The organism is Ectothiorhodospira haloalkaliphila ATCC 51935 (assembly GCF_000633935.1).
GTDB classification, from domain to species: Bacteria; Pseudomonadota; Gammaproteobacteria; order Ectothiorhodospirales; family Ectothiorhodospiraceae; genus Ectothiorhodospira; species Ectothiorhodospira haloalkaliphila.
Genome location: NZ_KK214995.1, coordinates 294,974 through 352,644 on the forward strand (window position 1 = coordinate 294,974; position 57,671 = coordinate 352,644).

Consider the following 57,671-nt stretch of genomic DNA (forward strand, 5'->3'; position numbering starts at 1 on the left):
CACCCCCATTCAGGTGGCAGCCATTGCAGCGCTCGAAGGGCCGCAGGACTGCGTGGAAGAGATCCGCCAACTCTATCTCAACCGCCGCGACGTGCTCTGCGACGGGCTCAATGCGCTGGGCTGGGAAGTGGAAAAACCCAAGGCCACCATGTTCGTCTGGGCACCCATCCCCGAGCCTTATCGGGAAATGGGTTCACTGGAGTTCTGCAAGAAACTGCTGCGTGATGCCAAGGTGGCGGTATCGCCGGGCATCGGCTTCGGTAATCACGGTGATACCCATGTGCGCTTCGGTCTGATCGAAAATGAGCATCGCACCCGCCAGGCCCTGCGTGGCATCAAGGCCATGTTCCGCGAGGATCAACGCAAGGCTGAGACCGCCTGATTGCGGTAGGCCCGGCGCATGAGTCGCCGGGCCCGCTTCCCCTGCAGCTTCTGTCGGCGCCCTGGCGCGGGCCGCTCGCCGACGTTCCCCCAACGGGTCCGTTCACCTCCCTTCATTTTTTTCTCGCCTGGCCGCTAAAGGAAGGGGAGGGCAGCGTGGGCGTGGCCGTATGGTCATCTTTGCGGTGATGCAGGGCGCACCAAGAGAGAGAACCCCGTCACAAAAGCGGTTCCAGAGGTTCGACGGCTGGGTTAGCATGAACAGTCGGTGAACGGGTGCCGTGAACAAATGATTTTCCTCAATTTTCGAGGGGTGGGGCCAGCTGCACTGTAACCCGCCCACTCAAGGTCAAGTCTTAAGGGAAGGGGAGTACTTACCACATGGCCAAATCAATCCTTACGGTGGACGATTCCGCGTCGATTCGTCAGATGGTCTCCTTCACGCTCAAGGGGGCTGGTTATACCGTCACCGAGGCGGTGGATGGGCAGGACGGACTGGACAAGGCCCGGTCCGGCAATTTCAACCTGATCTTCACCGATCAGAACATGCCCCGCCTCGACGGCCTTGGCCTGATCAAGCAACTGCGCGCCATGCCGCAGTACAAGAGTGTGCCCATCCTGATGCTCACCACAGAGTCCGGTGAAGCCATGAAGACACAGGGGCGCGCCGCCGGGGCCACGGGTTGGCTGGTGAAACCGTTCGACCCCCAGAAGCTTCTTGAGGTGGTCCGTAAGGTGATCGGCTGACCATTGCCGACCTGACATCCGTAGGAGGGCAGGAATGACCATCGACATGACGCAGTTCTACCAGGTGTTCTTCGACGAAGCCGATGAACATCTGGCAGATATGGAGAGCCTGCTGCTGGAACTGGATGTCGATCAGCCGGACCTGGAGATGCTCAATGCCATCTTCCGCGCTGCCCATTCCATCAAGGGGGGCGCCGGCACCTTTGGCTTCACGGACATGGCCCGGGTCACCCATGTACTGGAGACCCTGCTCGACCGCCTTCGCAAACAGGAGCTTCAGCCCGTCACCGAGATGGTGGATGCCTTTTTGGAGGCTGGCGATGTGCTCAAGGCACAGCTGCAGGCTCATCGGGAGGGTGAGGAATACCAGGATGAGCGCATTGACCGGGTGTGTACCTGGCTGGAGCGACTCACCCACGGCGAGCAACCTGCCGGCACCGCTCCATCTGCCAGCCCAACCGCCGCCCCGGCACACTCCGACCAAACGCAAACGGCTGAGCCCACCTGGAAGATCAGCTTCGACCCCCTGGCGTCCGAATTCAAGCCGGATGTCCATCTGGATGCCCTGGCCGAAAGCCTTGGGGAACTGGGCACCCTGCAACGATATTCGGAGGCCACCGGGCGCCCGGTCGTCTGGTACCTTTCCGGCCCCGGGGTCTGCCTGAACAATATTCAGGAGATCTTTGACTTCATCTGCGATCTGGACGGCGTGCAGATCGCGCCCATGGACGATGCGGAAAAGAGCGCCTCGCCCGCCGCTGACCATGAAGATGAGGCCTTTGGATTTTTCGATGAGGCCCCCGGCACGCCCCAGGACGCGGAGGATCCGGGATACGGTTTCTTCGCGGATTCTCCTGCCGCACCGGTTTCGATCCCGCCGGAAAACAATGGCCAGCCCTCTGACAGCGGCTATGGGTTCTTCGAGAACGCCCCAGGCGCCGAGGCCTCCCAGGATACCGAGTCAGACGGCTATGGCCTCTTTGGCAATAGCCCGGGCATGGAGCAGGTGGCCTCTCAGGCCGCCCACGACCGGGAGGAGAACGCCCAGGGGTACGGCCTGTTCGATCCCTCGCCCGGCTATCCCTCATCGACCAAGTCTGGCGATGACAGCCCTTCGGGTTCGACGGAGGCCCCAACAAAGGGCGGTGACTCGGGTGGCGCACCGCCGAACAAGGAAAACGCGGCCAAATCCCAGACTCCCAAGCGGGGTCCTGGCGGCGATTCCTCCATCCGCGTCAGTGTCGAGAAGGTGGATCAGCTCATCAATCTGGTGGGCGAACTGGTGATCACCCACGCCATGCTCGCGGAATCCGCCACCCATCTGGACCCGGTCGCTCACGAGAAGATCTTCAGCGGCCTGTCCAACCTGGAACGCAACTCCCGGGACCTGCAGCAATCCGTCATGTCCATCCGCATGATGCCCATCAGCTTCGTGTTCAACCGATTCCCCCGGGTGGTGCGCGATACCGCCGCAAACCTGCAGAAAAAGGTGACCCTGCGCCTGGTGGGTGAGGACACGGAACTGGACAAGGGGCTCATCGAGCGACTGGCGGACCCACTGAACCATCTGGTGCGCAACAGCATTGACCACGGTATTGAATCCCCGGAAAAACGTCGGGCGGCGGGTAAGTCCGAAACGGGTGAGATCGTCCTGCGAGCCAGTCATCAGGGGGGCAATATCGTCATCGAGGTGAATGATGATGGCGCCGGGCTGAATCGGGAAAAACTCCTGGCCAAGGCCACCGAGCGGGGCGTTCCCATGTCGGACAACCCATCTGACAAGGAGGTGTTCCAGTTGATCTTTGCGGCTGGCTTCTCCACCGCAGACAAGGTGACCGACATCTCCGGTCGTGGCGTGGGCATGGATGTGGTTCGCCGCAATATCGAACAGATGAATGGTCGTATCGAGATCGACTCCGCGCCCGGGCAGGGCACACGCATCACCATCCGGCTCCCCCTGACCCTGGCCATACTGGACGGGATGGCCGTGCGCCTTGGGGACGAGACCTTCATCCTGCCCCTGACCGCCATTCGCGAGTCCATCCAGCCCAAACGGGAGCAGTTCAAGACGGTTTCCGGCAAGGGGCGCGTGCTCAACACCAGTGGGGAGTACCTGCCTCTGGTGGTGTTACAGGACATCTTCGAGTTAGGACAGGTCGGCCAGAGCCTGGAGGACTCCATCGTGGTGATCGTCGATACCAATGAGGGTCGCATGGCCCTGGTGGTGGACGAACTGATGGCTCAGCAGCAGGTGGTGATCAAGAGTCTGGAAACCAATTATCGCAAGGTACGTGGCGTTTCCGGGGCCACCATCCTGGGCGACGGGCGCGTGGCCCTGATCCTGGATGTGGATGAACTGGTGCAACTGAACCAGGAAATGCAGCCCAAACGTACAGGCACTTCGGAACAGGGGAATCTGGCATGAGTGAAGATTTGAAGGAGCGGGCCGTCATCACCAGCGATGATAGCCGGGAATACCTCACATTCACGCTGGGGGATGAGGAATATGGCATCGATATCCTCAATGTCCAGGAGATCCGTGGCTACGACGCGGTGACCAAGATCGCCAACTCGCCGGATTACATCAAGGGTGTGATCAATATGCGCGGGGTCATCGTGCCCATCATCGACATGCGCCTGAAGTTCCATCTGGGGCAGGTGGAATACAACCAGTTCACGGTGGTGATCATCCTCAACATCTCCGGGCGGGTCATCGGCATGGTGGTGGATGGTGTCTCGGACGTGGTCGCCCTCAAGGGAGAGCAGATCCGACCCGCGCCGGAGTTTGGTGCGGTGCTGGACACCGCCTACATCGACGGACTGGCCACGCTCGATGAACGCATGGTGATCGTCGTCGATATCGAAAAACTCATGACCAGCGGCGATATGGGGCTGGTTGACCGGATTCAGAACGAATCCTCCTGAGTCTCGGGCTAATTCAATAAGCTTCAAGGAGTCAAGGCCATGCGTTGGTTCAATAATCTATCGGCAGGCATCAAGATTGCGCTGCTTGGCGGCGTGTTACTGCTCTCCCTGGCCTATGCGGCCTTCGAGGCCTATCAGGGGTTCAACGGCTGGGCGAACTATTCCGAGCAGGTCCGTGATAACCGATTGCCGTCCATGGAAGCCCTCGGGCAGATGAACACCGAGCGCATGGCCATCCGAGCTCAGACTGTGGAGGTCATGCTGCAGGATGAAGCCTATACAGATAAATCTGCGCTTCGAGACATTGCCCGGGAACGGGCACGATCCTGGGAAACCGTTGATCGCTACTGGGAGCAGTTTGCCGGCATCCCTCGCCTCACCGAGGCAGGTCAACAGTTGTACAATCGCTTGCGCGGTGAATACCAGGCCTGGCGGGCCATCTATGTGGAACTGGACGCCCTGATCGATAACATGGTTCGTACCCAGGATCCTGCTCAGTTCGACGCCTACATGCAGCAGTACCAGGCAACGGTTGAACGCATGATCCCCATCTCCAACACCATGGGTGCCACCTTCGTGGAACTGGTGGAAGGCAACGTGGCCCGTGCCACGGCCGATGCCAACGCCAATGTGGAGACCGCGGCCAGCGAGATTCGTGAACTCATCTGGCTTGCCTCCATTGCCATTCTCCTCTCCCTCGCCATCGCGGTGCTGACCTTCATCAGCATGGTGCCACCGCTGCGGTCCCTGGTGTCGAAGTTCGATGCCATTGGTGCCGGCGACTACGATCAGGAAATCGAGCAGACCCGCAAGGACGAGGTGGGCAAGGCCCTGAAGGGGCTGGCGGACATGCAGGCCAAGCTCAAGGCGGATATCACCGAGACCAAGCGTGTGGCGGCCGAGAATCTGCGCATCCGGTATGCCCTGGATACCGTGTCCTCCAATGTCATGGTCTCCGACACGGATGCCCAGATCGTTTACGCCAATGACGCGGTGATCGGCATGTTCCGCAAGGGCGCCAACGACATCCGCAAGGATCTGCCCAACTTCGATCCTGACCGGGTGCGCGGCTCCAGTATGGATATGTTCCACAAGCGTGCAGCCCATCAGCGTCAGATGACGGATTCCATGCAGTCCACCCATGAGACGGAAATTGTCGTCGGCGGGCGCACCTACAAGCTGATTGCCAGTCCCATCTTCGATGAGGACGGTCAGCGTCTGGGTGCTGTTATTGAATGGGCCGACCGTACCGAAGAACTCAAGGTGGAACGGGAAGTGACGCACCTGGTGGAAGGCGCCGTGAAGGGCGATTTCAACCAGCGTATCGCCACCGAGGACCTGAGTGGCTTCTTCAAGCGTCTGGGGGATGCCATGAACCAGCTGGTGGAGCGCACCTCCACGGGTCTGGGCGAGGTCGCCCGTGTGCTAAACGCCGTCGCCGACGGGGATTTGACTCAACGCGTGACGGGTGAATACGAAGGCACCTTCGGGCAACTGAAGGAAGACACCAACGCCACCGCCATGCGTCTGCAGGAGCTGATCGGTCAGATCAAGGAGTCCGTGGATGCCATCAACACCGCGTCCCGCGAGATTGCCGTGGGCAACACGGATCTGTCCCAGCGCACCGAGGAGCAGGCCTCCAGCCTGGAGGAAACCGCTTCGAGTATGGAAGAGTTGACCTCCACGGTGAAGCAGACGGCCGACAACGCCCGCCAGGCCAACCAGCTCTCGATCAACGCCCGCGATGTGGCCAGTCGGGGTGGAGATAAGGCCAGGGAGGCCATGGACTCCATGAAGGCCATCACTGAAAGTGCCGACAAGATCGGTGAAATCATCACCGTGATTGACGGCATTGCCTTCCAGACCAACATCCTGGCCCTGAACGCGGCCGTGGAAGCTGCCCGGGCCGGGGAGCAGGGGCGTGGGTTTGCCGTGGTGGCTGGCGAGGTGCGCAACCTGGCACAGCGCTCGGCCGCGGCCGCCAAGGAAATCAAGGCCTTGATCGCCGAGGATTCGGAGACCATCGAGAAAGGCAGCAAGCAGGTCCTGGATGCAGGCCAGACCATGGAAGAGATCGTCAACGAAGTGAAGCGGGTCTCGGATCTCATTGCCGAAATCACCGCCGCTGCCGACGAGCAGAGCACGGGCATCGAGCAGGTCAACAGTGCTGTCACCCAGATGGACGAGGTCACGCAGCAGAATGCCTCGCTGGTGGAGGAGGCCGCCGCAGCCGCCGAGTCCCTGGAGGAACAGGCTCAGGGTCTGGCCCGCGCCGTCAGTGTGTTCCGGGTGGAGGAAAGCACCATGGCCACCGCCGGTCATCAGCTGCCTGCAGCCAAGGCCCCCAGCCGGGCTCTGCCGGCTGCGAAAAAGGCCCCATCCGGGCGCCCGGCGACCGCTGGCAAAGCGGCCGCCGGTGGCAGCAGCAAGCCCCAGCAGGGCAAGGCAGCGGGCGGTGGCGCCAAGCCGGGCAACCGGCCTGCCTCCCGTTCCAACCCGGACGATGAGTGGGAAGAGTTCTGAGCGCCATCGGAGCCAGTCATCCATGACACGACCCTTCAGGCCCGGTGCCTTGCACCGGGCTCACATCGCCTGCGGTCACGCCCATGCGTGACCGAGAATTCGATTTCAGGGATGCCGACTTCGAGCGAATCCGGCGAATGATTTATGAATATGCGGGCATCTCGCTCAACCCGGGCAAACGGGACATGGTCTACAGCCGTGTGGCGCGGCGCCTGCGTCAGGCGGGCCTGAACTCCTTTGAGGCCTATCTGGATCGCCTGGAGGTGGATGCCGAGGAATGGCAGCACTTTGTGAATTCGCTGACCACCAACCTCACATCCTTCTTCCGGGAGGCCCACCATTTTCCCGTGCTCTCTGAACATGCCACCCGCATGCAGGGCCGTCTTCGGCGCACGCTGAGGATCTGGTCGGCCGGATGCTCCACGGGGGAGGAGCCGTTTTCCATCGCCATGACCCTGATCGACGCGTTCGGTAGCTGGACGCCGCCCGTGAAGATCCTGGCCACGGATCTGGATACACAAGTGGTGCGCCACGCTGCTGAAGGCATCTATCCCATGGAGCGCATCGACAAGATGCCGCAGAGTGATGTGAAACGCTTTTTCCTGCGGGGCAAGGGCAGCCGTGAGGGCATGGTTCGGGTCAGGCCTCAGGTACGGGAACTCATCACCTTTGAGTCGCTCAATCTGCTGGGGCCAAGCTGGCCGCTCAAGGAGCCTTTTGATGCCATCTTTTGTCGCAATGTGTTGATCTATTTTGACAAGCCAACCCAGTACCGGCTGCTGTCCAGGTTTCATCCCCTGCTGCATCCTGAGGGTTTGCTGTTTGTGGGGCATTCGGAGAGCCTGGCCCATGCCTCCGACCTGTTCCGCTTGCAGGGCAAGACGGTCTGTGTGCCGGTGGCGAGGGGGCGCCCATGAGCGAAGGTTTCGAGGAGGTCCTGGCACCCAACCTGTATTACGACCGGCACTTCGACATGGATGCCGTCAAGATCCTGCCGGGAGAGTATTACGTCTCCAATCGGGAATTGCTGATGGTGACCGTGCTGGGCTCCTGTGTGGGGGCCTGCGTCAGGGATCGTCTGCGAGGCATTGGGGGCATCAATCACTTCATGCTGCCCGACGACAAGCGTAACGAGGACAGCCGTGTGGGCAGTTCCATGCGCTATGGGGACTACGCCATGGAGATCCTGATCAACCAGCTGATCAAGTTGGGGGCGCGCCGGGAAAACCTGGAGGCCAAGGTATTCGGTGCCGGCAATGTGCTGCCCGGGTTCAAGAGCAATATCGTCGGAGAGCGCAACGCCCAGTTCGTCACCGATTACCTGGCGACGGAGGGCATTCCCATCGCGGCACAGGATTTGCTCGGCAATCACCCGCGCAAGGTGTACTTCTTTCCCACCACCGGGCGGGTACTCGTGAAGAAACTGCGCAGTCTGCACAACGAGACCATCATCGAACGGGAACTGAGCTACAGCCAGAAACTGCGTCAGGCCAAGGTGTCCGGCGAAGTGGAACTGTTCGACTGACGTATGCGAGGAGACCGACTCATGCAGGGCTTAGGAATGGAGGCAATCATGCGGGCGCTCACACCCCACTGGCCGGCCGCCGTGGTCAGCGGGGTCGCTATCGTCGTCTGGGTGCTGCTGTCCCTGCCTGCCTGGCCAGGCATGCTGTTGATAGCACTTGCCTGGGTCGGCTCCTTGCTGTGGCAGACCCAAGCTGGCGCCCATGCCGGGCAATCCGCCCAGGCCCTGGCGGATGAGCGGCAGGGCACCCTGGACAGCGACCGCGAGTTGTGGGACCTGGTCGTTGAAATTGATGCCCTCATGGCGCCTGAGACAAGCGAGTTACGCACGCTGGTGGGGCAGGCACGTGAATTGATCGGGGATGCCGTGCGTGATCTGCAGGAGAGCTTTCACAATCTCAACCAGACCTCCCGAGAGCAACAGGAACTCGCCCTGAGACTGATCAGGGGGATGTCCAACGACCCCCAGGCGGCCACCTCCGGCGTTGAGGCCATCGACATGGACCAATTCATGGAGGAAAACGGCAAGGTGCTGGCCCAGAACGTGCGGATGCTCATCGACATGGGCAAGCACAGCGTGGAAGTGGCTCACCAGGTGGACGATCTCTCCAGCCTGATGAGTGAGATCTTCGGGCTGCTCGACAGTGCCAAGCACATCGCCGGACAAACCAACCTGCTGGCCCTGAACGCCGCCATTGAGGCGGCCCGTGCCGGGGAGGCGGGCCGGGGATTCGCTGTGGTGGCCCAGGAGGTGCGTAAGCTCTCCCAGGACTCGGACCAGTTCAACGAGCAGATCCGCGCCCAGGTGGAACAGGCCAACCGGCTCTTCGGTCATGCCCGGGAGGTGGTCGGTCGCATGGCCTCACAGGACTTGAACACATCCATCACCGCCAAGGGCAGCATGGACGAGATGATGGAACAGTTGCAGAAGCTGAATCAGAGCCTGGCCGAGGGGCTGGATCATATGTCCGGCGTTGCCGAGCGCGTGCAGCAGAATGTGGACGCGGCGGTCAGGCTGTTGCAGTTCGAGGACATTGCGGGTCAAGTGCTGGATCGGGCGCATACACGCATCGATTTCATGGAACGCTTTGTCTCCGAGCTGCGCCAACTGCCCATGGTGGAGCCGGAAAGATCCCAGCAACAGCTGGAACAGGCCCGTGGTCGGCTCAAGGCGCTGCGTGAGGAGTTACGGGATGCCGCTCACCGTCCCGTGAATCAGAAATCCATGGACGAAGGTGATATTGAACTCTTCTGATGCGATCCCAGTGGCCAATACAAGAATTTCAAAGCTGAGGGAGGGCGCTGTGGGTAAGCCGATACGGGTACTGGTGGTCGACGATTCCGCGTTGGTGCGCAAGCTTCTGACCGAGGTGCTGAACTCGATTGAGGGCATTGAGGTCGTGGGCACGGCCCAGGACCCGTATGTGGCGCGAGAACGCATCAAGAGTCTTGATCCGGACGTGCTGACCCTGGATGTGGAAATGCCGCGCATGGATGGCCTGACCTTCCTGCGCAACCTGATGCGTCTGCGCCCCATGCCCGTGGTGATGGTGTCCTCGCTCACCGAGCGCGGGGCCGAGGTCACCATGCAGGCCCTGGAGCTGGGCGCCGTGGATTTTGTCACCAAGCCCGCTCTGGATCTTGCCAATACCCTCAATGCCTACCGCGATGAGTTGGCCGCCAAGGTCAGGGTTGCGGCCGGGGCCAGAGTGCGCACCCTGGCAGCAGTGAAACCCAAGCATTCCGTCGACGAAATCCTGCCCGCCAAGGCAGTGGGGCACTGGCGTACCACGGACCGGCTGCTGGCTATCGGCGCCTCCACCGGGGGAACCGAAGCGGTGAAGGATGTTCTCATTGACCTGCCACCGGACAGCCCTGCCGTGGTCATTGCCCAGCACATCCCCGCAGGTTTCAGTGGCGCGTGGGCGCAACGCATGAACCGCCAGAGCCGGCTGGTGGTCAAGGAGGCCGAGGAGGGCGAACGCCTGATGGCTGGCCACGCGTACGTGGCACCCGGAGATCAGCATCTGATGGTGGCCCGGGATGGGGCCCGCTACGTCTGCCGCCTGAACATGGCCGAACCAGTCAATCGCCACCGGCCCAGCGTGGACGTGCTGTTTCGTTCCGTGGCCCAGGCTGCGGGCAAGAATGCCTGTGCTGCCCTGCTCACCGGCATGGGGGCCGACGGTGTACAGGGCCTCAAGGAGCTGCACGACATGGGCGTGGAGACCATTGCCCAGGACGAAGCCACCAGCGTGGTCTGGGGGATGCCCGGAGAGGCCGTGAAGCGGGGTGCAGCCTCTCAGGTGCTGCCACTGGAGCGTATCGCCGAGGCCATGCTGAAGGCCTCCCGTGTGCGCTGATGCCCTTAAATATTTGGGCATGCGGCCAAAAATCTGAGATCATCCTCACAATTCTCGCCGCCATTTTCTATTTTCGCCCTCGCTGGAGTCTCGTATGAGCATCAAACGTCACGTCGATGAAAAGACCAACCTGGTGACGATATCCGTGGGTGGTCGGTTTGATTTCGCCCAACACAAGGCCTTCCGCGACGCCTATCGGGATCTGCCCGCCCAGGGCACCCGCTATCGGGTGGACCTGAGCGAGGCCACGTACCTGGATAGTTCGGCCCTGGGCATGCTGCTGCTGCTCAGGGAACACGCCGGCGGCGATACTGCACGGGTGAGCTTGCGGGGCTGCAGCGACGATGTACGCCGCGTGCTCAAGATCGCCAATTTCGATCGCCTTTTCACCCTGGAGTAAACCCCCACCCCATGTCATTCGACGCGCATCCAAGCCCCATTCGAGGGTCCGGGATCACGGAGGCCGCTGCCCCCCGGGGGCTGGCGCTGGTGGTGGACGACGAACCCACCAACCGCCGGTTGCTCGCGCGCATGCTCAAGAAGGAGGGTTTCGACACTCTGGAGGCAGAGAGCGGCGCCCGGGCCATTGAGCTGTTCGAGGAGTCGCCCCCGGATATCGTCTTCATGGATGTGATGATGCCGGGGATGGATGGATTCGAAGCGACCCGGCGCATCAAGGCCATGGCTGGCTTTGATTTCGTGCCCGTCATCTTTCTTACCGCGTTGCATGATGAAAAGTCCCTGGTGCAGTGCACGGAGTCCGGCGGGGATGATTTTCTCACCAAACCCTTCAACTTCAGCATCCTCAAGGCACGCATCACGGCCATGGAACGGGTGCGTGACCTGCAGCGCATCATCGCCGGAAAAAACCGGGAACTGGAGCAACTGCTGGAGCAGGATCGCCAGGAGCAGAAGCTGGCCGAACGGGTATTCAGACGGGCAGTGAACGACCGCAATGTGCATACGGAACAGTTCGGGCTGGTACAGCGGCCCGCCACCACGTTCAACGGCGATCTGGTGCTCACCCAGGACCTTCCCGATGGGGGCGTGCGCATCCTCCTGGGAGATTTCACCGGCCATGGTCTCGCGGCTGCCATCGGCGCGCTGCCCGTGGCCGAGACCTTTCGTACCATGACCCGCAAGGGCGTGGATGACGAGCAGGTGCTGGACGAGATCAATCGCAAGCTGTATCGCGTGCTGCCGCCGGAACGCTTCATGGCAGCCTGCCTGGTTTCCATCCCCGGCTCCGGTCGAGAGATCCGCTGGTGGAACGGCGGCATGCCCAGTGCCTGGTTACGCACCCAGGAGGGCTTGCAGGAGCTGGCCTCACATGCCTTGCCATTGGGCATCCTGCCGGAGCTGTCGGATCGGGAAACGCCCCGGCGCGTGGCCGTACGTCGTCATGACCGACTGCTGATGATGAGTGATGGTCTGCTGGAGGCCCGTGATCCGGATGGGTGCATGTTCATGGATCATGGTTTTGCCGGGGTGCTGCAGGCATGGACCCACGGCGGGGCGGTACTGCCCGACCTGCTGCAGGCCCTCGAGGAGCACTGCGCCGACCAGCGGCCGGAGGATGATGTTGCCATTCTGGAAACCCCCCTGGACCCGGAACTGTTCAGCCGTCCGCCCGTGAGCCGTGAAAGTCACCCGCAAGGGGGATGGAACTGGTCGCTGACATTGGAGGACGAGCGTCTTGGGGACTTGCCCTCGCTGGAGTCTGCCCTGCGCCCGCTGGGATTGCTGGATGGCCTGGAGGAGGATGCCGGCCCCCTGGAAACCATTGTCAACGAACTCTACAGCAATGCCCTGGAACATGGGGTGCTGCGACTGGACTCTCCCATGAAGGCCGACCCGGACGGATTTTGCAACTATTATCAGGAACGGGGCCGGCGCCTGGCCGAGGGTTGCCGAGGGCGTGTGGATGTGAGCGTGGCCTACGAGCCCAGTGAGACGCACGGCGTGTTCCGCGTCAGGATCAGTGATTCCGGCCCGGGGTTTGACACCCACCAGTGGGACGATGTGTCGCTGGACACCACCCGCCCCTGGGGCCGTGGCATCGCCCTGGTGCGGGATCTGTGCGATACGGTGGCTTTTGAAGATTCTGGCTCCCGGGTGGAGGCTGTGTATCGGTGTCGCTGAAGGACGGGAACAGTGTGTTCTATCAATCCCTGGAGGAACGCCTCCGGTGGCAGACCCGCGCCATGGAGGCCATGGTCAACGGGATTGCCATCGCCGATGCGACTCAGCCGGATAGCCCGCTGGTGTACGTGAACCCGGCCTTTGAACGCATGACCGGTTACCGGGCAGACGAGGTGCTGGGCACCAACTGCCGTTTCCTTCAGGGGGATGATCGGGATCAACCCGGCGTGCAGGAATTGCGTGATGCCGTGGTCGAAGGGCGGGCCACGAAAGTGCTGATCCGCAATTACCGGAAGAACGGGGAATTGTTCTGGAACGAGTTCAGCATCTCGCCGGTGCGCAACGACGCAGGAGTGGTCACCCACTACGTGGGGATTCAGCAGGATGTCACCGAACTCATGCAGGCCATGGAGGCTCTGCGCCAGGCCAAGGCGGAGGCGGACCGGGCCAATCAGGCCAAATCCAACTTCCTTTCCCGCATGAGCCACGAACTGCGCACCCCCATGAATGCCGTCCTGGGTTTCGCCCAGTTGCTGGAGCTGGACCCGGACCTGAACGGCGAACAGCAGGAAAATGTCGAGGAGATCATCCGGGGCGGCAGACACCTTCTGGACCTGATCAACGAGGTGCTGGACCTGGCCCGGGTGGAATCGGGTCGAGTGGAACTGACTCCCGAGCCCCTGGAAATCCAGGGCCTGATGGACGAATGCCTGGCCCTGGTTGAACCGCTGGCGGGTGAACGCCACCTGGAGATTCGCAGCGACCAGGATCTGTCGGGGCATTTCGTGCTGGCCGACCGGGTCAGACTGAAGCAAGTCTTCATCAATCTGCTCTCCAACGCCATCAAGTACAACCGACACCAGGGTCAGGTCACCATCGGCCTGGAGCCCGCCCGGCAGCTTCAGCAGGGGCTTCGCATCATGGTGTCCGATACCGGGTCCGGCATCCCGAGCGAGCGCATCACCGATTTGTTTCAACCCTTTACCAGACTGGTGGAGGACCAGCACAAGGAGGAGGGCAGTGGCATCGGCCTGGCCATCACCCAGCGCCTGGTACACCTCATGGATGGGCGTATCGGCGTCTCAAGTCGGGTTGGGGAGGGCAGCACCTTCTGGGTGGAACTGCCCGAGGGTATCCCAGCGGTCGAAACCCCGGATCGGCAGCCCTCGACCTGCTCGCCCAGGACCACCACAGAACGATCGAAATCAGGGTGCAAGATACTGCAGATCGAGGACAACGCTGCCAACCTGCGCCTGCTTGAGAGGCTGCTCAAGCGCCACGATGCCTTCAGCGTACTCAGCACGGAAGACCCCTACATCGGCCTGGAGTTGGCGCAGGAGCACCGTCCTGATGTGATCATTCTGGATATCCAGATTGCCCGTCTGGATGGTTTCGAAGTGCTGGAACGATTGAGGAGTCATGCCAGCACCCGTGACATTCCCGTGCTGGCCCTCACCGCCAATGCCACGGAATCGAACCGTCAGCGCGGCCTGGAGGCCGGCTTCGATGCCTATCTGACCAAGCCCCTGAATTTTGGGGAGTTGCTTGATACAATTCGCACACTCCTCTCACGGGATAAAGCCAATCGCCCCGGCAACAAGGTGCGCCAGTGAACAGCCATGACCTCTCCCACAACACCCATCAAGAGCCGGAGCGCAAGGCGGCCCGGATCATGGTGGTGGACGATGAACGGGCCAACCTGATCCTGATGGACCGCCTGCTACGGACTGAGGGCTATTCCAACCTGGCCCTGGTTCAGGACCCCCGGGAGGTGATCGCCACTTATCACCAGGCACCCACCGACCTGATTCTGCTGGACATCAAGATGCCGCACATGAACGGCTTCGAGGTGATGGAGCAGTTCGCCGCGCTGAATGATCCCCTGGTCCCGCCCATTCTCGTGCTCACGGCTCAGCACAGCCGTGACTACATGCTCCGGGCCCTGAGTAACGGTGCACGGGATTTCATCGGCAAACCGTTTGACCGGGCTGAGGTGCTGGCACGGGTGCGCAACATGCTGGATGTGCAACTGGCGCACCGCATGACCCACGATCAGAAGGACATGCTGGCGCAACTGGTGCACGAGCGCACCGATGAGATCCGGCGCACCCGCCTGCAGGTGGTGCAGCGTCTGGGGCGCGCCTCGGAATACCGGGACAACGAGACCGGGTGCCATATCCTGCGCATGAGTCACATTTCGGCCCTGCTGGCCCAGCATGTGGGCTGGGATCGTGATCAATGCGAACGCATGCTCCATGCCAGCCCGATGCACGATGTGGGCAAGATCGGTATTCCCGACCAGATCCTGCTCAAACCCGGCAAGCTCACACCCGACGAATGGGAGATCATGAAGACCCATGCCACCATCGGTGCCGACATCCTCAGTGGCGATGATTCCGACCTGCTGCTCATGGCCCGGGAAATCGCTCTCACGCATCACGAAAAATGGGACGGCAGCGGTTATCCCAATGGTCTGGCCGGTCATGATATTCCCATGACCGGCCGCATCTGCGCCCTGGCAGATGTCTTTGACGCCCTGACCTCCTGGCGGCCCTACAAGAAGGCCTGGGCCGTGGACGATGCCCTGGACTTCATCCGCAACGGGGCAGGGCAACATTTCGACCCGGATCTCACCGAGCTCTTCTTCAGTCTGGTGCCCGATATTCTGGCCATCCGCGAGCGTTTTCCGGAACCCATTCCCGAGGCCGACTGATCCTCCTGGGCCCCTCCCCGGGTCGGCCCGATCTCCGCTATAATGCGGGGCTTTCCCCGCCATAGGAGCCAGATCATTGGAACCCGTCAAAGTCGGCCTGTTGGGCCTTGGGACCGTGGGCAGCGGCACGGTCAGAGTGCTCAAGCGCAATAGCGACGAGATCACCCGCCGCGCCGGTCGTGGTATCGAACTCGTGGCGGCTGCGGCCCGCAATCTGGACTCCCTGGGCGATCTGGACGTGAGTGGCATGCGCCTCACCGAGGAAGCCCTGGAGGTGGTGGACGACCCCGAGGTTCAGGTGATCGTCGAACTGATCGGGGGCACGACACTGGCCCGGGAACTGGTGCTGCGGGCCATTGACCAGGGCAAGCACGTGGTGACGGCCAACAAGGCCCTGATCGCCCTGCACGGCAACGAGATCTTCAGCCGCGCTCAGGAACGCGGCGTGATGGTGGCCTTCGAGGCCGCCGTGGCCGGCGGCATCCCCATCATCAAGGCCATCCGCGAAGGCCTGACCGGCAACCGCATTGAATGGCTGGCAGGCATCATCAATGGCACCGGGAACTTCATCCTCACCGAAATGCGCGACAAGGGGCGGGAGTTCGCCGATGTGCTGGCGGAGGCCCAGCGTCTGGGTTACGCCGAGGCCGATCCCACCTTTGATGTGGAAGGCGTGGACGCGGCCCACAAGCTGACCATCCTGGCCTCCATTGCCTTTGGTATCCCACTGCAGTTCGACCGGGTTTATACCGAGGGCATCTCCGGCATCTCCCGGGATGACGTGGTCTACGCCAACGAACTGGGCTACCGCATCAAGCATCTGGGCATTGCCCGCCGGGCCAATGGGGGCATCGAGTTGCGGGTGCATCCCACCCTGATTCCCGAGCGGCGCCTGATCGCCAACGTGGACGGCGTACTCAATGCCGTGCTGGTGTGGGGCGATGCCGTGGGCCCAACCCTCTATTACGGCCCCGGGGCCGGTTCCGAGCCCACCGCCTCGGCGGTGGTCGCCGACCTGGTGGACGTGGTCCGCGCCCTGACCACCGACCCGGAGAACCGCGTGCCGCATCTGGCCTTCCAGGCCGATGCCCTGTCGGATGTTTCCATCCTCTCCATGGACGACGTGCAAACTGCCTTCTATCTGCGCCTGCGGGTGCTGGATCGTCCGGGTGTGATGGCCGATATCACCCGGATCCTGGCGGACCTGGACATCAGCATCGAGGCCATCATGCAGAAGGAGCCGGATGAAGATACCCAGGAAGCCGATGTGATCATGCTGACCCACCAGGTGCGCGAGGGTAATCTCAACCAGGCCATCGGCCGTATCGAGTCCCTGGACAGCGTGATCACCCCGGTGACCCGCATCCGCCTGGAAAACCTCAAGTAACATCGCGTCAATACGCCCCGACCCCGAGACCCGACCATGCCTTTCCGACCCCGTTACACCGGCATCATCGAACGCTATCGTGACCGCCTGCCGGTGCATGACGATGCCCGCATCATCTCCCTGGGCGAGGGCAACACGCCCCTCATCCGGCTGAACAACGTCCCCCGGGTGCTGGGCAAGGAAGTGGACATCTACGTGAAGTTCGAGGGGCTCAACCCCACAGGCTCCTTCAAGGACCGGGGCATGACCATGGCCGTCACCCGCGCCGTGGAGGAGGGCTCCCGAGCCATCATCTGTGCCTCCACCGGCAACACCTCTGCCTCGGCAGCCGCTTACGCGGCCCGGGCCGGGATCACTGCCTTCGTGCTCATTCCCGATGGCAAGATTGCCCAGGGCAAACTGGCCCAGGCCATGATGCATGGCTCCACGGTCATCCAGATCAAGGGGAATTTTGACGCCGGCATGCGCTTGGTGAAGCAGGTGGCCGAAACCTCACCAGTGACGGTGGTGAACTCGGTCAACCCTTACCGTCTGCAGGGCCAGAAGACGGCGGCCTTCGAGATCGTCGAGGAACTGGGGCGTGCCCCGGATTACCACTGCCTGCCGGTGGGCAATGCCGGCAACATCACTGCCCACTGGATTGGCTATTGCGAGTATTCCTCGGCCTCTGGGGATCACGTGACCGAGTCGTGCGGGTTCTGCAAGGGCCGCTGCATGTACGCCGGTGGCGCCATCGTGGGCAATCGCCCGCGCATGGTGGGCTACCAGGCCAGTGGCAGCGCACCCTTCATGCGCGGCGCCATGGTGGACGACCCGGATACGGTAGCCACGGCCATCCGGATCGGGCATCCCCAGTCCTGGGAGTACGCCTGGAAGGTGAAGGAAGAGTCCGGCGGCTGGTTCGATGAGTGCTCCGACGAGGAGATCCTGGCCGCGCAGAAACTGTTGGCTGAACGGGAGGGCGTGTTCTGTGAGCCCGCCTCTGCCACCTCGCTGGCCGGCGCCCTGCGTGACGTGAAGGCGGGCAAGATTCCCGAGGGCTCCAGCATCGTGTGCACCCTGACGGGGCATGGCCTGAAGGACCCGGACATCGCCATCCAGCAGAGCTTGCGGGCGCCGCTGACGGTGGAAGCAGATCTGGATTCGGTGAAGCGGGCCATCCTGGATAACATGGCCTGAGGTGGAGCGCCTTCTCACTCCCCCTTACCCCAACCCCTCTCCCGCTAGCGGGAGAGGGGCTCCCTTGGTCCCTGTTTCACCAATGGCAGGGATCAAGCCTCCCCCTGTCGCCCGGTCCAGTCCCGCGCAAACTGCCAGGCCACCCGGCCGCTGCGGGAACCCCTCAGCAGGGCATACTGCAGGGCCTCGCGCCGTGCCGCCTCGGTCATCGGGCCGCCGCCCAGGTGCGCCAGCCAATGCCTGACCACCTCCAGGTACTGAGCCTGGGAAAAGGGATGAAAGGCTACCCAGAGGCCGAATCGCTCCGATAGCGACACCTTTTCCTCCACCGCCTCGCCAGGATGGATTTCGTCATCCACCCGCTTCGCTTCCAGGTTGTCCGCACTGCGCTCGGGCATCAGATGACGACGATTGGAGGTGGCATAGATGATCACGTTCTCCGGCGTGGCCTCCAGGTCACCGTCCAGGGCGGCCTTCAGTGCCTTGTAGGCCGGTTCGTTGGCCTCGAAAGACAGGTCATCGGCGAACAGCACGAACCGCTCCGAACGATCACGCAGCGGCGCCACGATGCGCGGCAGGTCCACCAGTTCGTGGGCATCCACTTGCACCAGACGCAGCCCCTCACTGGCATAGCGGGTCAGCAGGGCGCGCATCAACGAGGACTTCCCCGTACCCCGGGCACCCCAGAGCAGGGCATTATTGGCCGGCCGCCCGGCGAGGAACTGCCGGGTATTGCGCTCCAGCAATTCTCGCGGTCGCCCGATGTGCAATAGATCGTCGAGCGACAGCGGGCTGACTTCAGGGATGGATTGCAACTGCCCCTGACGCCAGCGAAATGCCGGTGCGTCCCACTGGATCGGCGGGGCAGGGGGTGGCAGCATCCCCTCCAGTCGCTCCATGAGTGAGTGGGCCCGCTGCAGCACCGCCTCCAGATCAACACGATCAGACATTCAGGGCTCCTAGCCTTCGCGGTTGCTCAGGGTGAGGCTCTCCACCGCCAGGAAGACCTCTCTCAGGAACAGGCCCAGGGCCGTGATCAGGCTGGCCATGGCCAGCACGAACATGGCACCCACCATCCGGGGATGTTCCATATCGAAGAGAAAGTCCAGAAATACGGTCACGATGGTCAGGCACACCAGCATGGCCGTGGTAATGCACAAGGTCATCCCCCAATGGACCAGGCGCGCACGGTCATCCAGGATCTTCAGTTCCCGTTCGCTCCATTCACGGCGTTTGGCATCCGGTGCGTGCATCATCTGGGCGAGATGCCGGCGGCGGTCCACCACCCGGCCGAGACGGGCGACAAAGGCATTCACGAATCCGGCGATGGCCACCAACAGGAAGACAGGCGCCACGGACAACTGGATGACTTGCGAGATTTCAATGGGCGAGGTGGAGTCGATCATGCGATCACCGCTGCAGAATGTTGTGATAGTCGATTTCAACTATATCCATAAATCCTCCGGTCATGCATCCTGTGCTATGTTAGGGATATATGCCCCTTCGCGAGGTAATGCATCATGAGCGAACATGCCAGAATCGAGGAACTGCCTCAGGTGGGCATGGCATTCATGGATGATGATCACGAGGAGGCCATGGGCCTGCTCGCCCGCGTGGTCGAAACCCTGGAAGCATCCCGTGACGGCCATGCGGAGCCGGAGGGGCTTCGCCGAGACCTGCGCAATTTCATAGAGCACAGCCGGGCCCATTTTCGGCGTGAGGAAGTGATCATGAAGGCCGTCCATTTCCCACCCTTCCACATTCACAAGAACGAACACGATCAGCGTCTGGAAGAACTGGTCACCTACGTGGATGATCTGGATGCCGGTGTGATCGGGCTGGAAGACTTGAAGGACCAGTTCCTCAATGAATTCCTGCCCTGGTACCAACGCCACTGCGACACCATGGATCAGGCCACCGCGCGTTACGTGGAGAAGCAAGCCGCCGCAGGACCGACCAAGGCCTGAATCCTTCGCACCAGACTCCGCAGGCAACTGACCAGATCCCTCCCCCCATGGGGAGAGGGGTTGGGTGAGGGGGAAAAGGGGCGGCCCTGGGAAGAAGGCGACTCAGGTCTCCAGGCGACGGTATTTCACCCGATGGGGCTGGTCCGCGTCGCTGCCCAGGCGCTTGCGGCGGTCCTCCTCGTAATCCTGGTAATTCCCCTCGAAGAAGACCACATTGCCGTCCTCCTCGAAAGCCAGGATATGGGTGGCGATACGGTCCAGGAACCAGCGATCGTGCGAGATCACCACGGCGCTGCCGGGGAAGTCCAGGATCGCCTCTTCCAGCGCTCTCAGGGTTTCCACGTCCAGATCGTTGGTGGGTTCGTCCAGCAGCAGCAGGTTGCCACCGCTGCGCAGCAACTTGGCCAGGTGGGCGCGATTACGCTCACCGCCGGAAAGCTCCTTCATGAGCTTTTGCTGATCACTGCCCTTGAAGTTGAAGCGACCCACATAGGCCCGGGAGGGCATCTGGAAGTTGCCCACATGGATGATGTCCTGCCCATCCGAGACCTCTTCCCACACCGTGCGCTGATCCTGCAGGGCATCACGGGTCTGATCCACATAGGCCACCTGCACGGTCTCACCGACGCGGATCTCGCCTGAATCCGGCTTCTCCTGGCCAACGATCATGCGAAACAGTGTGGACTTGCCTACCCCGTTGGGGCCGATGACACCGACAATGCCACCGCGAGGCAGGGAGAAGGAAAGGTTTTCATACAGCACCCGGTCCCCGTAGGACTTGCTCACCCCATCCAGATCCACCACCACGTCGCCCAGGCGTGGGCCCGGTGGGATATAGATCTCCTTGGTCTCGCTGCGTTTCTGGTAGTCCTGTGAGGAGAGCTCCTCAAAGCGCTTGAGACGGGCCTTGCTCTTGGCGGAACGGCCCTTGGGGTTGCTGCGCACCCATTCCAGCTCCGATTCCATGTTCTTGCGGCGGGCGCTTTCCTGTTTCTCCTCGATTTCCAGGCGTTTCTCCTTCTGTTCCAGCCAGGACGAGTAGTTGCCCTGCCAGGGAATGCCTTGCCCCCGGTCCAGTTCAAGGATCCAGCCGGCCACATTATCCAGGAAGTAACGATCGTGGGTGACCGCCACCACGGTGCCGGTGAATTCCGACAGAAAGCGCTCCAGCCAGGCCACCGATTCAGCGTCCAGGTGGTTGGTGGGTTCGTCCAGGATCAGCATGTCCGGAGCCGAGAGCAGCAGGCGGCACAGGGCCACGCGGCGGCGCTCACCACCGGAGAGCTTGGTGACATCGGCATCCCAGGGGGGCAGACGCAGGGCATCGGCAGCCACTTCCAGCTTGCGCTCCAGATCCCAGGCGCCAGCGGAGTCGATGCGATCCTGAAGTTCGGCCTGCTCGGCCAGCAGGCTATCGAAATCCGCGTCGGGGTTGGCGAATTCCTCGGCGATGGCATTGAAGCGGTCCACCAGGGCCTTCACCTCGCCGACGCCGTCCTCCACGTTGCCGCGCACGTCCTTCTCCGGATCAAGATGAGGCTCCTGGGAAAGAAAGCCGATCTTGATGCCCGGTTGCGGGCGTGCCTCGCCGATGTATTCCTTGTCCAGGCCCGCCATGATGCGCAACAGGGTGGATTTACCCGCACCGTTATAACCCAGCACGCCGATCTTGGCGCCCGGGAAGAAGTTCAGCGAGATGTCCTTGAGGATTTCCTTCTTTGGCGGGACGACCTTGCCCACACCATTCATGGTGTAGATGTATTGGGCCATATGGAACCTGTATGGGGAATGAGTTGTGCGATGAAAGCGGGCGACTGGCCCGGTGCGTTGCCCGCATTATCCTGAAGTTGACCGGCAGTTTCCAGCGGCCGCCTCGGCAAGTGCCCATATATGCGGGTTTTTTTACCTTGAAAGGGCCACCGCCTTTTGGCAAGCTGGACCCATTCCAATCGCGAAACCCGGATGCCCACTCCTCCCTCCATATCCCTCGCGCAACGCAAGTCCCCGGGACGTGGTCGGTGGCGTTATCGGCCCCTGGCGACGGGCGCGCTGACCATGGCCCTGGCGGTGGCGGGCTTCACCGGCGTGGACATGCTGGTGGAGCAGCGCCTGGAGGACCGCGCCCGGACCCAGGTCCTTGGTGAACTCTCCACCGTCCGGGCCCGTCTGGAGGGCGAACTCAACGCCACCATCCATTTCACCATGGTGCTGGCCACCTACACAGGGATCCATCCCGACATCAGCGAGAGCGAATTCCGCCGGGTGGCAGCAGAGCTGTTTCGTCAGCGCAGCGACATGATACGCAACATCACTCTGGCCCCGGACAATGTCATCCGGTTCGTTTACCCGCAGGCGGGCAATGAGGCCGCCCTGGGGCTGGATCTGGAAAACCACCCGGAGCAGAGCGAGTCGGTTTATCGCATGATGCAGGCTGCGGATACGGTACTTGCCGGGCCGTGGGAGCTGGTTCAAGGCGGTACGGGGCTGATCATTCGCACCCCCGTGTACCTGAACTCGGATCGTGGCCGGCATGATCCCGAGGCCTACTGGGGTCTGACCAGCATTCCCATCGACATGGAGGCCATCTATGAGATCACGGGGCTCATCAATCTGCAGGATCGACTGGATATGGCCATTCGGGGGCGCGATGGTCTTGGCCCGGCGGGGGCCGTGTTCTTTGGCGACCCGGAACTCTTCAGCCGGGACAGTGTGCGCCAGGAGGTGATCATCAAGGGGGGGCGTTGGGAACTGGCCGCACTGCCCAGGGGGGGCTGGTCCGCCGCCACGGCCCGCCCCATGGCCTGGCATTTCACGGGCCTCACACTGGTGCTGATGGCCGGCGCCCTGGCCTGGCGCATGACCCAGCAATCCGATCGGGTGCGCGTTTCACAGGCACTGCATCAAAGCCTCAGCGAGCGCCTCAGGGCCACCATTGCGGCCATGCCTGACATCTGCTTCATTCTGGACTCCGAGGGCCGTTATCTGGAGGTCTTCGGTGGCCATGACCCCCAGATTTATCACACCAGCCACCAGGCCCTGCTGGGCCGGACACTGCATGAGGTCATGCCCCGGGACAAGGCGGATCTCTTCCTGGCGCGGATTCATGAGACCCTGCGCACCGGGCAGTTGCAATCCATCGAGTACGCCCTGTCGGTGGACGATGTGGAAGGCGTTGAACCGGAAAGTGGACCTACGGGACCCCAGTGGTTCGAGGGCCGTATCACGCCCTTGGGAAAAGACGTCATGGGGCGTCCGGCGGTGATCTGGTTGTCGGTGAACATCACGCAGCGCAAGAAGGCCCAGGACAGCATGCGCTTCATGGCTCTCCATGATGCATTGACCGGCCTGGCCAACCGTACTCTGCTCAGGGACCGCATCATCCATGCCATTGCTCAGGCCCGGCGGGAGCATAGTCGCATTGCCGTCATGTACATCGACCTGGACGACTTCAAACCCATCAATGACAGCCTGGGGCACGACGCCGGCGATACGGTGCTGTGCGAAGTGGCACAACGACTCAACGAATCCGTGAGGGATTCGGACACCGTGGCCCGGGTAGGCGGCGACGAATTCGTGATCCTGCTGGAAAAACTACCGGACCCGGAACTGGCGGCGCGCATCGCCGAAAAGATACTGGAGGTGCTTGGCAGGCCCATCCACGCCAAGGGTCGCGCCTGCCAGGTGACCACCAGCATCGGAATCAGCCTGTATCCGGATGACGGCGAGACCTACGAATCCCTGTTGGGGGCGGCGGATCGGGCCCTTTACGAGGCCAAGTCTCAGGGCAAGGGCCGCTACTGGCAGACCGATTCCCGTCTCACAGACATCAGTTCCTGATGCCCACACCCTTGTTCAGCAGGAACAGGGCCACGCCGTACAGGAGCACCACAAAGCCGATGATGATGCCGTAGGAGGTCGCAAGGCCGATATCGGCCACCCCCAGAAAGCCGTAACGGAAGGCGTTCACCATGTACAGGATCGGATTGAGCATGGAGGCCCCCTGCCAGAACTCCGGCAGCAGGGTGATGGAGTAGAACACGCCCCCCAGATAGGTCAAGGGTGTGAGAATGAAGGTGGGGACGATGGAGATGTCATCGAAGCTGCGGGCAAACACCCCGTTGATCAGCCCGGCCAGGGCGAACAGGGTGGCTGTGAGCAATACCACCGAGAGGGTGATGGCCAGATTGTGGATGGAAAGCGGGCTGAAGATCATGGAGATCAGGGTCACCGCCACTCCCACCGCCAGGCCGCGGCATATGCCACCTGCAACGAAACCGAGGATGATCAGGTAATTGGGCACGGGTGAAACCAGCATCTCTTCCAGGTGACGCTGAAACTTTGCGCTGTAAAAAGAGGACACCACGTTCGAGTAGGAATTGGTGATCACCGCCATCATGATCAACCCAGGGACAATGAAGTCCATATAACGGATGCCCTCCATCTCCCCGATGCGCGAACCGATCAAGCCTCCGAAGATGATGAAGTACAGCCCCATGGTGATCACCGGGGGCAGGATGGTCTGAATCCAGATGCGGGAAAAACGCAGGACTTCCTTGGTCACGATGGTGCGCAGGGCCACCCAATTGGCATAGCCTGACATTATGCGGTCACTCCCGTATTGCGGCTCTCGTCCACCATGTTCATGAAGAGTTGCTCCAGGCGATTGGTCTTGTTGCGCATGCTACGCACCTGAATGCCTTCCCGGTTCAGATCCACGAAGAGTTGGTTCAGGCTGACATCACGATCCACATCTGCCTCCAGGGTGAGTTCGTCCACCCAGCGCAGTCGATGCTGGGGCAGGGTGGGCAACTGCATCAGCGGCTGGCTCAGATCCAGGATGAAGGTTTCCGTGTTGAGTTGATTGAGCAGGCCCTTCATGGTCGTGTTCTCGATGATGCGCCCGTGATCAATGATGCCGATGTTGCGGCACAGGCTCTCGGCCTCCTCCAGGTAGTGGGTGGTGAGGATGATGGTGCAGCCCTGCCGGTTGATCTCCCGCAAAAACGTCCACATGGAGCGGCGAATCTCGATATCCACCCCAGCGGTGGGTTCGTCCAGGATCAGCAACCTGGGTTCGTGCACCAGGGCACGGGCGATCATCAGTCGGCGTTTCATGCCTCCCGACAAAAGCCGCGCCATGCCCTTGCGCTTGTCCCACAGGCCCAGCTCCACCAGATATTTCTCGGCCCGCTTCCAGGCCTCCTTGCGGGGGATGCCGTAATATCCGGCCTGGTTGACGACAATCTCCTCCACCGGCTCGAACACGTTGAAATTGAACTCCTGGGGCACCAGCCCCAGGCAACGCTTGGCGGCGTAGAGGTCCTTGTCCAGGTCGTGACCGAAGATGGAAACACTGCCCCCGGACTTGTTCACCAGGGAGGCCACGATACTGATGGTGGTGGATTTCCCGGCTCCATTGGGGCCAAGCAGGGCGTAGAAGTCGCCGGGCTCCACCTGCAGGTCAATGCCCTTGAGGGCCTCGAATCCGTTCTTGTAGGTCTTGGTCAGGTTCTGGATGGACAGGGCGTGGGGCATGGGCGATCCGTGATCCGCTCCGGAGATGGGCAAACCCGGAATTCTAACAGATCCGTGCAGCCGGTTCGGGATGATAGATTACGGGGGTACACCCATCGAATCCGGATACCCATGACCGACTGTTTCGAACGCGCCCCTGCCACGCAGATGATCACCCTGATCCCCCTGGATGCCGCTCTTTTTGATCCATGGCTGGAACGACAGCCAGAACGAATGCGCAACTGGGTGAAGGCTGCCCGTTTCCAGCCCAAGGCCGGCCACCACCTGGCCTTACCGGAAACCGATGGTTGCGTTCGCAAGATGCTGGTGGGCGTCGATCCGGATGCCGCCAGCTGGGCCTTGGCGGATCTGCCCGGCAGGCTGGGGGAGGGGGTCTACACCCTGGAGTGTGACTGGTCGCCACAGCGCCTGGCCCAGGCAGCGGTGGGTTGGGGGCTGGGCAGCTACCGATTCGAGCGCTACCGCCCCAGCGACAAGCCCCATCCTCGGCTGAGCCTTACCCGGCTCACCGATGATCAGGCGCAGCGAGTCGAGCAAACCGTTGACGCCATCAGCCTGGTGCGGGACCTCATCAACACGCCGGCGGAGGACATGATGCCTGAGCACCTGGCCGAATCCGCCCAGCAACTGGGCGAGACCTTCGGTGCCACGGTACGGCAGGTGGTAGGGGATGCCCTGCTGGAGGAAAACTATCCCAGTATCCACCGAGTGGGACGGGCCAGTCACCACGCCCCCCGTGTGATCGATTTGCAGTGGGGGGACGATGCCCACCCCCGGATCACCCTGGTGGGCAAGGGGGTGTGTTTCGATACCGGTGGGCTCGATATCAAGCCGAGCAATGGCATGCGTCTCATGAAAAAGGATATGGGCGGTGCTGCTCACGTGCTGGGCCTGGCGCATTTGATCATGGCGGCAGGCCTGCCGGTGCGCCTGCGGGTACTGATTGGTGCCGTGGATAACGCCATCGATGGCAACGCCTTTCGCCCGGGGGACGTGATCACCACCCGCAAGGGCCTGACCGTGGAAGTGGACAACACCGATGCCGAGGGTCGTCTGGTGTTGTGTGATCTGCTCACCCGGGCCTGCGAGGAGAGCCCTTCACTGATCATTGATTTTGCCACCCTCACCGGGGCGGCGAGGGTGGCGGTCGGCACGGAGATCGCGGCTTTCTTCACGGATGCCCGTGAACTGGTCCACGGCCTGCATCGTCATGCAGAGATCCAGGAGGACCCTTGCTGGCGGCTCCCCCTGCATGAGCCCTACAGGGAGCTGCTGGAGAGTTCCGTGGCCGATCTGGCCAACAGCGGCAGTACCCCTTACGCGGGAGCCATTACCGCCGGGCTGTTCCTCAAGGCCTTCGTGCCCCGGACCCAGCCCTGGATCCATTTTGATGTGATGGCCTGGAACACACGTGCCCGTCCGGGGCGTCCCAAGGGGGGCGAGGCCCTGGGCGTGCGTGCGGTATTCGCCTGGCTGGAGGAGCGTTTCAGTACGCCCCAAGGTCCAGACTGCCAAGATTGATCCGGGTCACCGCCAGGGCGTAGGCGGCGGTGCGGTAATCCAGGTGCCGCCCGCCCTCGCGCCGGAACCGGGCGATCTCCTGGAACGCCACGCGCATGGCATCGTCCAGGCCGGATCGCACCAGGTCCACTTCTTCGGCGCCACGGATGAGGTTCTCGCGCATCCATGCCGGGGTCTTTTCACCACTCATCATTTCCAGGGCAGAAACGATGTGCTCGCCCCGGGTCTCATCCAGGCGTCGCTGCAAACGCCCGAAGCGGATATGGGAGAGGTTACGGATCCACTCGAAGTATGAGACCACCACACCGCCGGCGTTGGCATAGATGTCCGGCAGGATGACCGTGCCCTTGCCGCGCAGGATCTCGTCTGCCTCGTAGGTGATGGGCCCATTGGCGGCTTCGATGATCAAGGGAGCGCGGATGCTCTCGGCATTGTCCTTGTGAATCACGCCCTCCAGGGCCGCCGGGATGAGCACGTCACAGTCTTCGGCCAGCACGCTTGCCCCTTTGTCCACGAACCGGGCATCGGGGTAGCCCAGCACCGTGCCGTGCTCATTCATGTAGCAACGCACTGCCTCCACCGACAGGCCCCGCTCGTCAATCAGGGCGCCCTCACGCTCGATGATCCCGACGATGCGGGCGCCATCCTCCTCCTGCAGGAACTTGGCCGCGTGATAGCCCACATTGCCCAGGCCCTGCACGATGATGCGCTTGCCCTCCAGGGACCCCTGCAGGCCCGCCGCCTGCACCTCGGCGGGATGGCGGAAGAACTCCCTGAGGGCATACTGGATGCCACGCCCCGTGGCCTCCAGCCTTCCCGGCATTCCGCCCAGGTCCACCGGCTTACCGGTCACGCAGCCCACGTAGTTGATGTCTTCCGGGTAGAGGTTCTTGTAAGTATCCAGAATCCATGCCATTTCCCGTTGCCCTGTACCCACATCGGGAGCCGGCACGTTGGTGGCCGGGCTGAGGAATCCGCGGCGGGCCAGTTCCCGGGCAAACCGCCGCGTGATGAGTTCCATTTCATCCCGGTCGTACTGGGTGGGATCAATGCACAGCCCCCCCTTGGAGCCGCCAAAGGGCACATCCACGATGGCACATTTATAGGTCATCAGCGCCGCCAGGGCCTCGGTATCGTCCTGATCCACGGTGGGGGAAAAGCGCAGCCCCCCCTTGGCGGGAAGACGATGGGTGCTGTGCACGGCCCGCCAGCCGGTGAAGGTGCGAACCTCCCCGCGCAGCTTGATGGGAAAAGAGACCTGCAGGGTGGCGTTACAGGACTTGAGGGCACGATCAGCCCCGGGCTCCAGTTTCACTTCCTTGAGGGCCCGATCCAGCATGAGGGCCACGTTCTGCTGAAAACTCCCGGAGCGGGTGGCGGTCGGTTGATCGCTCATGACACCTCCTGGTTGACGGTTGCGGCGCTTTGGCCCGACGGTATCTCTGCGGGCACGCAAACCATCGTGAAAGGACATTCACGACGGCAGAGTGTTCAGGGGCGTGAAAGCTTCCGGCGCCGATCCTCGTCTGCCTTCTCCCTCAGGGCCCGGGCAGTGTTCTTCTCCGGATCGCTGAAGACAAAGCGTCCGGCGAGCACGCAGCCCTTCATGCCTGGCTCACAGGGGCGATCGTCCAGATGGCCGCACAGGCCCTTGCTTTCATGCGGGCAACCCCATCCACCCATGATCAACTCCTCGGTTGCTGCGCCTGAAGCTGTCCCCGTTCCAGCCGGTAATGGCGATCCGCCATGGGGGCAGTGGCTTCCTCGTGGGCGATCACCAGTGCGGCCCGCTGGGCCAGCCAGGGGGCCATGCGTTCCCGAAGGCGGATAATGGTGGCCGGGTCCAGACCCCGAAAGGGCTCATCCAGGATCACCAGCGGCGGATCCCTCAGGATCAGCCGGGCCAGCGCCAGACGACGGGCCTGCCCTCCGGACAGCAGTGCCCCACCTTCACCCACCTGGGTGTCCAGACCCTGGCCCAGAGTCTGGACAAAGTCGTCCAGGCCGGCAATGAACAGCGCCTGATGCAATTGCTCTTCAGTGGCCTCGGGGCGGGCCAGGCGCAGATTATTGGCCATGGTGTCCGCAAACAGCACGGTCTCCTGGGTGAGGGCTCCCAGTTGGCTGTAGAGGTCCTGATAGCTCATGTCCTGCACCGGCACGCCGGCCACGCGGGCCTCACCCTCCTGAGGCGCCACCAGGCGCAGGGCCACACTGAGGATGCTGGTCTTGCCGGCGCCGGAGGCCCCGGTGATCAGGACCGTCTCACCCGTGTTCACGTCCAGATCGATTCCCTGCAGCACCGGTGGCCCCTGTTCACCGTAGCGCAGCACCACCTGACGAAGTTGCAACCCTTCGCAAGAAGCTGGAGCAACCGGTGTTTTGGGTTCCTCCAGGGCAGGGCGAGTATTGGCCACATCCAGCAGGCGGCGGGCTGCGCTGCGGATCTGGCCCACGCGTTGATAGGCCCCGGGTAGCATGCCCAGGGCTTCGGAAAGCCCCAGTGTGGCGAGAATGACCAGCACCACGATGGGTGCGCCGGCCTGTCCTGTGGCCAACCAGCCGATCCCCAGCCATAGGGCCAGCCACACGGCCGCCAGACCCGCCAGCATCGCCAGGGCATCCCCCAGGGCACCCCAGCGCGCCAGCCCACCCTCGGCATGGGCACGGTCAGATTCGGCCGATTCCAGTGCGCGCCGATGACGACCCAGGGCGCCGAACACCCGCAGCTCCGCCAGGCCCTGAACGCCCTCCACCGCCAGCTCACGCACGCGGGCGGCGGCCCGGGTGCGGCGCTCCCCGGCAGCCCGCCCCAGGGCCAGGGCCAGGGCCGGCAACACCAGGCCTGCAAAGGCCAGCAGGGCAATCACCCAGAGGGCGCTGAACGGGGCCAGCAGGCCGAACAATACTGCGCCCCCCAGCAGGGCCAGCACGGCTGTGAGAGTGGGTGTGATCACCCGCAGGAAGAGGCCGTCCAGGGTGTCGATGTCACCCACCAGTCGCTGCAGCAGATCAGCCGAGCGAAAACGGGCCAGGGTGCCCGGATCCAGAGGCGCCAGGCGACGGAAGATCCAGCTGCGCAGGTCGGCCAGATGGCGCAACACCGCCTCGTGGTTCACCAGACGCTCGGCATAGCGCCCCAGGGTGCGGGTAATGGCCAGGGCACGAATGCCGCCGGCGGGCCTGTAGACATCCAGCCCCAGAATGAGCCCGGCACCGGCCAGGGCCGATGCGGTGATGAACCAGCCGGAAAGGGCCAGCAGGCCCGTGGAGGCTGCCACCGTCAGTACAGCCAGCAGACCGCCAGCGGCAAACCAGGGCAGACGGGGCAGGGAGAGCTTGAGGAATGGCCAGAGGTCCTTCATGCGTGATGCCCCGTATCCTGTACCACCTGACCGTCCTGAATGGTGATGACCCGGTTGGCCCACTCCAGCACCCGGGGATGATGACTGGCAATGAGCAGGGTGGCGCCGGTGGTGGCCGAGCGCTCCAGGGCCTTGAGGATCTGCTCCTCGGTGTCGGGATCCAGGCCCGCCGTGGGTTCGTCCAGCAGCCACAGCGGGGCCTGCTTGAGGGCCGCGCGAGCCAGTGCCACCCGCTGGGCCTGGCCGCCTGACAGACCATATCCCCGTTCACCCAAGGGGGTATCCAGCCCCTGGGGGAGCTGGCTGGCAAACGACAGCACACCGGCATCCCGGGCAGCCGATCTGACGGCCTCATCCGAGGCCTGGGGTTCGCCCATGCGGATATTATCGGCCAGGCTGCCTGCGAAGACATGGGGACGCTGTCCCATCCAGGCTGCCTGGCGCACCGGATCCGGCTCAGCCCCATCCACCGCCACCTTCCCCCGATCCGGGCGAATGAATCCCGCCAGCAGATGCAGTACGGTAGATTTTCCGGCACCGCTGGGGCCGCACAGGGCCACGCGCTCGCCGGGCTCGATGGTCAGACTCACACCCTGCAGCGCCTGGCGTTGCCCATCCTCGAAACTCACGTGCACGTTATCCAGGCGAACACGCACGCCGCTCCCGCTGGAGGGGTGAGGCACGGGAGGCGGGGAGGGCAGCTGCGGCGCCTCGCGGCGCAGCAGCGGCATCAACACCTGGGCGGCTCCCAGCGCCGCAGCACGATCATGATAGTGCTGCGCCAGTTGCCGCAGGGGCTGGAAGAAGTCCGGGGCCATGAGCAGGATGAACAGGCCCGAGAAGAGGGTGAGTTCCGGAGCCGGGCCCCAGGTGAGATACCCGATCAGGCCAAAACCCACGTACATGGCCACCAGGGCAATGGCGACGGCGCTGAAGAACTCCAGCACCGCAGAGGACAGAAAGGCCACGCGCAGCACCTTCATGGTGCTGGCTCGATAGCCTTCGGCGGCCTCGGCCACGTCCGCCGCGGCGCGCTCCTGGGCATTGAGCAGGCGCAGGGTGGTCAGGCCCTGCAGGCGATCCAGGAAATGCCCGCCCAGTCGGGCGACGGTTTCCTGTTGGCTGCGACTGACCTGCGCTGCCCCCATGCCCAGCAAGGCCATGAAGAAGGGAATCAGCGGGGCCGCAAACAGAAGAATCAGAGCGGCCAGCCAGTCCTGGGTGAGCGCGGCGATGGAGATGCCGATGGGCACGAGGGCCGCCACCATCATTTGCGGCAGATAACGCCCGTAATAGCCGGACAACCCCTCCACCTGTTCCACGATGGCTGAGGAGAGGGTGCCACTGTGGCGATCGGCGAGCCGCACCGGCCCCAGGGTGGCCAGATGCTGGAATATGCGATCCCTGAGGCGCCCCTGGATGCGCAGCGCCGCCTCCTGACCCGTGGCCTCCCGCACCCACCCCAGCACCACGCGCAGCAACATCACGCCGGCCAGCCAGGCGAACGGCACGGCCAGTTCCGACGGGCCCTGACCATGGCTGATGGCGCGATCCAGCAGCCATGCGATCAGCCCCGCCTGCGGAATGATGAGCAGGCCGGAGAGCACGCCGGCACCGGTGGCCAGCCCCAGAAGGGGCCGGACCGGAGCGATGTGCTCATTGAGCCACTGGCGTGCTTCCCGGTTGGGGATTTCCGGGGTCGTATTGTCGGCGGGAGAGGTCAGTGGTAACCCTCACCGACACGCACCTTGCCCCTGAACACCCAGTAGGTCCAGGCGGTGTAGGCGAGGATGATGGGGACCACGAACAGGATACCAACCAAGGTGAACAACTGGGCATCCGGCGAAGAAGAGGCATCCCAGAAGGTATGCTCCGGCGGCACGGCGTAAGGCCACATGCTGATCAGCAGACCCGCATAGGCCAGCACGAACAGCACCAGGGTGGCCACAAACGGCGTCCCCTCGTTGCGCTGGGTCAGGCCGCGCCACAACCACAGGCCGGCCAGTACGGAGAGGGTGGGGAAGACCCAAAGCACCGTGGCGTTTTCCAGCCAGCGCTCCAGGATGTGGGGGTGGGCCACCGCCGTCCACAGGCTGACGATGACATAGACCGCCAGCACCGCTCCCAGCATCCAGCGGGCCATCCTGTAGGCCCAGTCCTGCAGATCGCCTTCGGTCTTCATGATCAGCCAAGTGGCGCCCAGCAGGGTGTAACCCGCCACCAGGCCCAGACCGGTCATCACGGTGAAGGGGGTCAACCAGTCCAGTGGCCCGCCCACGTAGGAGAAGCCTTCCACCTCAAAGCCCTGGATATACGCCCCTACCACGGCCCCTTGAGCGAAGGAGGCCACCAAAGAGCCCAGGAAGAACGACCAGTTCCAGGGGCCCCGCTTGCCGGGAGCCGACTTGAAGCGGAACTCAAAGGCGACACCGCGGAAGATCAACCCTGCCAGGAGCAGAAACACGCCGATGTAGAGTGCCGGCAGGAACACCGCATAAATCAGGGGGAAGGCGGCCAGCAGGCCGGCGCCCCCGAGGATCAGCCAGGTTTCATTGCCATCCCAGACCGGCGCGACGGAATTCATCATCACATCGCGATGATCCTCGTTGCGAGCGAAGGGGTAGAGGATGCCCACCCCCAGGTCGAATCCGTCCATAAGCACGTACATGAACACCCCGAAGCCGATGATGGCCACCCAGATCAGTGTGAGATCGATCAGTTCCATGACGGCTTACCTCGCGGGCTGGGTAATGGATTCATCGGCCGCGGAGAAAGGCCGTTTGGGATGGGCGCCGGGCACGGGATGATCACCCTGGGCCTCGTCGGGACCCTTGCGGATGATGCGCACCAGAAAGGTGACGCCGGCGATGAACACCACGGCGTAGACGGCGATGAAGCCGATCAGGCTGAACAGGGCCATGCCTCCGGTCAGGGAGGGGGTGAGACCCTCTTCGACCCGCATCAGGCCATAGGACAGCCAGGGCTGACGGCCCACCTCGGTGACGAACCAACCCGCCAGCACCGCGACGAACGGCAATGGGATCATGAAGCTGAGCAGGCGCAGGAAGCGAGGCGAGTGCTCCAGACGGCCCCGCCAGGTCAGCCAGGCGCCCCAAAGGGCCATCACGATCATGAGCAGACCGATACCGACCATGATCCTGAAACTCCAGAACACGATGGGGACGTTGGGGCGATCCTCGGGCGCCCATTCCTTGAGCCCTTCGACGCGGCCATCCCATTCATGCGTGAGGATCAGGCTTGCCAGCTTGGGAATGCCCACCTCCATGAAGTTGCGTTCCTGAGACTGACTGGGGATCGCGAACAGCAGCAGCGGTGCCCCGTCCGTGGTTTCCCACACCCCTTCCATGGCGGCCACCTTGGCCGGTTGATGTTCCAGGGTATTCAGGCCATGCACATCCCCCACCAGCAACTGGGCGGGTGCTGCCAGGGCCAGCATGATCAGGCACATCTGCAGGGCCTTTTTGGAGGCCAGCGGCGTCTTGCCCTTGAGCAGATACCAGGCCGAGACGGCCGCCACCACAAAGCCGCCCGTGAGGAACGAGGCCAGTGCCACGTGGAAGAAGCGAGGCCAGAAGGAGGGGTTGAAGATGGCCTCACCCCAGGAGGTGAGATGGAAGATGCCATCCCGCAACTCCACGCCTGCCGGGGTTTGCATCCAGCTGTTGGCAGAGAGGATCCAGAACGAGGAGATGAAGGTGCCAAGGGCCACCATGCAGGCGGCGAACAGGTGGGTGCCACGGGGCACCTTGTCGCGGCCAAAGAGCAGGACACCCAGGAACACCGCCTCCAGGAAGAAGGCCGTCACCACCTCATAGGCCAGCACGGGCCCCAGGAAGTTGGCGCTGGCGTAGGAGAAAACGCTCCAGTTGGTGCCGAACTGGAAGGACATGACGATGCCCGAGACCACGCCCATGCCGAAGACCACGGCAAAGACCTTGGTCCAGAAACGGGAGAGCTGTTCGTAGGCCGGATTACCGGTCTTGTAGAGCAACCCCTCGAGCAGGGCGATGTAGGAGGCCAGCCCAATGGTGAATACCGGAAAGATGGCGTGGAATGAAACGACGAACGCGAACTGAATGCGCGATAAGAGAAGCGGATCAAGCTCCATGGAGGCAGGACTCCCGTGTCGTGGTGGACTTTAGACTCATTCTGCGCCTTCTTCCCGGAATACCCTATGATTTTGGTCAATCACCAACCCGCGAATTTCAGCCCCTTGATCCAGGGCCCAGGACCGGTGCCCCGGAATTGTACCCCCCCGCGTCGTTCACTCAACCCCCTTTGCCAAACCGGTGCCTCGAAGAGAGATGTTCAATCCCCGCCAGGCGGCCCCATCACCCCCGAGGATCGCAGACAGCCATGGAAAGCCACTGCCGAGGTGCCACTGGACTGACGGTCCCAGCAGTTGACAATCTCATCGAAACAGGCCTCCACCTCATCGGAGTGACCGCAATGGAAGGCGGCGGCTTCGGAGAGTGAATCCACCGTGTCGTGGGTGACCGTCATGGGGCCCTCGGTAATCATCCAGTGCAGGGCCTGACGGGCCCCCTCCAGGGAAAAGGTCATGCTCTGGATGTCGCCGAAGGCATCTTCCACCTTCAGGTGTACCTCACGCCCCTCCATCAGGGCCTGCATCAGCGGGGGAATCTCGTTCCCCTGGCGTGGCTCCCAGAGTGCCCACTCCACCGACTCGCCCTGTCGCCCCTCATCGCCCGCAGGTTGCTGGTCCTCGTCAATATGGGTCGAGACTACCCGGGAGCGTCCTTCGGAAGCCACGCGAGCCTCCACGCAACAGGTCTTCTCCGCAGAGGGATTGCCTGAGCGGATCAGGATGGCGGCCTTGAGCGGCCCATTGCGGGCCTGACCGATGGCGAAGGCATGCCCATCTTCACTGCGGGTGTACGCCAGCAGCGTCAATCCCCCCCCATCAGGCTCGCTGTAGCTGATCCACCAGTCCTGAAAGCGCTCGGCGGCGTTCAGGGGCATGGCCAGGCCCAGCAGGATAACGGCAACCCACAAGCGATGACGCATGATTCGTAACCCTCGAAGCCTGGTGAAAAAAATGTCAAGTCCATGGGATCAGCAATTATTGATCGTTGTCAAGCTCACGCTTGGTGCAGGGCCGTGAGCAAGGCCCATTTCATATATCCGTCATGTTCACCTGTTAATTTTCGCTGCAATGCAGCATATACTAGGGGGTAATGAGTTGGCGGGTACTCGCGGTCACGGCCCTCGAGGCCCAGCCGCCCGACCCGCCTCGCTCTTCACCTACATTCGCCCAACCCAATCGGAGGTGGCATATGGCTGCCCATCCTTTTTCCCTTGAAGGAAAAACCGGCATCGTCACCGGGCTCGCTAACGCTGACAGCATCGCTTACGGCTGTGCCAAGGCCATGCACGAAGCCGGCGCGGAGATGATCGTCACATACGGTTCTCCCAAAGCCGAGAAACACATCACCCCCCTGGGTCCTGACATGGGCAACCCCCAGCTCATGCTCTGTGACGTTCAGGATGAATCCCAGGTGGAAGCCCTGTTCGCCCAGGCCCGTGAGCGCTGGGGCAAGCTGGATTTCCTGATCCACTCCATGGCCTTCGCCACCCGGGACGATCTGCACGGTCGTGTGGTGGACTGCTCCCGCGAGGGTTTTGGTATGGCCATGGATGTCTCCTGTCATTCCTTCATGCGGCTTGCCAGACAGGCCGAACCCTTGATGAAGGAGGGTGGCACCCTGATCACCATGTCCTACTACGGGGCTGAAAAGGTGGTGGAAAACTACAACCTGATGGGGCCCGTGAAGGCCGCGCTGGAAGCTTCGGTGCGCTATATGGCCGATGAGCTGGGCCCGGCGGGTATTCGCGTGCATGCCATCTCACCCGGCCCGATCCGCACCCGCGCGGCATCGGGTATCAAGGATTTTGAAAATCTGGCACAAACGGCCGAGCAGCGCTCACCCCTGCGCCGCCTGGTGTCCATCGAAGATGTGGGTCGTACGGCCGTCTTCCTGACCTCGGAAGCGGGACATTCACTCACCGGCGGCACCACCTATGTGGATGCCGGTGACCACGTGAAGGCCTGAAGATCATGGACAAGAGAGTGGAACAAGACTTTATCGAAAACCGAACCTTTGATGAGATTCAGGTGGGAGACTCGGCGACCATCGAACGCCGTCTCACCATGGATGACATCAAGCTGTTCGCCATCATGTCGGGCGACGTCAATCCAGCCCATGTGGACGAGGACTTCGCCAAGAGCACCCGATTCCAGGAAATCATCGCCCACGGGATGTGGGGCGGCGCCCTGATCTCCACGGTACTGGGCACGGAGCTCCCGGGGCCCGGCACCATCTATCTGGGCCAGACCCTGCGCTTCAAGGCCCCGGTGGGCTTGGGCGACGTGCTGCGCGTGCATGTGAAGGTGCTGGAGAAGGATCCCGGCAAGAACGGCATCAAGTTCGACTGCCGCTGCACCAACCAGGACGATCGGGATGTCATCGTGGGCGTGGCCGACGTGCTGGCCCCGACGGAGAAGATCCGTCGCCCACGCACGATCATGCCCCGGGTTCGCATGGCCGAACGGGCTCGACTGCATGAACTGCTTCACGCCGCCACACACCCGGAACCGGTGAGCATGGCGGTCGTGCATCCTGTGGATACCCAGTCCATCCTGGGCGCCTATGAGTCGGCCCGGGCGGGGTTGATCCATCCGGTGCTCATCGGCCCGGAAGACCGGATTCGAGCAGCCGCTGACGAAGCCGAGGTGGACATCTCCGATTTCGAGCTGGTACCCGTGCGTCACAGCCATGCCGCAGCGGAGGAAGCTGTCAGCCTCACCCGCAGCGGCCGGATCGAGTCCATCATGAAGGGCTCGTTACACACCGATGAGCTGCTGCGGGCCGTGCTGGCCCGGGAGTCGGGTCTGCGCACCGAGCGGCGCATCAGCCATGTCATGGCCTTTGATGTGCCCACCTATCCGCGGCCACTGTTCATCACCGATGCGGCCATCAATATCTACCCCAGCCTGGCCGACAAGATGGACATCGTCCAGAACGCCATTGATCTGGCCCATGCCGTGGGTAATGAGGATCCGAAGGTGGCCATCCTCTCCGCGCTGGAAACGGTCAATCCCAAGATCCAGTCCACCCTGGAGGCGGCCGCCCTGTGCAAGATGGCAGAGCGTGGGCAGATCACCGGGGGCACGCTGGATGGCCCGTTGGCCTTCGATAATGCCGTGTCGGAAGCCGCAGCGAAGACCAAGAATATCGTTTCGCCAGTGGCCGGCAAGGCCGATATCCTGCTGGCACCCGACCTGGAAGCTGCCAACATGCTCATGAAGCAGCTCACCTATCTGGCGGATGCCACCGGTGCCGGCATCGTGCTGGGTGCACGCGTACCCATCGTGCTCACCAGCCGGGCAGATGATGCCATCACCCGTATGGCCTCCTGTGCACTGGCCTTGCTGGCGGCGGATTACCAGAAGAAGAAGGGGAGATGATGGCGGATATCCTGGTCATCAACAGCGGTTCCTCGAGCATCAAGTTCGCCCTGTTCGCCCGGCAGGGCGGGCAGGGGCTCGAGGGCTTTGCCGCCCGTTTCCGGGGACAGTTTTCCGGCCTGGGTGACCAGCCGCACTTTGTCGCCAAGGATGCGCAGGGACAAACGTTGCTGGATGAGCACCCGCAGGGGCAGGACGGGGACCGCTTCGATCATGCAGCGGCCCTGAAGTGCCTCCTGGACTGGGTGGATGATCATTCCGACGTGGACGACATCGCCGCCATCGGCCATCGGGTGGTCCACGGGGGGCGCACCTATCGCCAACCGGCTCGCCTGAATGCCGAAACCGTCCGGGATCTGGAAACACTGATCCCGCTGGCACCGTTGCATCAGCCCCACTGCCTGGCACCAGTGAGCCTCTTGTCCGAGCTGCGGCCGAATGTGCCGCAGGTGGCCTGTTTCGATACCAGCTTTCACACCACCCAGCCTCGTGTGGCCCAGGCCTTCGCCCTGCCGCGGCATCTCACCGAGGCGGGCCTGGTCCGTTACGGATTCCACGGCCTTTCCTATGACTACATCAGTCGCGCCCTGGCCCGGCACGTACCCACCCCGGAAACCGGGCGTGTGGTCGTGGCCCACCTGGGTAACGGCGCCAGTCTGTGCGCCATGCACAACGGCGTGAGCGTGGCATCCACCATGGGGTTTACCGCCCTGGACGGGCTGCCCATGGGCACCCGCTGCGGCAATATCGACCCCGGCCTGGTCCTGCATCTGCTCAGCCACGAGAACATGACCCCGGATGAGGTGAGCCGGGTGCTGTACAAGGAATCCGGCTTGCTGGGCGTCTCGGGTATCAGCAGCGACATGCGTGTGCTACTGGACAGTGAAGAGCCCTCGGCGCGTGAGGCGGTGGATCTGTTCGTCTACCGGATCGTGCGTGAGATCGGCAGCCTGGCCTCCGCCCTGGGTGGTCTGGATCACCTGGTGTTCACCGCAGGCATCGGTGAGCGCGCCTCCCCGGTGCGTTCGGAAGTGATTCGTGGCTGCCAGTGGCTCGGGCTGGAGGTGGACGAGGCCCGTAATCTGGACCACGGCCCCCGCATCAGCACCGGGGCAAGCCGGGCCGCTGCCTGGGTGATCCCCACTGACGAGGAGCGCATGATCGCCTGGCACACGGCCCAGTGCTGCGACTGAAAGGAGCATTCACCCCCGGGTCCCGGCAAGAGTGCCGCGACCCGGAAGTCGGGCGGGGGATGACGAGCCCACGCCACCAGGCAGGCTGAACAGGCTAGCTGTCGTACTTGAAGGATACGTTCAGCCTGGCCCGGTAGGCAGCGATATTGCCCTGGTCATCCAGCTTGATGTCCAGCTTGTTCACTTCCACGATACGAAGCTCCCGCAGGCTGGAACGCGCCTTGGCCACCGCCTGCTGGGCCGCGTCCTCCCAGGATTTTTCGCTGGTCCCGACAAGCTCTATCACCTTGTAAACGCTCATTATTATCTCCTCATCTCCTGAATGAATCCCTTGTGGTGGCGATGACCTTATTCCTTTAAAGTGGGCGGCCTTTCAAGACCGCTCCCCCTTTGTTATAGACGACCGATCAGGGATTGTCAGGGCACCTCTCCACTGCCAGGGCTGTCATCTATAATCGTGATCCCCACGCGCTGATCACTCTGGAAGTGCTCGGCAGAGCCTGATTTTGAACCCATTCGAACCATGCATCGTTATCGAGGACCATCACTTTGGATCGTTTTGGCAACGCAAGGGTACTGGTGGTGGCCGGCTCCGACTCGGGGGGTGGCGCTGGCATCCAGGCGGATATCAAGACCATCATGGCCCTGGGGGGGCATGCCAGTACCGCCATCACTGCCCTGACCGCCCAGAACACCCTGGGGGTGCACGGCGTGCATGCCGTCCCCGTGGACTTCGTCCGCGAACAGATGCGGGTGGTGCTTGAGGACATCGGCGCGGACTGCATCAAGACCGGAATGCTGCAAGACCGGGCGGTCATCGATGCTGTGGTGGCCGAACTGGAGGCCCGAGCAGCACATGTGAATGTGGTAGTGGACCCGGTGATGGTGGCCAAGAGCGGGGATCAGTTGATCAGTGATGACGCCGTGAGCCATCTGCGGTCGGTGCTGCTGCCCCGGGCGAAGGTGCTCACGCCCAATCTGCCCGAGGCAGAGGTGTTGCTGGGCCGGTCGATCAGCGGGGTGGAGGCCATGCGGGAAGCGGCCATGGCATTGCGGGCACTGGGGCCCGAGCATGTACTGCTCAAGGGTGGACACCAACAGGGTGAGATGATCAACGATTGCCTAGCCTCGGCCGAGGGGGTGGAAGTGTTCACCAGCACCCGTCTGGACACCCGATGCAACAATGGTACGGGCTGCACCCTGGCCAGCGCCGTGGCTGCCGGCCTGGCCCACGGGCTCACCGTCCGCGAGGCCGTGTTGCAGGCGCAAAAATACCTGTTCAAGGCCCTGCGCTCGGCCCGCCGCCTGGGGGAGGGCGCCGGGCCGGTGAACCATGGTTTCAATTCTGGATATAGTCAGTTATGACGTAAACCTTGAAATAACTTCATATACGTACCTCGCTGAATCAAAGGATTGGATCCCCGACTTCAACCATGACCTGAACTGTCGTCCCTGAGTGTGACTTTTCATCAGCTTAGCGCCATCATTGCCGGGCAACCGCAGGAGTGCCACGTGGAACAGCTCCCGGGCGCTGCTGGAAACGCCCGGTAAAGAAACCATGCGGGCCGCCAGAGCCTGGCAGATGGTTCATCATCATATGGCATTATATACAGCCTCTGATTAAACTCAGTCCATGGCCCGCCCCCGCTCCCAGCACTCGCCGGCATCCTTTGCCTCAGACACCCCGACGACGGATGCCGCCGACCCGGTGCTGCGTCTGGCCGGACAACTGCGCAGACGTTACAAAGGGTGCATTACCGGTGAACTGATCCTGCCGGCCCAGCCCGGGCAATACGCCCCCATCCCTGACGAGCTGGACCCTCGCCTGAAAAAGGCCCTGGAGGCCCGGGGCATCACACGGCTCTACACTCACCAGGCCGAGGCCTGGCAACGTGTCCGGGCTGGTGAGCACCTGGTGCTGGTCACGCCCACCGCCTCGGGCAAGAGCCTGTGCTTTCACCTGCCGGTGATGCAGGCGGTGCTGGAGCGGGGCGTCAAGGCCCTGTATCTGTTTCCCACCAAGGCCCTGTCCCAGGACCAGGTGGCTGAGGTCCAGGCCCTGAACGAAGGGGGCAATCTGGGCATCCGCGCCTTCACCTTCGATGGCGACACGCCCGGTGATGCCCGCAAGGCGGTGCGTACCCGGGGGGATATCGTCGTCTCCAACCCGGACATGCTGCACCAGGGCATCCTGCCTCATCACACCAAGTGGGCGCAGTTCTTCGAGAACCTGGAATATGTGGTCATCGACGAGACCCATACCTATCGGGGTGTCTTTGGTGCCCACGTGGCCAACCTCATGCGGCGCCTGCAACGGGTCTGCCGCTTTTATGGGGTGCGCCCCCGTTTCATCATGGCCTCGGCCACCATCGCCAACCCGGGGGAACTGGCCACACGCCTGATCGGCGAGGCGGTGAGCACCGTGGATCAAAGCGGCGCGCCGCGAGGCGAACGTCACCTGCTGCTATGGAACCCGCCGGTGATCAATCCGGATCTGGGTATCCGGGCCTCGAGCCGTTCCCAGAGCACCCGCATCGCTCGATTGGCCACACGCATGGGCCTGAAGAACATCGTCTTCGCCCGTTCCCGGTTGATGGTGGAGGTGCTCACCAAGTACCTCAAGGATGTCTTCGACAAGGACCCGCGACGCCCACCCCGGGTGACCGCCTACCGTGGCGGCTACCTGCCCACCCAGCGCCGTGCCACCGAGAAGGATCTGCGGGCGGGCCGGGTGGACTGCGTCATCAGCACCTCGGCCCTGGAACTTGGCGTGGATATCGGCAGCCTGGATGTGTGCGTGCTCAACGGCTACCCGGGCACCATCGCCGGTTCCTGGCAGCGCCTGGGCAGGGCGGGCCGGCGTCAGCGCCCGGCCCTGGGGGTGCTGGTGGCCGGCAGCGATCCACTGGATCAGTTCATCGTGCGCAATCCGGAGTTCTTCCTGGGCGCCGGGCCGGAGCATGCACGCATCGACCCGGATCAGTTGCTGATCCTGCTGGACCACGTGCGCTGCGCCGCCTTTGAACTGCCGTTTCGCCAGGGTGAGCATTTCGGCGATGAGCCGCTGGAGGAACTGCTGGGCTATCTGGAAGAGGAGGGCGTGCTGCACCGGGAGGGGGATCAGTGGTACTGGAGTGCCGACAGCTACCCGGCCAACAGTGTCAGCCTGAGATCCGTGGCCGAGGACAACTTCGTGGTGGTGGACACCACCGGCGGCGGCAAGCGGATCATCGCCGAGGTGGACTTTTCCGCCGCCCCCATGACCCTGTACGAGGGCGCCATCTACATGGTGCAGGCCAGTCCCTATCAGGTGGAACGACTGGACTGGGTGGGGCGCAAGGCCTTTGTGCAGGAGACCCGGGTGGACTACTACACCGACGCCATCGACTACACCCGGCTGAAGATCCTGGATGACTTCGACCGCGCCCGTCACCCGGAATCCACCTGCGCCCATGGTGAGGTACACGTGGTGCGACGGATTCCAGGTTACAAGAAGATTCGCTACTACACCCATGAAAATATTGGCTTTGGTGAAATCAATCTCCCGGATCAGGAGATGCACACCACCGCAGCCTGGTGGGAACTGGCACCCCAGACCCTGGAGGCCCGCTTCGACTCCCGCCAGGAGGCGCTGGATGGATTCCTGGGGGCCGCCTATGCCATGCACCATGTGGCAGTCCTGCGCATGATGTCGGAGCCCCGGGATCTGGGCCGTGCCGTGGGCGATGGTGATGCCCGGTGGTTTGCCACCGTGGGTAGTCACGGCCGCGGCCAGATCCGCGACGAGCAGGGCGCGGAGAAATCACCGGATGCCCAGGGCCGTTTCCGACCCGCAGTGTTCCTCTACGACAATTTCCCCGGTGGGGTCGGCCTGTCGGCGCCACTGTTTGATCAACGCGTGGCGGTGGTCCACGACGCCCTGGGGTTGGTGGGCCAATGTGAATGCACCCACGGCTGCCCGGCCTGCATCGGTCCCATCCTTGCCTCCGACGAGACCCGGGGCTATTCCCCCAAGGCCGCGGCGTTACGGGTACTCGGCCTCTTCGGCGAAGCGCCGTGAACCTGCGCCAGCGCCTGGATCGGCTCAAGGGGCATGGCGCCGGGACGCCGGCCCGGGAACGGGAGCCTGAGGGCAGGGCCTCGGTGGCCGAGCGTGTGCGACGGTTGCGGCCCCGCCGCGAGGGCCATCGTCCGGTACAGGTGGATGCGGACCAGTCCCTGGCCGATCGCCTGGGTGCCGAACTGCTGGAACCGGGCGTGCTGGGGTGTTCCCAATACCTGCCGCTGGAGAACACCCACGGTCGCTTCCCCCTATCAACCCTGCTGGGTGAACAGGTCCATCTGCCCGAGGCCCAGGGATGGGAGCCGCACGGCCTGGTCTTTCTGGACACCGAGACCACCGGCCTGGCCGGCGGCACCGGCACCGCCGTGTTCATGCTGGGCCTGGCCCGGCTGGAGGGCCATCAGTTGCATGTACGCCAGTTCATGTTGACCCGCTTTGCCGGCGAGGCGGGCATGCTGCGCCAGGCCGCCGACTTCCTGGCCGGGGCTCATACCGTGGTCACCTACAACGGCAAGCGTTTTGACCTGCCGCTGCTGCTCACCCGGGTCCGCCTGGCAGGCCTGGATGATCCTTTTTCGCGGCTTGGGCACCTGGATCTGCTGTACCCGGTGCGGCGGCTGTTCCGGCAGCGCTGGCCGGACTGTCGCCTGATCACGGCAGAGCAACGCCTGCTGGGCTTCGGGCGTCTCCATGACCTGCCGGGAGCAGAGGCGCCGCTGGCCTGGATGGACTATCTGCGCTACGGGGATGCCCGGCGCCTGCCGGGGGTACTCACCCATAACCGCTGGGACCTGGTCTCCCTGGCGGCCCTGTGCCCGGCCCTGGATCAGGCCCACGGCACGCCGGATGCCTTTGGGGCCGACCCGGTGGCGGTGGCCAAGGGTCACCTCAAGGCCGGACTGCGGGGCCGGGCACTGGAGGTGTTGCACCAGGATCGCGCGGCGCTGGATGAAAAGGGTCTTTTGCTCATGGCGGACCTGCTGCGCCGGGAGGGACGCGACGCGGAGGCCCTGCATCTCTGGGATGCACTGTCCGCGCGGGGTTGCGTGACGGCCCTGGAGGCCCTGGCCAAGTACCATGAGCATGTGCGTCGCGACCTGCGCACGGCTCTGGACTGTGCACGCCGCCTCCCCCCGGGCGAAGCGCATCAGCGGCGCCGGGAGCGTCTGATGAACAAACTGGCCCTGCGCGCCGGCCGACGCTCGGAAGACCCTTAAAGTGAAAGCACCCAGGTTCAGCTACGGAAGCTTCCTTCTCCCCCATGGGGGAGAATGTATGGGGATGATGGGGTGGGGGGGGCACTGTGCCGGCCCTCGCCCCTCACCCCAACCCCTCTCCCCTGAGGGGAGAGGGGCTTTTCACTTTCATCATCGGGGGTGCCTCACCTGCCGTGATGCATGAGAGTTAAGGGTTTTCCCCTCAACAGAAGTCCCGGGAATCAGTCGGCAAGGCCCCCAGCCAGGCGCTGCGATCCGTCAGATGCCGGGCCACCAGATGACAGACCCCATCCTCCCGCTGCCACTCCCCCCGCACCTCCAACAGGCGTCCTTGCAGCACCTCTGCCCGGAAACGGGTCACCAGAGCTGGCCAGACGATGATGTTCACCGTGCCTGTCTCGTCCTCCAGGGTGAGAAACACGGTACCACTGGCGGATGAGGGGTGCTGGCGGGTGATGACCAGCCCCACATAGCGCACCTGGCGACGGTGGGGCTGGGCCCGCAGGGACCGGGCCGTGGCCGGGCCCAGCGTCGCCAGCCGCTCCCGCAGCAGCGCCAGGGGATGACGCCCCAGGGACAGGCCCTGACTGGCATAATCCGCCACCAGATCCTCACCTTCGCTGGGTACACGCAACAGGGGGTCCGCCTCCCGCACGCAGGCATCTGCCAACAGTGGCAGGGGCGTTTCCGTGGCCAGGGCCTCCCATCGGGCACGATGCCGGTGGCCACTCAGGGATGCCAGGGCACCGGCGGCCGCCAGAGTGTCCATGTCCTTGCGATGGAGCTGTGCACGTTGGGACAAGTCGGTCGCTGCCACGAAGGCACGCGCCCGGCGCGCGTCCACAATGCGATCAGCAGTAGCTCGGGAAAGCCCACGAATCAGGCGCAAACCCAGGCGCAGGGCAGGCTGGGTGATGTCCTCGGCACCATGCCCTGCCTCGTCGTCCAAAGGCAAAAGGGTGCAATCCCAGTCACTGGCACACACATCCACCGGCAACACCTGCACCCCGTGCCGACGGGCATCCTGGATCAACTGCGAAGGCCCGTAGAACCCCATGGGCTGGCTGTTGAGCAAGGCCGCAGTAAACGCCGCCGGTTCATGGCATTTGAGCCAGGCAGACACATAGGCGATCAAGGCAAAGCTGGCGGCGTGGGATTCGGGAAAACCATATTCGCCAAACCCCAGGATCTGCTGGTAGATCTGCCGGGCAAAGTCCGGATCGTAACCGCGCGCCGCCATGCCCTCCAGCAACCGCTCCCGAAAGCGATCCAGCGTGCCCTTGCGCCGCCAGGCGCCGATGGCGCGACGCAACCCGTCGGCCTCGCCGGCGCTGAACCCGGCCGCCACCATGGCCAGCTTGATCACCTGCTCCTGGAACAGGGGCACCCCCAGGGTACGTTCCAGCACCTGTCGAACCTGGGGGCTGGGGTAGGTCACCGGTTCCAGACCCTGTCGACGGCGCAGATAGGGGTGCACCATCTCGCCCTGGATGGGACCGGGCCGGACGATGGCCACTTCGATGACCAGGTCATAAAAACAGGCGGGCCTGAGGCGCGGCAGCATGCTCATCTGCGCCCGGGACTCGATCTGGAACACCCCCACCGTGTCGGCCTGCTGGATCATGCGGTACACCGCCGGGTCCTCGCGGGGCACGGTGGCCAGGTTCAACTGCTCTCCCCGGTAGGCCTGGATGAGATCGAAACTGCGCCGGACCGCCGAGAGCATCCCCAGGGCCAGGACATCGATCTTGAGCAGACCCACGGCGTCCAGGTCATCCTTGTCCCACTGGATGATGGTGCGATCCTCCATGGCGGCATTTTCCAGGGGCACCAGATGGGACAGGGGCCCCCGGGAGATCACAAAGCCGCCCACATGCTGGGACAGATGCCTGGGAAAACCGCGGATCTGCCCCACCAGGGTCAGCAGACGGCGCATGACGGCGCTGTGGGGGTCCAGGCCTGCCTCACGCACCCGGTCCTCATCCACTCCCGATTCCCACCAGGCCATGTTGGCGGCCAGCCGATCCACCTGTGCCTGGGCAAGGCCCAGGGCCTTGCCCAGATCCCGGATGGCGCTGCGACGTCGATAGGTGATCACGGTGGCCGCCAGGGCAGCACGGTCGCGGCCATAGCGGGTGTAGATGTACTGGATCACCTCCTCGCGCCGCTCGTGTTCGAAATCCACATCGATATCCGGGGGCTCGTTGCGCTCCCGGGAGATGAAGCGTTCGAACAGCATCTCCGAATGGGCGGGATCCACCGAGGTGATCCCCAGGCAGAAGCACACGGCGGAATTGGCCGCGGAGCCTCTTCCCTGGCACAGGATCCCGCGCCCCCGGGCGAAACGGACAATGTCGTGCACGGTGAGAAAATAGGGCTCATAGCCCATGTCCCGGATGACACCCAGCTCGTGATCCACCAGGTGACACACCCTGGCCGGCGCCCCTTCCGGCCAGTGACGGGTCATGCCGTCTTCCACCAGCCTTCTGAGGTACCGATCCGGCGAAAGATCCTTCGGCACGTCGTCCAGGGGATATTCATATCGCAGCATATCCAGGGAGAATCGACAGCGCCGGGCAATCTCCACGGTGCGCTCCAGCCAGGAGCGCGGATAGAGTCCGGTCAGGGCCTGTCGGCTGCGCAGATGGCGCTCGCCATTGGGAAACAGGGCCTCTCCCACCTGCGCCAGGGGCCGACCCAGGCGGATGGCAGTCAGGGCATCCTGCAGGGCCCGACGCCCCCGTACATGCATGTGCACATCACCGGTGGCCACCAGGGGCAGGCCGGTCTCCCGGGACAGGGCCTCCAGGGCCTCGCGCCGACGCCGATCCTGCCCATCCCGGTGCAGGGAAGCAGCTATCCAGGCACGCCCGGGAAAATGCGCATGCAGCCAATCTGCCGTGCCCCGGATATCGCCTTCTTCGGATGGGTCCAAGGGCAGGAGAGGCACCCACAGGGCCAGCAACCCCTGGGCATGGGAGGCCACATCCGGCCGATGGAGTTGATAGGTCCCCTTGTGAGCCCGCCGACGCCCCCGGGTGATCAGTGTGGAGAGGTTTTCATAACCGATCCGCGTGGCGGCCAGGAGGATCAGGGTGAACCGGCAGCCCACTTCCAGCTGACTCCCCATGATGAGTTGTATTCCCTGTTCCCCGGCTGCGACGTGGGCACGCACCACCCCGGCCAGAGAGGCGATATCCGTGAGCGCCAGGGCCTCATAGCCCAGATCGGCAGCACGGGCCACCAGTTCCTCCGGATGCGAGGCACCCCTGAGGAAACTGAAGTTGGACAGGCACTGGAGTTCGGCATACGGCGCGAGACATGGGGACATGAACGATTCACGGACAGGATGCACCTTGAGCAGGCAGGAGATCGGCAAGAAAATACTGTTCATATTAACAGCATTTACCATTGGTAGAGGTGTTGAGAACCACCCCATCTCCAATCTGCTAATCTTCAGCGACACGGCAACCAGGGGCATGGCTCAGGTGAAACACATCACGTTGATCCAGGGGCATCCGGATCCGCAAGGCGGGCACTTTTGCCACGTCCTGGCTGATGCCTACCTTCGGGGCGCCGCACAATCAGGGCATGCGATACAGGTCATCGACGTGGCACAATTGGAATTCCCACTCCTGCGTAGCCGGGCAGAATTTCACGGTGGTCCGGTTCCCGATGATATCGCCCAGGCCCAGAGCGCCCTGGCCGGGGCCGAACACCTGGTGTTCATTTATCCGATCTGGATGGGTACCATGCCCGCGTTACTCAAGGGGTTTCTTGAGCAGGCCTTCCGTCCCGGGTTTGCCGTCAATGAGCTGGGCAAGGGGGTACTCAAGGGCAAATCCGCCCGGATCGTGGTCACCATGGCCATGCCGGCCCTGATCTACCGCTGGTATTACCGGGCACACGGATTGAGAAGCTTTGAACACAATATTCTCGGCTTTGCGGGCATCGGCCCCATGCGCGAGAACCTGATTGGGATGGTTGAGGGGATGAATGATGCGGCAAGACAAAAATGGGTTCACAAGATGGAGAAACAAGGGCGTGCAGGTTGCTGAAAAAAAGTCACTTCACCGATTCAAGTCACTGTGGTTACTGGGTCTGGTACTGATCCTGGGGGCCTGTGATCGACACGAGGAGGATACCCGCCACCATGGTGTATGGGACGTGGATAACTTCTCCGCACCGGACACCGCCGAAATGTCTGCGGAAGCGGCCGAAAGCATCCTGGGCAGTCGCGGTGTTTATTCAAAGCACATTGCCCGTTTCGAAGACATGCAGTGCCTCAAGCCCCGCTACGAGCATCAGTCCCTGGATGCCGAGACATTCATGGAGGAGTTCGGGGTGGAGCCAGGCCAGGTCGGTCTGGCGGATGACGACATCACCCGCATTGAGATCACCTGTTATGACAATCCACTGGAGCGGGGCAGTACGCTGTTCGTCAAGGATGAGGATACGCTGATGACCGTCTGGGAAGGGGTGTTCTTCCAGATGCATCGCAGCAGTGGCAGCCCGGTGCCGGCACGCTAGCGCACCGGATGTTTCATCGGGACAAAAAAACGCCCCCACCCGGAAGACCCGAGTGGGGGCGTTTTTTTTGCCGATGCCCCTGGTAGGGGCGTCGGATTACTCAGCCTTCCGAAGTTCAGGCGCTCTTGCGAGCGGCGCTCTTCTTGGCAGCGTCCAGGTTGGAGACGGTGGCAACACTCTCTTCACCCAGCTTCTGCACTTCTTCGGCGTAGCCGCGCTGCAGTTCGACCAGCTCGGTGGTGTCCTTGGCAACCTTTTCGCTCAGGGACTTGGCGGCTTCGCTTTGAGCGCTCACATAGGCCTGAAGGCTCTGCGAATCGCTGACGGTCTGCATGGCACGCATCTGCTCAATGGCTACTTCGGAGTAGCTGCGGAACATGCTGATCTGGTAGTCCACCAGCTTGGCCATATGGTCAAGGGTGACGTTGTTGAACTTGCGTGCCGGAGCCGCCAGCTTGTCAAACTGCTCTTGGGCACTGACAAAGATATCGTTGTACATGGCAAATCTCCTGTCTTTCTGTGGTTAAGGCAGGTGAATTCCTGACCTTGTTGCGATGCAGCATAGCGCAGATTTTTGTGCAGTGCAACAACCCAATTCACTGCGCGGAGGGTGGTTCATTCAGGTCAGCGATATCTCCGAGGACCCCCAGAGTCATGATTTCCTTGAAAATTAAGCGGGAAAGGCACCGAAATAGAAGCCAAAACCTGCCTGGATGTAGTAGATTCAACGAAAATTTTTTCGTTCTTGTCCGGGCCTGGATCCGTTCTGGCGCGGGCAGCGTCAAGGAATCTACTGATGAGCGACAAAGGTAACCGCAGCACACTTGTCGGCATCCTGGTCTTCGACCAGGTAGAAGTTCTGGACTTTGCCGGCCCCTTCGAGGTGTTCTCCACCACGCGCCTGGACGAGGCTCGAAGGGCCGAAACCGATTCCCCCTTCGATATCCGCCTGATCGCCGAGCACAAGCAGGTGGTCACGACGACCGGGGGCATGATGGTGGTGCCTCATCATGATTTCGAGGACTGCCCGGACCTGGACATCCTGGTGGTTCCCGGCGGACGGGGGGCACGGCGGGAGATCAGCAACATCCGGCTGATGGAATGGTTGCGGCAACAGTCCGATGGACTGTCCCTGCTGGCCGGAGTATGCACCGGTTCCATGTTGCTGGGGCAGGCGGGCCTGCTGGAGGGGCTGCGCGCCACCACACACTGGCGTTCGCTGGACTGGATGCGGGAGTATTTCCCGGATGTCATGGTGGTGGAGGATGAGTTCGTGGTGGATGCCGGCTCGGTGATCACCTCCGCGGGCATCTCTGCCGGCATCGACATGGCCCTGCAACTGGTGTTGCGTTTCCACGGCCAGGAGGTGGCCCGTGCCGCCGCCCGCTACATGGAATACCCCTTCCCGGAGAACAGCCGCCTCAGGATGGTGCAGGACATCAAGGATGCGGCCGACCGGTCACAGCAGATTCAGGACGCCCATCATCAGGATGATTCCCCCCGTTGAGGCGTCGTTCCGTTGAGGCGTCGTTGGCCGCGCTTGTGTGGCGCTTCAACCAAACAACCCCTGTAGATACCATATCCCGTCCGGGTTGCGCAGATCCCGATACAGCCAGAGGCTCTGTCCGGCGGGCGTGGAAGCACGCACATAGTCCCGCCTGACATCCCCGTCATCCCACCAGCCCGACTCGATGCGCTCATCCGTCTCCACAGGGGTTATAGGGCAGGGGGGTGCCATGGGGGGATCCAGTAACCAGACGGGACGCGCCCCCGTGGATGGGTGCACCTGGCCGCCATGGCCCTCCTCGCCAATGCCCATCTTCATGGAATACCAGGCCCGTTCAGGACGATGATCCGCCACGCAGGCCAACCTCTTGACCGCATCCTCGCCCAGACGGGCCCGCAGACGTTCCAGTAGTTGTCGCAGGTCTGCCTGCTGTTCAGCCCCGGTGGTGAACAGGGTCTGGCCCTGATGGTGAGCCAACCGCGACAGATCCTGTGCCGACACGGTCAGGGCTGTGACCGTGGCCTCAAGGACAGTACGCTCCAACACCTCCCGGCAGACCTCCAACAGGTGTTCTGCATCCCGGCTGGGAGCCAACAGCCCCACCTGCAGCGGCGTGGAGGCCCTCCGGTGATGATGCAATGCCACCCGCAGACGGCCCACGCCCAGACCCCGTCCCCGCAACCAGCCAGCCAGCATCTGCAGCAACGACTCCAGGATCGGGAGCAGAGGGTGATGCCCGTCCATCTCGAAGGGCAGATGCCGGGTGTGCTCAAAGCGGGCCGGTGGATTGAACCGGGGAAGGGGGTCTGGCGACCATCCACGCAGTCGATCCAGTTCCCGCAAGAGCTCCGGCCCCAGACGCCGGGCCAGGCCATCACGGGGCAGCCGGAGCAGATCTCCCAGTGTGCGCACCCCCAATCCTCTCAATCTTTCCTGGCGTTTGGGGTCATCTTCAAGGGTTTCCAGCGGGGCCTTCCGAAGCAGACGCAGCAGGGCATCGCCATCCGTGACCGTTGTCCCCGGTGCCCATCGCGCCAGCAGGCGGGCAGCGGAGGGGCAGGGGGCGATCCCTGCTCGCACCTGAAAATCCAGGGGGCCGAGCGCCTCCAGGATCCGCCCCCGCAGGGCCTCCACACCCCCGAACAGACGCAGGCTGCGCCCGATCTCCAACAGGATCAACGGCTCACCCGGCGGCTGATGCACATGGTCGGTGAATTGCAGCCCCCAACCCGCCAGCGTTTCCAGGGCCTGCTGCTCTGCAAAGAGATGACGGGGCAGGGTGATCAATTCCCGGCACAGGGGCAGGGCGGCCGCCAGGGACATCAAAGGATGGATGCCGCGTTGCCGGGCACGACGATTGGCGGCATGGACCCACTGCTGCCTGCCTTTCTCCTCGATGATGACCAGAGGATCGGCCACGGCCTCTCCCGACTGGTGGATCAGGTCCAGGCAGAGATGAGGGAAATACAGGGCCAGCCAGAGATCCGGGCGAGGCACCGTTGGAGCCTCTGGTCTGGATGAAGAGGCTTCAGGCCCGGGAGCCCCCCCGGGGCCATCGCCGGCGCGCACCGGGGATGCGGTTCGCAACCGGCCAGGCGGCGCAGGCGGGATGCCCGGCAACACAAGTTGGCCCTGTTGGGGAGTGGGCATGGGGAAGCCTCAAATACTGTTCATCCATATAGTATAGACGCACCCATCAGACCGGCACCACCACCCGGATGACTCAACCGCCCGGCGATCCTAGCCGGTTCGCTGTGGCGTGATGTCGTAGCGCCGCTCGCCCTCGCGTTTTTCATACTGGTTGGCGTCCACCACCGCCAGGGCCGTCATGTTCACCAGACGACGCACCGAGGCCGTTTCGGTGAGGATATGCACCGGACGGGCGGCGCCGAGCAGGATCGGGCCCACGCTGACACCCTCGCCACTGGAGGCCTTGAGCAGATTGAAGGCAATGTTGGCGGCATCGATATTGGGCATCACCAGCAGATTGGCCTCACCCTTGAGGCGACAGTGCTGGAACAGACGATTGCGGATCTCTTCCTTGAGGGCAGCATCGGCATGCATCTCTCCATCCACCTCCAGGTTGGGATCCATACGCTCCAGGATATCCCGGGCCCGACTCATCTTGCGGGCGGTTTCCGATTCCACACTGCCAAAATTGGAGTGGGAGACCAGGGCCACCTTGGGCGTGAGCCCGAAATTGCGCACTTCTTCGGCGGCCATCAGGGTGATCTCTGCCAGGGTCTGGGCATCCGGGTTCTCGTTGACGTACGTATCGCAGATGAACAGGGTGCGATGGGGCAGCATCAACAGGTTCATGGTGGCAAAAGTGCGCACCTCCGGGGCCAGGCCGATCACATCGCTGACATGCTTGAGATGGTAGGCGTGCTGACCCACCATGCCGCAGATCATGGCGTCTGCCTCCCCATTGCGGACCAGCATGCTGCCGATCAGGGTGTTGTTGCTGCGGATGCGGTGCTTGGCCACATCCGGCGTGACCCCGCGACGCCCCATGATGCTGTGATAATCCGACCAGAAGTCCCGGAAGCGGGGATCGGAATCCGGGTTGATCAGCTCGAAATCCTTGCCCGGCGTCAGTTGCAGGCCAATGCGCTCGATGCGTGACTGAATCACCTCGGGGCGGCCGATGACCACCGGATGCGCCAGTCCCTCCTCGAGCACCGTCTGCACGGCACGCAGCACCCGCTCGTCCTCACCCTCGGGATAAATCACCCGACGCGGCGCCGCCTTGGCGGCGGCAAACACCGGCTTCATGACGAAACCGGACTGATAGACGAAGTTGTTGAGATGATCCCGATAGGTCCACAACTCCTCGATGGGCGCCGTGGCCACCCCCGAATCCATGGCGGCCTTGGCCACCATGGGGGCAATCTTGACGATCAAGCGGGGGTCAAAGGGTTTGGGGATCAGATAGGAAGGCCCGAATCGAAGGCCTTCATCCCCATAGGCCTTGGCCACCACTTCGGAAGGTTCGGCCCGGGCCAGTTCCGCCAGGGCCTTGACTGCCGCCACCTTCATCTCATCGGTGATGGTACGGGCGCCCACATCCAGAGCCCCCCGGAAGATGAAGGGGAAACACAGAACATTGTTCACCTGGTTGGGATAGTCGGAACGCCCCGTGGCCATCACGGCATCCTGACGCACCTCCAGCACCTCCTCGGGGAGGATCTCCGGATCCGGGTTGGCCAGGGCCATGATCAGCGGGTTGGGCGCCATTCGCGCCACCATGTCCTTCTTGAGCACACCGCCCGCAGAGAGCCCCAGGAAGATATCGGCACCTTCCATGACCTCGCCCAGTGAGCGGGCATCCGTGGCCTGGGCAAAGCGTTGCTTGATAGTATCCATTTCCTCAGGGCGGCCCTTGTAGAGCACCCCATGGATGTCCGTAACCCAGATGTTATCCAGGGGCAGCCCCAGGGTGACCAGCAGATCCAGGCAGGCGAGGGCCGCAGCCCCGGCCCCGGAGGTCACCAGTTTGACGTTGCTCAGATCCTTGCCTGAGAGCTGCATGGCATTGAGCACCGCCGCGGCCACGACGATGGCCGTGCCATGCTGGTCATCGTGAAACACCGGAATGTTCATCCGCTCGCGCAGCCGGCTTTCGATGTAGAAACACTCCGGCGCCTTGATATCCTCGAGATTGATACCTCCAAAGGTGGGCTCCATGGCAGCGATGATGTCCACCAGCTTGTCTGGGTTGTTCTCGTTCAACTCGATGTCGAACACATCGATATTGGCAAACTTCTTGAACAGTACCGCCTTGCCTTCCATCACAGGCTTGGCGGCCAGAGGCCCCACGGCCCCCAGACCCAGCACCGCAGTGCCATTGGTCACCACGCCCACCAGATTCGCCCGTGCGGTCAGCCTGCCGGCCTCGCTGGGGTCTGCGGCAATGGCCCTGGAGGCAGCTGCCACGCCGGGGGAATAGGCGAGGGCCAGATCCCGCTGGTTGGTCAGCCCCTTGGTGGGCACCACTGAGATCTTTCCGGGGGTAGGAAGGAGGTGGTAATCAAGTGCAGCCTGGTCGAGCGAAGTCTTATCCATGGTTCCCTTGGGTCTCCGGGGCTTGGATCGTGAATCAATGGGGGGTGTATTATGGGCGCTTACAGACATTCCCGCATCCAGGATGCGACAGGGGGCAGCCATGCCAGGACGAAGAAAGGGTTGGACAGTGGTCACTGGAGCAGGCAGTGGCATGGGCAGGGCCCTTGCCTGGGACCTGGCGAGTCGTGGGGGGCGCGTCATCGCCATTGGCCGCCGGGCCGATGCCCTGGAAGAGACCCGCGCCAAGGCCCCGGAGTCCATCCAGGTGGCCGTCGCTGATGTCTCAACGCCTGCAGGTCGAGACGCAATCGCCCTGGCCGCTGCCGCTCAAGGCACCATTCACGCCCTGGTTCATAACGCTGCCGTGCTGGAACCCGTGGGTGCCTTGAGCGAGGTCAGCCTGGATGACTGGCGTTACCAGCAGGCCGTGAACGTGGAGGGTCCGCTGTTTCTCACCCAGGCTTTGCTACCGTACCTGGCTGAGGATGGACGCATCCTGCATGTCTCATCGGGCGCTGCCCACCGCAGCCTGAATGGTTGGGGCGGTTATTGCGCCTCCAAGGCGGCGCTTTACATGCTGTACCAGTGTCTGAGGGAGGAGTTGGGTAGCCGGAGCATCCACGTGGGCAGCGTGCGCCCGGGCGTGGTGGATACCCCCATGCAGCAGCAGATCCGGGAAACGGACGAGCAAAGATTCCCCGGCGTGGAACGATTCCGTCGCCTGAAGACCGAAGGCCAGCTCCAGCCGCCGGAGCGCGTGGCTGACTTCATGAGCTGGATCCTGCTGGAAACGGGAGACAAGCAATTCTCCCTGGAGGAATGGGACATCGACAACGAGTCGCAGACGCGGCTCTGGAAGGATACGCGGCAGGTTTGAGTTTGTTTTTTGTGGCTTAGGCCTGGAGGGTTCTTCCATGAGAAGTACATTATTTAACATAATATACATTATGCGAACCAATATATACCCGTGGGAGCCGGCCTGCCGGCGATGCGCTGCGCCAACAGCGCCCAGGAGATGCCAAGTGCCCGCCGCTTTCGCGGGCAGGCCCGCTCCCACAGGCCGCCCAAACCACACAACCACACACACCAGACATCCTGCACACATCCCGCAAACAGCGCCCCCACAGCGTCCGGTCAGTCTCCGGGGGCGGATTCCTGTAAGCGGGCTTCAGCCGCAGGAAGCGGCTGCAGAGCCTACATGGACGTATTCACGGCGTCCCGCTGTAAGGAATTTGCCCCCGGAGACTGACCCCCACCCCGAACCAAAACGAGGCCACCCACAGAGGCCAACCAGGCACCCAGGCACCCAGGCAAAAATCACTCAACCAGCAGCAGTCGCCAGATCAATCCCCTCAGCCATCACCTCAGCCAGAAACCGGATCTGCTCCTCGGTGATCACATAAGGCGGCATCATGTAAGCCACATTCCCCAACGGCCGCAGCAAGGCACCACGCTTGAGCGCATGCTGATAGGCAATCAGGCCACGACGCTCCTGCCAGGGATACGCCTCCCGGGTGGCCTTGTCCCTGACCATCTCCACCGCCGCGATCATCCCGTGCTGGCGCACGTCCCCAACATGCGGATGATCCGCCAGCGGCGCCAGGGACTCCCGCATCACCTGAGCCAGGCGCCGGTTGTTGCCCAACACATCATCCCGCTCGAACAGATCCAGCGTTGCCAGCGCCGCCGTGCAGGCCAGCGGATTGGCCGTATAGGAATGAGAATGCAAAAAGGCATTCAGCTTGGTGTAATCATCGTAAAAGGCCTGGTACACAGTGTCGTTGGTGAGCACCACCGACAACGGCAGATAGCCCCCGGTCAGCCCCTTGGACAGACACATGAAATCCGGCGTGATGTTCGCCTGCTCACAGGCAAACATCGTCCCCGTGCGCCCGAATCCCACCGCAATCTCATCGGCAATGAGATGCACCCCATGCCGATCACAGGCCTCCCGCAAGAGCTCCAGATACCGGGGATGGTACATGCGCATATGGCCCGCACACTGCACCAACGGCTCCACGATCACCGCACAGGTTTCATGGGCATGGCGCGCCAGGGTCTCCTCCATGGCCTGAAAACGACGCTCGGCCACCTGCTCACAGGTCTCGCCCGGTTCCCGCTCGTAGCAGTCCGGCGCAGTCACCGGGATGGGCTCCATGAGCAGCGGACCATAGGTGGCCTTGTAAAGCGGCACATCGCCCACCGCCAGGGCCCCCAGGGTCTCGCCATGGTAGCTGTTGGTCAGGCAGATGAACCGCGTCTTGCCCCCCTGCCCCGTGTTGAGCCAGTAATGAAAGCTCATCTTCAGGGCCACCTCCACTGCCGCCGAACCGCTGTCCGCATAAAAACAGCGGCTCAGACCGGGCGGCGTGATCTGCACCAGGCGCTCGGAGAGCTTCACCACCGGCTCATGACTGAAGCCGGCCAGGATCACATGCTCCAACTGATCCAGCTGATCCCGAATGGCCTGGTTGATCACCGGATTGGCATGACCGAACAGGTTCACCCACCAGGAACTGACGGCATCGATATACCTATTCCCGTCAAAATCCTCCAGCCAGACCCCCTCCCCCCGCCGAATTGGCGTGAGCGGGAGATGTTCGTGATCCTTCATCTGCGTGCACGGATGCCAGACCACCGCCAGATCGCGTTGCTTGATGGTTTCGTTGTTCATCGTTTCACCCCGGTGCCAAAACCAGAAAGGGCCGCGATTGCTCGCGGCCCTGCCCTTACCTGCTCATTCCAGAAAGCCGGACGATCGGCGTCAGGCCTGCCCTGCCTGCATGGCCTCGTACTCATCCTCGAAGAAGAACTTCTCTTCGCCAAAGGCCGGCTTGAGATGATTCAGCCAGGTGGCCTCTTCATCATAGCGGGCGAAGAACGGGCGTTGCACCCATTCCGGATTGCGCCCCTGGATGAAGCGCAGCACGAACACCTTCTCGCCGTGAATCTCGGTGACACCCTGGATTTCCACCTTGCCGGGGCCGGCGCTCATGGAGGGCCCACGGGCCGTGCGGCCCAGGCCGGACACCTGTTTCATGGCATCCCGGTAGATCTCCCAGGCACGGGCCAGCGGCACCTCGAAGTACCGACGAGCACCGGTATCGCGCTCGGCGAACATGTAATACGGAATGATCCCCAGGCGTACCTGCTGCTCCCACATGCGCGCCCACACAGCCGGGTCATCATTGATGTTCGCCAGCAGCGGACCCTGACTGCGGATCTCGGCGCCGGTGGCACGCAGGCGACGGATGGCCTCGCGGGCGATCGGGGTGTCCATCTCCCGCCAGTGATTGTAATGGGCCATGATGGCC

The 57,671-nt window shown here is 62.9% G+C and carries 47 protein-coding genes (2 of these 47 running past the window's edge); 28 read left to right on the top strand and 19 right to left on the bottom strand.

Annotated elements, in window-relative coordinates; translation table 11 throughout:
• The 15 genes from alaC to thrC all read left to right on the top strand — a co-directional run.
• Positions 1 to 382, top strand: the final stretch of a protein-coding gene (alaC, locus tag ECTHA_RS0101395; protein ID WP_025281384.1) for an alanine transaminase. It extends 818 nt beyond the left edge of the window; only the last 382 of its 1,200 coding nucleotides appear in the window; its start codon lies beyond the left edge, outside the window; it ends in the stop codon at positions 380 to 382.
• A gap of 380 nt (positions 383 to 762) precedes the next feature.
• Entirely contained in the window at positions 763 to 1,128 is a 366-nt protein-coding gene (locus ECTHA_RS0101400; protein WP_025281385.1) for a response regulator, read from the top strand.
• A 34-nt stretch (positions 1,129 to 1,162) separates the two neighbouring features.
• Entirely contained in the window at positions 1,163 to 3,553 is a 2,391-nt protein-coding gene (locus ECTHA_RS16520) for a chemotaxis protein CheW (protein WP_051582529.1), read from the top strand.
• Positions 3,550 to 4,053: a chemotaxis protein CheW gene (locus ECTHA_RS0101410; RefSeq protein WP_025281386.1), complete on the top strand. Its 504-nt coding sequence runs from the start codon at positions 3,550 to 3,552 to the stop codon at positions 4,051 to 4,053. The genes ECTHA_RS16520 and ECTHA_RS0101410 overlap by 4 nt, the downstream gene beginning before the upstream one ends.
• A 39-nt stretch (positions 4,054 to 4,092) precedes the next feature.
• Positions 4,093 to 6,576, top strand: a complete 2,484-nt coding sequence (locus ECTHA_RS20480; RefSeq protein ID WP_025281387.1) for a methyl-accepting chemotaxis protein — start codon at positions 4,093 to 4,095, stop codon at positions 6,574 to 6,576.
• Positions 6,577 to 6,659: 83 nt separating this feature from the next.
• The gene (locus tag ECTHA_RS0101420) at positions 6,660 to 7,493 is read left to right on the top strand and encodes a CheR family methyltransferase (protein ID WP_025281388.1); all 834 of its coding nucleotides are present in this window, start codon (positions 6,660 to 6,662) and stop codon (positions 7,491 to 7,493) included.
• Positions 7,490 to 8,101 carry a chemoreceptor glutamine deamidase CheD gene (gene cheD / locus ECTHA_RS0101425; RefSeq protein ID WP_025281389.1) on the top strand — a complete coding sequence of 204 codons (612 nt, stop codon included), beginning with the start codon at positions 7,490 to 7,492 and terminating at the stop codon, positions 8,099 to 8,101. Before ECTHA_RS0101420 ends, cheD begins: the two co-directional genes overlap by 4 nt.
• Before the next feature lie 21 nt (positions 8,102 to 8,122).
• The gene (locus ECTHA_RS20485) at positions 8,123 to 9,355 is read left to right on the top strand and encodes a methyl-accepting chemotaxis protein (RefSeq protein WP_275259990.1); all 1,233 of its coding nucleotides are present in this window, start codon (positions 8,123 to 8,125) and stop codon (positions 9,353 to 9,355) included.
• A gap of 49 nt (positions 9,356 to 9,404) precedes the next feature.
• Positions 9,405 to 10,463: a protein-glutamate methylesterase/protein-glutamine glutaminase gene (locus tag ECTHA_RS0101435; RefSeq protein ID WP_025281391.1), complete on the top strand. Its 1,059-nt coding sequence runs from the start codon at positions 9,405 to 9,407 to the stop codon at positions 10,461 to 10,463.
• 94 nt (positions 10,464 to 10,557) lie between these two features.
• Entirely contained in the window at positions 10,558 to 10,863 is a 306-nt protein-coding gene (locus ECTHA_RS0101440) for an STAS domain-containing protein (protein WP_025281392.1), read from the top strand.
• Positions 10,864 to 10,874: 11 nt separating this feature from the next.
• Complete coding sequence (locus ECTHA_RS0101445) at positions 10,875 to 12,605, top strand: ATP-binding SpoIIE family protein phosphatase (RefSeq protein ID WP_025281393.1); 1,731 nt, start codon at positions 10,875 to 10,877, stop codon at positions 12,603 to 12,605.
• Between the two features lie 14 nt (positions 12,606 to 12,619).
• A complete protein-coding gene (locus ECTHA_RS0101450) occupies positions 12,620 to 14,218 on the top strand; it encodes an ATP-binding protein (RefSeq protein ID WP_128571885.1) in 1,599 nt (532 codons plus the stop codon).
• 59 nt (positions 14,219 to 14,277) lie between these two features.
• Positions 14,278 to 15,318 carry an HD domain-containing phosphohydrolase gene (locus tag ECTHA_RS0101455; RefSeq protein ID WP_029762380.1) on the top strand — a complete coding sequence of 347 codons (1,041 nt, stop codon included), beginning with the start codon at positions 14,278 to 14,280 and terminating at the stop codon, positions 15,316 to 15,318.
• Between the two features lie 76 nt (positions 15,319 to 15,394).
• Entirely contained in the window at positions 15,395 to 16,705 is a 1,311-nt protein-coding gene (locus tag ECTHA_RS0101460; RefSeq protein ID WP_025281396.1) for a homoserine dehydrogenase, read from the top strand.
• Between the two features lie 36 nt (positions 16,706 to 16,741).
• Entirely contained in the window at positions 16,742 to 17,884 is a 1,143-nt protein-coding gene (gene thrC, locus ECTHA_RS0101465; protein WP_025281397.1) for a threonine synthase, read from the top strand.
• 92 nt (positions 17,885 to 17,976) lie between these two features.
• On the opposite strand, the gene ECTHA_RS0101470 is transcribed toward thrC, so the two are convergent.
• Positions 17,977 to 18,834: an ATP-binding protein gene (locus tag ECTHA_RS0101470; RefSeq protein ID WP_025281398.1), complete on the bottom strand. Its 858-nt coding sequence runs from the start codon at positions 18,832 to 18,834 to the stop codon at positions 17,977 to 17,979.
• A gap of 9 nt (positions 18,835 to 18,843) precedes the next feature.
• The gene (locus ECTHA_RS0101475) at positions 18,844 to 19,290 is read right to left on the bottom strand and encodes a DUF2721 domain-containing protein (RefSeq protein WP_025281399.1); all 447 of its coding nucleotides are present in this window, start codon (positions 19,288 to 19,290) and stop codon (positions 18,844 to 18,846) included.
• A gap of 114 nt (positions 19,291 to 19,404) precedes the next feature.
• Here ECTHA_RS0101475 and ECTHA_RS0101480 point away from each other — a divergent pair, with 114 nt between their 5' ends.
• The gene (locus ECTHA_RS0101480; protein ID WP_025281400.1) at positions 19,405 to 19,851 is read left to right on the top strand and encodes a bacteriohemerythrin; all 447 of its coding nucleotides are present in this window, start codon (positions 19,405 to 19,407) and stop codon (positions 19,849 to 19,851) included.
• A gap of 102 nt (positions 19,852 to 19,953) precedes the next feature.
• Here the strand turns inward: ECTHA_RS0101480 and ettA are convergent, their stop codons facing one another.
• Complete coding sequence (ettA, locus tag ECTHA_RS0101485) at positions 19,954 to 21,621, bottom strand: energy-dependent translational throttle protein EttA (RefSeq protein WP_025281401.1); 1,668 nt, start codon at positions 21,619 to 21,621, stop codon at positions 19,954 to 19,956.
• A 192-nt stretch (positions 21,622 to 21,813) separates the two neighbouring features.
• Between ettA and ECTHA_RS0101490 the strand changes: the two genes are divergently transcribed.
• Positions 21,814 to 23,688: a diguanylate cyclase domain-containing protein gene (locus ECTHA_RS0101490; RefSeq protein WP_238984830.1), complete on the top strand. Its 1,875-nt coding sequence runs from the start codon at positions 21,814 to 21,816 to the stop codon at positions 23,686 to 23,688.
• Here ECTHA_RS0101490 and ECTHA_RS0101495 read toward each other — a convergent pair.
• Both ECTHA_RS0101495 and ECTHA_RS0101500 read right to left on the bottom strand, forming a co-directional pair.
• Positions 23,678 to 24,451 (bottom strand): ABC transporter permease, encoded by a 774-nt coding sequence (locus ECTHA_RS0101495; RefSeq protein WP_025281403.1) that lies wholly within the window; start codon positions 24,449 to 24,451, stop codon positions 23,678 to 23,680. The two genes, ECTHA_RS0101490 and ECTHA_RS0101495, sit on opposite strands and share 11 nt — an antisense overlap.
• Positions 24,451 to 25,386 carry an ABC transporter ATP-binding protein gene (locus ECTHA_RS0101500; protein ID WP_025281404.1) on the bottom strand — a complete coding sequence of 312 codons (936 nt, stop codon included), beginning with the start codon at positions 25,384 to 25,386 and terminating at the stop codon, positions 24,451 to 24,453. The genes ECTHA_RS0101495 and ECTHA_RS0101500 overlap by 1 nt, the downstream gene beginning before the upstream one ends.
• Before the next feature lie 111 nt (positions 25,387 to 25,497).
• Between ECTHA_RS0101500 and ECTHA_RS0101505 the strand changes: the two genes are divergently transcribed.
• The gene (locus ECTHA_RS0101505) at positions 25,498 to 26,907 is read left to right on the top strand and encodes a leucyl aminopeptidase family protein (protein ID WP_025281405.1); all 1,410 of its coding nucleotides are present in this window, start codon (positions 25,498 to 25,500) and stop codon (positions 26,905 to 26,907) included.
• Here ECTHA_RS0101505 and ECTHA_RS0101510 read toward each other — a convergent pair.
• From ECTHA_RS0101510 to ECTHA_RS0101540, 7 genes are all read right to left on the bottom strand, one after another.
• Positions 26,873 to 28,303: a Glu/Leu/Phe/Val family dehydrogenase gene (locus ECTHA_RS0101510; protein ID WP_025281406.1), complete on the bottom strand. Its 1,431-nt coding sequence runs from the start codon at positions 28,301 to 28,303 to the stop codon at positions 26,873 to 26,875. The genes ECTHA_RS0101505 and ECTHA_RS0101510 overlap by 35 nt on opposite strands.
• Before the next feature lie 95 nt (positions 28,304 to 28,398).
• Entirely contained in the window at positions 28,399 to 28,590 is a 192-nt protein-coding gene (locus ECTHA_RS0101515; RefSeq protein WP_025281407.1) for a hypothetical protein, read from the bottom strand.
• 2 nt (positions 28,591 to 28,592) lie between these two features.
• Positions 28,593 to 30,272, bottom strand: coding sequence for a thiol reductant ABC exporter subunit CydC (gene cydC, locus ECTHA_RS16530; RefSeq protein ID WP_025281408.1), 1,680 nt, complete (start codon positions 30,270 to 30,272; stop codon positions 28,593 to 28,595).
• Complete coding sequence (cydD, locus tag ECTHA_RS0101525; RefSeq protein ID WP_338042734.1) at positions 30,269 to 31,996, bottom strand: thiol reductant ABC exporter subunit CydD; 1,728 nt, start codon at positions 31,994 to 31,996, stop codon at positions 30,269 to 30,271. The genes cydC and cydD overlap by 4 nt, the downstream gene beginning before the upstream one ends.
• Positions 31,993 to 32,997: a cytochrome d ubiquinol oxidase subunit II gene (gene cydB / locus ECTHA_RS0101530; protein WP_025281410.1), complete on the bottom strand. Its 1,005-nt coding sequence runs from the start codon at positions 32,995 to 32,997 to the stop codon at positions 31,993 to 31,995. The genes cydD and cydB overlap by 4 nt, the downstream gene beginning before the upstream one ends.
• Before the next feature lie 6 nt (positions 32,998 to 33,003).
• Positions 33,004 to 34,401 (bottom strand): cytochrome ubiquinol oxidase subunit I, encoded by a 1,398-nt coding sequence (locus ECTHA_RS0101535; RefSeq protein WP_025281411.1) that lies wholly within the window; start codon positions 34,399 to 34,401, stop codon positions 33,004 to 33,006.
• 200 nt (positions 34,402 to 34,601) lie between these two features.
• Positions 34,602 to 35,321, bottom strand: a complete 720-nt coding sequence (locus ECTHA_RS0101540) for a hypothetical protein (protein WP_035368915.1) — start codon at positions 35,319 to 35,321, stop codon at positions 34,602 to 34,604.
• Between the two features lie 269 nt (positions 35,322 to 35,590).
• Here ECTHA_RS0101540 and fabI point away from each other — a divergent pair, with 269 nt between their 5' ends.
• Genes fabI through ECTHA_RS0101555 form a run of 3 tightly spaced genes read left to right on the top strand, consistent with a single transcriptional unit; the run spans position 35,591 to position 38,975 of the window.
• A complete protein-coding gene (gene fabI / locus ECTHA_RS0101545) occupies positions 35,591 to 36,367 on the top strand; it encodes an enoyl-ACP reductase FabI (protein ID WP_025281412.1) in 777 nt (258 codons plus the stop codon).
• A 5-nt stretch (positions 36,368 to 36,372) separates the two neighbouring features.
• The gene (locus ECTHA_RS0101550) at positions 36,373 to 37,782 is read left to right on the top strand and encodes a bifunctional enoyl-CoA hydratase/phosphate acetyltransferase (RefSeq protein WP_025281413.1); all 1,410 of its coding nucleotides are present in this window, start codon (positions 36,373 to 36,375) and stop codon (positions 37,780 to 37,782) included.
• Positions 37,779 to 38,975: an acetate/propionate family kinase gene (locus ECTHA_RS0101555; RefSeq protein ID WP_025281414.1), complete on the top strand. Its 1,197-nt coding sequence runs from the start codon at positions 37,779 to 37,781 to the stop codon at positions 38,973 to 38,975. Before ECTHA_RS0101550 ends, ECTHA_RS0101555 begins: the two co-directional genes overlap by 4 nt.
• Positions 38,976 to 39,069: 94 nt before the next feature.
• Here the strand turns inward: ECTHA_RS0101555 and ECTHA_RS0101560 are convergent, their stop codons facing one another.
• Positions 39,070 to 39,276 (bottom strand): dodecin family protein, encoded by a 207-nt coding sequence (locus ECTHA_RS0101560; protein ID WP_025281415.1) that lies wholly within the window; start codon positions 39,274 to 39,276, stop codon positions 39,070 to 39,072.
• A 248-nt stretch (positions 39,277 to 39,524) separates the two neighbouring features.
• Here ECTHA_RS0101560 and thiD point away from each other — a divergent pair, with 248 nt between their 5' ends.
• The 3 genes from thiD to ECTHA_RS16540 all read left to right on the top strand — a co-directional run bounded on the left by thiD (position 39,525) and on the right by ECTHA_RS16540 (position 44,255).
• Positions 39,525 to 40,340: a bifunctional hydroxymethylpyrimidine kinase/phosphomethylpyrimidine kinase gene (gene thiD / locus ECTHA_RS0101565; RefSeq protein WP_025281416.1), complete on the top strand. Its 816-nt coding sequence runs from the start codon at positions 39,525 to 39,527 to the stop codon at positions 40,338 to 40,340.
• 268 nt (positions 40,341 to 40,608) lie between these two features.
• On the top strand, positions 40,609 to 43,035 hold the full coding sequence (locus ECTHA_RS16535) for a DEAD/DEAH box helicase (protein WP_025281417.1): 2,427 nt from the start codon (positions 40,609 to 40,611) through the stop codon (positions 43,033 to 43,035).
• Positions 43,032 to 44,255, top strand: coding sequence for a ribonuclease H-like domain-containing protein (locus tag ECTHA_RS16540; protein WP_051582531.1), 1,224 nt, complete (start codon positions 43,032 to 43,034; stop codon positions 44,253 to 44,255). Before ECTHA_RS16535 ends, ECTHA_RS16540 begins: the two co-directional genes overlap by 4 nt.
• A gap of 202 nt (positions 44,256 to 44,457) precedes the next feature.
• Here the strand turns inward: ECTHA_RS16540 and ECTHA_RS0101580 are convergent, their stop codons facing one another.
• A complete protein-coding gene (locus tag ECTHA_RS0101580) occupies positions 44,458 to 47,586 on the bottom strand; it encodes an error-prone DNA polymerase (RefSeq protein ID WP_025281418.1) in 3,129 nt (1,042 codons plus the stop codon).
• Positions 47,587 to 47,743: 157 nt separating this feature from the next.
• Here ECTHA_RS0101580 and ECTHA_RS0101585 point away from each other — a divergent pair, with 157 nt between their 5' ends.
• Both ECTHA_RS0101585 and ECTHA_RS0101590 read left to right on the top strand, forming a co-directional pair.
• Positions 47,744 to 48,313, top strand: coding sequence for an NAD(P)H-dependent oxidoreductase (locus ECTHA_RS0101585; protein WP_203225332.1), 570 nt, complete (start codon positions 47,744 to 47,746; stop codon positions 48,311 to 48,313).
• Positions 48,300 to 48,785, top strand: coding sequence for a hypothetical protein (locus ECTHA_RS0101590; RefSeq protein WP_025281420.1), 486 nt, complete (start codon positions 48,300 to 48,302; stop codon positions 48,783 to 48,785). The genes ECTHA_RS0101585 and ECTHA_RS0101590 overlap by 14 nt, the downstream gene beginning before the upstream one ends.
• 115 nt (positions 48,786 to 48,900) lie before the next feature.
• Here the strand turns inward: ECTHA_RS0101590 and ECTHA_RS0101595 are convergent, their stop codons facing one another.
• Positions 48,901 to 49,284, bottom strand: coding sequence for a phasin family protein (locus ECTHA_RS0101595; protein ID WP_025281694.1), 384 nt, complete (start codon positions 49,282 to 49,284; stop codon positions 48,901 to 48,903).
• 297 nt (positions 49,285 to 49,581) lie between these two features.
• Between ECTHA_RS0101595 and ECTHA_RS16545 the strand changes: the two genes are divergently transcribed.
• Positions 49,582 to 50,292 (top strand): DJ-1/PfpI family protein, encoded by a 711-nt coding sequence (locus ECTHA_RS16545; RefSeq protein WP_025281695.1) that lies wholly within the window; start codon positions 49,582 to 49,584, stop codon positions 50,290 to 50,292.
• Between the two features lie 45 nt (positions 50,293 to 50,337).
• Here the strand turns inward: ECTHA_RS16545 and ECTHA_RS16550 are convergent, their stop codons facing one another.
• The gene (locus tag ECTHA_RS16550; RefSeq protein ID WP_025281696.1) at positions 50,338 to 51,789 is read right to left on the bottom strand and encodes a Y-family DNA polymerase; all 1,452 of its coding nucleotides are present in this window, start codon (positions 51,787 to 51,789) and stop codon (positions 50,338 to 50,340) included.
• A 243-nt stretch (positions 51,790 to 52,032) separates the two neighbouring features.
• Positions 52,033 to 54,357: an NADP-dependent malic enzyme gene (locus ECTHA_RS0101610; protein WP_025281697.1), complete on the bottom strand. Its 2,325-nt coding sequence runs from the start codon at positions 54,355 to 54,357 to the stop codon at positions 52,033 to 52,035.
• 100 nt (positions 54,358 to 54,457) lie between these two features.
• Here ECTHA_RS0101610 and ECTHA_RS0101615 point away from each other — a divergent pair, with 100 nt between their 5' ends.
• The gene (locus ECTHA_RS0101615) at positions 54,458 to 55,234 is read left to right on the top strand and encodes an SDR family oxidoreductase (RefSeq protein WP_026623457.1); all 777 of its coding nucleotides are present in this window, start codon (positions 54,458 to 54,460) and stop codon (positions 55,232 to 55,234) included.
• Positions 55,235 to 55,678: 444 nt separating this feature from the next.
• On the opposite strand, the gene ECTHA_RS0101620 is transcribed toward ECTHA_RS0101615, so the two are convergent.
• Positions 55,679 to 57,031, bottom strand: coding sequence for an adenosylmethionine--8-amino-7-oxononanoate transaminase (locus ECTHA_RS0101620; RefSeq protein ID WP_025281699.1), 1,353 nt, complete (start codon positions 57,029 to 57,031; stop codon positions 55,679 to 55,681).
• A gap of 90 nt (positions 57,032 to 57,121) precedes the next feature.
• On the bottom strand, positions 57,122 to 57,671 hold the 3' end of the coding sequence (locus tag ECTHA_RS0101625; protein ID WP_025281700.1) for a KamA family radical SAM protein. The gene runs 815 nt beyond the window's last position; only the last 550 of its 1,365 coding nucleotides appear in the window; the start codon falls outside the window, past its right edge; the stop codon is at positions 57,122 to 57,124.

Bases quoted from the DNA above. Each gene is read 5' to 3' on its own strand.
- cydC (WP_025281408.1), bottom strand. From the start codon at position 30,272: ATGAAGGACCTCTGGCCATTCCTCAAGCTCTCCCTGCCCCGTCTGCCC.
- ECTHA_RS20480 (WP_025281387.1), top strand. From the start codon at position 4,093: ATGCGTTGGTTCAATAATCTATCGGCAGGCATCAAGATTGCGCTGCTT.
- thrC (WP_025281397.1), top strand. From the start codon at position 16,742: ATGCCTTTCCGACCCCGTTACACCGGCATCATCGAACGCTATCGTGAC.
- ECTHA_RS0101475 (WP_025281399.1), bottom strand. From the start codon at position 19,290: ATGATCGACTCCACCTCGCCCATTGAAATCTCGCAAGTCATCCAGTTG.
- fabI (WP_025281412.1), top strand. From the start codon at position 35,591: ATGGCTGCCCATCCTTTTTCCCTTGAAGGAAAAACCGGCATCGTCACC.
- cheD (WP_025281389.1), top strand. From the start codon at position 7,490: ATGAGCGAAGGTTTCGAGGAGGTCCTGGCACCCAACCTGTATTACGAC.
- ECTHA_RS0101505 (WP_025281405.1), top strand. From the start codon at position 25,498: ATGACCGACTGTTTCGAACGCGCCCCTGCCACGCAGATGATCACCCTG.
- ECTHA_RS0101560 (WP_025281415.1), bottom strand. From the start codon at position 39,276: ATGAGCGTTTACAAGGTGATAGAGCTTGTCGGGACCAGCGAAAAATCC.
- ECTHA_RS16545 (WP_025281695.1), top strand. From the start codon at position 49,582: ATGAGCGACAAAGGTAACCGCAGCACACTTGTCGGCATCCTGGTCTTC.
- ECTHA_RS0101540 (WP_035368915.1), bottom strand. From the start codon at position 35,321: ATGCGTCATCGCTTGTGGGTTGCCGTTATCCTGCTGGGCCTGGCCATG.
- ECTHA_RS0101440 (WP_025281392.1), top strand. From the start codon at position 10,558: ATGAGCATCAAACGTCACGTCGATGAAAAGACCAACCTGGTGACGATA.
- ECTHA_RS0101580 (WP_025281418.1), bottom strand. From the start codon at position 47,586: ATGTCCCCATGTCTCGCGCCGTATGCCGAACTCCAGTGCCTGTCCAAC.
- ECTHA_RS0101555 (WP_025281414.1), top strand. From the start codon at position 37,779: ATGATGGCGGATATCCTGGTCATCAACAGCGGTTCCTCGAGCATCAAG.
- ECTHA_RS0101615 (WP_026623457.1), top strand. From the start codon at position 54,458: ATGCCAGGACGAAGAAAGGGTTGGACAGTGGTCACTGGAGCAGGCAGT.
- ECTHA_RS0101535 (WP_025281411.1), bottom strand. From the start codon at position 34,401: ATGGAGCTTGATCCGCTTCTCTTATCGCGCATTCAGTTCGCGTTCGTC.
- ECTHA_RS0101455 (WP_029762380.1), top strand. From the start codon at position 14,278: ATGGTGGTGGACGATGAACGGGCCAACCTGATCCTGATGGACCGCCTG.
- ECTHA_RS0101490 (WP_238984830.1), top strand. From the start codon at position 21,814: ATGCCCACTCCTCCCTCCATATCCCTCGCGCAACGCAAGTCCCCGGGA.
- ECTHA_RS0101620 (WP_025281699.1), bottom strand. From the start codon at position 57,031: ATGAACAACGAAACCATCAAGCAACGCGATCTGGCGGTGGTCTGGCAT.
- ECTHA_RS0101510 (WP_025281406.1), bottom strand. From the start codon at position 28,303: ATGAGCGATCAACCGACCGCCACCCGCTCCGGGAGTTTTCAGCAGAAC.
- ECTHA_RS0101400 (WP_025281385.1), top strand. From the start codon at position 763: ATGGCCAAATCAATCCTTACGGTGGACGATTCCGCGTCGATTCGTCAG.
- ECTHA_RS20485 (WP_275259990.1), top strand. From the start codon at position 8,123: ATGCAGGGCTTAGGAATGGAGGCAATCATGCGGGCGCTCACACCCCAC.
- ECTHA_RS0101550 (WP_025281413.1), top strand. From the start codon at position 36,373: ATGGACAAGAGAGTGGAACAAGACTTTATCGAAAACCGAACCTTTGAT.
- ECTHA_RS0101500 (WP_025281404.1), bottom strand. From the start codon at position 25,386: ATGCCCCACGCCCTGTCCATCCAGAACCTGACCAAGACCTACAAGAAC.
- ECTHA_RS0101445 (WP_025281393.1), top strand. From the start codon at position 10,875: ATGTCATTCGACGCGCATCCAAGCCCCATTCGAGGGTCCGGGATCACG.
- ECTHA_RS0101470 (WP_025281398.1), bottom strand. From the start codon at position 18,834: ATGTCTGATCGTGTTGATCTGGAGGCGGTGCTGCAGCGGGCCCACTCA.
- ECTHA_RS0101610 (WP_025281697.1), bottom strand. From the start codon at position 54,357: ATGGATAAGACTTCGCTCGACCAGGCTGCACTTGATTACCACCTCCTT.
- ECTHA_RS0101595 (WP_025281694.1), bottom strand. From the start codon at position 49,284: ATGTACAACGATATCTTTGTCAGTGCCCAAGAGCAGTTTGACAAGCTG.
- ECTHA_RS0101495 (WP_025281403.1), bottom strand. From the start codon at position 24,451: ATGTCAGGCTATGCCAATTGGGTGGCCCTGCGCACCATCGTGACCAAG.
- ECTHA_RS16520 (WP_051582529.1), top strand. From the start codon at position 1,163: ATGACCATCGACATGACGCAGTTCTACCAGGTGTTCTTCGACGAAGCC.
- cydB (WP_025281410.1), bottom strand. From the start codon at position 32,997: ATGGAACTGATCGATCTCACACTGATCTGGGTGGCCATCATCGGCTTC.
- ECTHA_RS0101480 (WP_025281400.1), top strand. From the start codon at position 19,405: ATGAGCGAACATGCCAGAATCGAGGAACTGCCTCAGGTGGGCATGGCA.
- ECTHA_RS0101410 (WP_025281386.1), top strand. From the start codon at position 3,550: ATGAGTGAAGATTTGAAGGAGCGGGCCGTCATCACCAGCGATGATAGC.
- ECTHA_RS0101515 (WP_025281407.1), bottom strand. From the start codon at position 28,590: ATGGGTGGATGGGGTTGCCCGCATGAAAGCAAGGGCCTGTGCGGCCAT.
- ettA (WP_025281401.1), bottom strand. From the start codon at position 21,621: ATGGCCCAATACATCTACACCATGAATGGTGTGGGCAAGGTCGTCCCG.
- ECTHA_RS0101420 (WP_025281388.1), top strand. From the start codon at position 6,660: ATGCGTGACCGAGAATTCGATTTCAGGGATGCCGACTTCGAGCGAATC.
- ECTHA_RS16535 (WP_025281417.1), top strand. From the start codon at position 40,609: ATGGCCCGCCCCCGCTCCCAGCACTCGCCGGCATCCTTTGCCTCAGAC.